This window comes from Methanimicrococcus hacksteinii (assembly GCF_032714515.1).
GTDB classification, from domain to species: domain Archaea; phylum Halobacteriota; class Methanosarcinia; order Methanosarcinales; family Methanosarcinaceae; genus Methanimicrococcus; species Methanimicrococcus hacksteinii.
On the sequence record NZ_JAWDKC010000022.1, the window covers coordinates 1 to 57,671 of the forward strand.

Annotated in this window: 48 protein-coding genes (1 of these 48 running past the window's edge); 34 read left to right on the top strand and 14 right to left on the bottom strand. The window is 42.3% G+C overall.

Going from position 1 to position 57,671, the window contains the following annotated elements; translation table 11 throughout:
• Nucleotides 1-612 (bottom strand): hypothetical protein (locus MmiAt1_RS06865; RefSeq protein WP_318786149.1); only part of this gene is annotated, 612 nt, incomplete at its 3' end.
• 994 nt (nucleotides 613-1,606) lie between these two features.
• On the opposite strand from MmiAt1_RS06865, the gene MmiAt1_RS06870 reads away from it, so the two are divergent.
• The 3 genes from MmiAt1_RS06870 (at nucleotide 1,607) to MmiAt1_RS06880 (ending at nucleotide 5,856) form a co-directional block, all read left to right on the top strand.
• Nucleotides 1,607-2,854: an ORC1-type DNA replication protein gene (locus tag MmiAt1_RS06870; RefSeq protein WP_318786150.1), complete on the top strand. Its 1,248-nt coding sequence runs from the start codon at nucleotides 1,607-1,609 to the stop codon at nucleotides 2,852-2,854.
• A gap of 351 nt (nucleotides 2,855-3,205) precedes the next feature.
• A complete protein-coding gene (locus tag MmiAt1_RS06875) occupies nucleotides 3,206-4,042 on the top strand; it encodes a DUF5803 family protein (RefSeq protein ID WP_318786151.1) in 837 nt (278 codons plus the stop codon).
• A 1,010-nt stretch (nucleotides 4,043-5,052) separates the two neighbouring features.
• On the top strand, nucleotides 5,053-5,856 hold the full coding sequence (locus tag MmiAt1_RS06880) for an ABC transporter ATP-binding protein (RefSeq protein ID WP_318786152.1): 804 nt from the start codon (nucleotides 5,053-5,055) through the stop codon (nucleotides 5,854-5,856).
• Nucleotides 5,857-6,764: 908 nt separating this feature from the next.
• On the opposite strand, the gene glyS is transcribed toward MmiAt1_RS06880, so the two are convergent.
• Nucleotides 6,765-8,558 (bottom strand): glycine--tRNA ligase, encoded by a 1,794-nt coding sequence (gene glyS / locus MmiAt1_RS06885; RefSeq protein ID WP_318786153.1) that lies wholly within the window; start codon nucleotides 8,556-8,558, stop codon nucleotides 6,765-6,767.
• 865 nt (nucleotides 8,559-9,423) lie between these two features.
• On the opposite strand from glyS, the gene MmiAt1_RS06890 reads away from it, so the two are divergent.
• Both MmiAt1_RS06890 and MmiAt1_RS06895 read left to right on the top strand, forming a co-directional pair.
• Nucleotides 9,424-11,481 carry an ABC transporter ATP-binding protein gene (locus MmiAt1_RS06890; RefSeq protein ID WP_318786154.1) on the top strand — a complete coding sequence of 686 codons (2,058 nt, stop codon included), beginning with the start codon at nucleotides 9,424-9,426 and terminating at the stop codon, nucleotides 11,479-11,481.
• On the top strand, nucleotides 11,482-13,299 hold the full coding sequence (locus MmiAt1_RS06895) for an ABC transporter ATP-binding protein (protein WP_318786155.1): 1,818 nt from the start codon (nucleotides 11,482-11,484) through the stop codon (nucleotides 13,297-13,299). It abuts the gene before it with no gap.
• 121 nt (nucleotides 13,300-13,420) lie between these two features.
• On the opposite strand, the gene MmiAt1_RS06900 is transcribed toward MmiAt1_RS06895, so the two are convergent.
• On the bottom strand, nucleotides 13,421-13,603 hold the full coding sequence (locus MmiAt1_RS06900) for a hypothetical protein (RefSeq protein WP_318786156.1): 183 nt from the start codon (nucleotides 13,601-13,603) through the stop codon (nucleotides 13,421-13,423).
• Between the two features lie 172 nt (nucleotides 13,604-13,775).
• On the opposite strand from MmiAt1_RS06900, the gene MmiAt1_RS06905 reads away from it, so the two are divergent.
• The 4 genes from MmiAt1_RS06905 (at nucleotide 13,776) to MmiAt1_RS06920 (ending at nucleotide 16,816) form a co-directional block, all read left to right on the top strand.
• Nucleotides 13,776-15,086 (top strand): PDDEXK family nuclease, encoded by a 1,311-nt coding sequence (locus MmiAt1_RS06905; RefSeq protein WP_318786157.1) that lies wholly within the window; start codon nucleotides 13,776-13,778, stop codon nucleotides 15,084-15,086.
• 231 nt (nucleotides 15,087-15,317) lie between these two features.
• Nucleotides 15,318-16,112 carry a 2-amino-3,7-dideoxy-D-threo-hept-6-ulosonate synthase gene (locus MmiAt1_RS06910; RefSeq protein WP_318786158.1) on the top strand — a complete coding sequence of 265 codons (795 nt, stop codon included), beginning with the start codon at nucleotides 15,318-15,320 and terminating at the stop codon, nucleotides 16,110-16,112.
• Between the two features lie 112 nt (nucleotides 16,113-16,224).
• Nucleotides 16,225-16,479 carry a hypothetical protein gene (locus MmiAt1_RS06915; protein ID WP_318786159.1) on the top strand — a complete coding sequence of 85 codons (255 nt, stop codon included), beginning with the start codon at nucleotides 16,225-16,227 and terminating at the stop codon, nucleotides 16,477-16,479.
• Complete coding sequence (locus MmiAt1_RS06920; RefSeq protein ID WP_318786160.1) at nucleotides 16,457-16,816, top strand: ASCH domain-containing protein; 360 nt, start codon at nucleotides 16,457-16,459, stop codon at nucleotides 16,814-16,816. Before MmiAt1_RS06915 ends, MmiAt1_RS06920 begins: the two co-directional genes overlap by 23 nt.
• Nucleotide 16,817: 1 nt before the next feature.
• Here MmiAt1_RS06920 and MmiAt1_RS06925 read toward each other — a convergent pair whose 3' ends face one another.
• Nucleotides 16,818-17,906: a radical SAM protein gene (locus MmiAt1_RS06925; protein WP_318786161.1), complete on the bottom strand. Its 1,089-nt coding sequence runs from the start codon at nucleotides 17,904-17,906 to the stop codon at nucleotides 16,818-16,820.
• Between the two features lie 213 nt (nucleotides 17,907-18,119).
• On the opposite strand from MmiAt1_RS06925, the gene MmiAt1_RS06930 reads away from it, so the two are divergent.
• Nucleotides 18,120-19,064, top strand: coding sequence for a hypothetical protein (locus MmiAt1_RS06930; protein WP_318786162.1), 945 nt, complete (start codon nucleotides 18,120-18,122; stop codon nucleotides 19,062-19,064).
• A gap of 811 nt (nucleotides 19,065-19,875) precedes the next feature.
• Here the strand turns inward: MmiAt1_RS06930 and MmiAt1_RS06935 are convergent.
• From MmiAt1_RS06935 to MmiAt1_RS06945, 3 genes are read right to left on the bottom strand one after another with little or no spacing between them, the layout of a single operon-like run.
• Nucleotides 19,876-20,628 (bottom strand): ABC transporter ATP-binding protein, encoded by a 753-nt coding sequence (locus tag MmiAt1_RS06935; RefSeq protein ID WP_318786163.1) that lies wholly within the window; start codon nucleotides 20,626-20,628, stop codon nucleotides 19,876-19,878.
• Nucleotide 20,629: 1 nt separating this feature from the next.
• On the bottom strand, nucleotides 20,630-21,697 hold the full coding sequence (locus MmiAt1_RS06940) for a FecCD family ABC transporter permease (RefSeq protein WP_318786164.1): 1,068 nt from the start codon (nucleotides 21,695-21,697) through the stop codon (nucleotides 20,630-20,632).
• A gap of 40 nt (nucleotides 21,698-21,737) precedes the next feature.
• Nucleotides 21,738-22,910: an iron ABC transporter substrate-binding protein gene (locus MmiAt1_RS06945; protein WP_318786165.1), complete on the bottom strand. Its 1,173-nt coding sequence runs from the start codon at nucleotides 22,908-22,910 to the stop codon at nucleotides 21,738-21,740.
• A gap of 250 nt (nucleotides 22,911-23,160) precedes the next feature.
• On the opposite strand from MmiAt1_RS06945, the gene MmiAt1_RS06950 reads away from it, so the two are divergent.
• The gene (locus MmiAt1_RS06950; protein ID WP_318786166.1) at nucleotides 23,161-23,781 is read left to right on the top strand and encodes an FmdE family protein; all 621 of its coding nucleotides are present in this window, start codon (nucleotides 23,161-23,163) and stop codon (nucleotides 23,779-23,781) included.
• 314 nt (nucleotides 23,782-24,095) lie between these two features.
• Here the strand turns inward: MmiAt1_RS06950 and MmiAt1_RS06955 are convergent, their stop codons facing one another.
• Nucleotides 24,096-25,694: a citrate/2-methylcitrate synthase gene (locus MmiAt1_RS06955; RefSeq protein ID WP_318786167.1), complete on the bottom strand. Its 1,599-nt coding sequence runs from the start codon at nucleotides 25,692-25,694 to the stop codon at nucleotides 24,096-24,098.
• Nucleotides 25,695-26,366: 672 nt separating this feature from the next.
• Here MmiAt1_RS06955 and thsA point away from each other — a divergent pair.
• Both thsA and MmiAt1_RS06965 read left to right on the top strand, forming a co-directional pair.
• Complete coding sequence (gene thsA, locus MmiAt1_RS06960) at nucleotides 26,367-28,004, top strand: thermosome subunit alpha (protein WP_318786168.1); 1,638 nt, start codon at nucleotides 26,367-26,369, stop codon at nucleotides 28,002-28,004.
• 432 nt (nucleotides 28,005-28,436) lie between these two features.
• Nucleotides 28,437-28,940 carry an HPP family protein gene (locus MmiAt1_RS06965; RefSeq protein ID WP_318786169.1) on the top strand — a complete coding sequence of 168 codons (504 nt, stop codon included), beginning with the start codon at nucleotides 28,437-28,439 and terminating at the stop codon, nucleotides 28,938-28,940.
• Between the two features lie 240 nt (nucleotides 28,941-29,180).
• On the opposite strand, the gene MmiAt1_RS06970 is transcribed toward MmiAt1_RS06965, so the two are convergent.
• Together MmiAt1_RS06970 and MmiAt1_RS06975 are read right to left on the bottom strand one after the other, a co-directional pair.
• Entirely contained in the window at nucleotides 29,181-30,548 is a 1,368-nt protein-coding gene (locus MmiAt1_RS06970; RefSeq protein ID WP_318786170.1) for a signal recognition particle protein Srp54, read from the bottom strand.
• A 296-nt stretch (nucleotides 30,549-30,844) separates the two neighbouring features.
• On the bottom strand, nucleotides 30,845-31,096 hold the full coding sequence (locus tag MmiAt1_RS06975; RefSeq protein WP_318786171.1) for a hypothetical protein: 252 nt from the start codon (nucleotides 31,094-31,096) through the stop codon (nucleotides 30,845-30,847).
• A gap of 694 nt (nucleotides 31,097-31,790) precedes the next feature.
• On the opposite strand from MmiAt1_RS06975, the gene MmiAt1_RS06980 reads away from it, so the two are divergent.
• From MmiAt1_RS06980 to MmiAt1_RS07010, 7 genes are all read left to right on the top strand, one after another.
• Nucleotides 31,791-32,345: a pyruvate ferredoxin oxidoreductase subunit gamma gene (locus MmiAt1_RS06980; protein ID WP_318786172.1), complete on the top strand. Its 555-nt coding sequence runs from the start codon at nucleotides 31,791-31,793 to the stop codon at nucleotides 32,343-32,345.
• The gene (locus MmiAt1_RS06985) at nucleotides 32,342-32,623 is read left to right on the top strand and encodes a 4Fe-4S binding protein (protein WP_316559286.1); all 282 of its coding nucleotides are present in this window, start codon (nucleotides 32,342-32,344) and stop codon (nucleotides 32,621-32,623) included. The genes MmiAt1_RS06980 and MmiAt1_RS06985 overlap by 4 nt, the downstream gene beginning before the upstream one ends.
• Nucleotides 32,623-33,837: a pyruvate synthase subunit PorA gene (porA, locus tag MmiAt1_RS06990; RefSeq protein WP_318786173.1), complete on the top strand. Its 1,215-nt coding sequence runs from the start codon at nucleotides 32,623-32,625 to the stop codon at nucleotides 33,835-33,837. The genes MmiAt1_RS06985 and porA overlap by 1 nt, the downstream gene beginning before the upstream one ends.
• Complete coding sequence (locus tag MmiAt1_RS06995; protein WP_318786174.1) at nucleotides 33,834-34,727, top strand: thiamine pyrophosphate-dependent enzyme; 894 nt, start codon at nucleotides 33,834-33,836, stop codon at nucleotides 34,725-34,727. The genes porA and MmiAt1_RS06995 overlap by 4 nt, the downstream gene beginning before the upstream one ends.
• Before the next feature lie 233 nt (nucleotides 34,728-34,960).
• Nucleotides 34,961-35,803 carry a Panacea domain-containing protein gene (locus tag MmiAt1_RS07000; RefSeq protein WP_318786175.1) on the top strand — a complete coding sequence of 281 codons (843 nt, stop codon included), beginning with the start codon at nucleotides 34,961-34,963 and terminating at the stop codon, nucleotides 35,801-35,803.
• A complete protein-coding gene (locus tag MmiAt1_RS07005) occupies nucleotides 35,793-36,101 on the top strand; it encodes a hypothetical protein (protein ID WP_318786176.1) in 309 nt (102 codons plus the stop codon). The genes MmiAt1_RS07000 and MmiAt1_RS07005 overlap by 11 nt, the downstream gene beginning before the upstream one ends.
• Nucleotides 36,102-36,461: 360 nt before the next feature.
• Nucleotides 36,462-37,166 carry a hypothetical protein gene (locus MmiAt1_RS07010; RefSeq protein ID WP_318786177.1) on the top strand — a complete coding sequence of 235 codons (705 nt, stop codon included), beginning with the start codon at nucleotides 36,462-36,464 and terminating at the stop codon, nucleotides 37,164-37,166.
• 8 nt (nucleotides 37,167-37,174) lie between these two features.
• Here the strand turns inward: MmiAt1_RS07010 and MmiAt1_RS07015 are convergent, their stop codons facing one another.
• Nucleotides 37,175-37,732 carry a hypothetical protein gene (locus MmiAt1_RS07015; RefSeq protein WP_318786178.1) on the bottom strand — a complete coding sequence of 186 codons (558 nt, stop codon included), beginning with the start codon at nucleotides 37,730-37,732 and terminating at the stop codon, nucleotides 37,175-37,177.
• 224 nt (nucleotides 37,733-37,956) lie between these two features.
• Between MmiAt1_RS07015 and MmiAt1_RS07020 the strand changes: the two genes are divergently transcribed.
• Nucleotides 37,957-38,544 carry a hypothetical protein gene (locus MmiAt1_RS07020; protein WP_318786179.1) on the top strand — a complete coding sequence of 196 codons (588 nt, stop codon included), beginning with the start codon at nucleotides 37,957-37,959 and terminating at the stop codon, nucleotides 38,542-38,544.
• Between the two features lie 60 nt (nucleotides 38,545-38,604).
• Here MmiAt1_RS07020 and rimI read toward each other — a convergent pair whose 3' ends face one another.
• Nucleotides 38,605-39,129, bottom strand: coding sequence for a ribosomal protein S18-alanine N-acetyltransferase (rimI, locus tag MmiAt1_RS07025; RefSeq protein WP_318786180.1), 525 nt, complete (start codon nucleotides 39,127-39,129; stop codon nucleotides 38,605-38,607).
• Between the two features lie 94 nt (nucleotides 39,130-39,223).
• Here rimI and MmiAt1_RS07030 point away from each other — a divergent pair, with 94 nt between their 5' ends.
• Together MmiAt1_RS07030 and MmiAt1_RS07035 are read left to right on the top strand one after the other, a co-directional pair.
• Nucleotides 39,224-40,753, top strand: coding sequence for a DUF262 domain-containing protein (locus MmiAt1_RS07030; RefSeq protein WP_318786181.1), 1,530 nt, complete (start codon nucleotides 39,224-39,226; stop codon nucleotides 40,751-40,753).
• On the top strand, nucleotides 40,750-42,813 hold the full coding sequence (locus MmiAt1_RS07035; RefSeq protein WP_318786182.1) for a DUF262 domain-containing protein: 2,064 nt from the start codon (nucleotides 40,750-40,752) through the stop codon (nucleotides 42,811-42,813). The genes MmiAt1_RS07030 and MmiAt1_RS07035 overlap by 4 nt, the downstream gene beginning before the upstream one ends.
• 25 nt (nucleotides 42,814-42,838) lie before the next feature.
• On the opposite strand, the gene MmiAt1_RS07040 is transcribed toward MmiAt1_RS07035, so the two are convergent.
• Nucleotides 42,839-43,891: a tRNA dihydrouridine synthase gene (locus MmiAt1_RS07040; protein ID WP_318786183.1), complete on the bottom strand. Its 1,053-nt coding sequence runs from the start codon at nucleotides 43,889-43,891 to the stop codon at nucleotides 42,839-42,841.
• Nucleotides 43,892-44,060: 169 nt separating this feature from the next.
• Here MmiAt1_RS07040 and MmiAt1_RS07045 point away from each other — a divergent pair, with 169 nt between their 5' ends.
• The gene (locus tag MmiAt1_RS07045; protein WP_318786184.1) at nucleotides 44,061-44,633 is read left to right on the top strand and encodes a nucleoside monophosphate kinase; all 573 of its coding nucleotides are present in this window, start codon (nucleotides 44,061-44,063) and stop codon (nucleotides 44,631-44,633) included.
• Nucleotides 44,634-44,725: 92 nt separating this feature from the next.
• A complete protein-coding gene (locus tag MmiAt1_RS07050; RefSeq protein ID WP_318786185.1) occupies nucleotides 44,726-45,262 on the top strand; it encodes an RNA-binding domain-containing protein in 537 nt (178 codons plus the stop codon).
• 135 nt (nucleotides 45,263-45,397) lie between these two features.
• Here the strand turns inward: MmiAt1_RS07050 and MmiAt1_RS07055 are convergent, their stop codons facing one another.
• Nucleotides 45,398-45,688: a signal recognition particle protein Srp19 gene (locus MmiAt1_RS07055; RefSeq protein WP_318786186.1), complete on the bottom strand. Its 291-nt coding sequence runs from the start codon at nucleotides 45,686-45,688 to the stop codon at nucleotides 45,398-45,400.
• 340 nt (nucleotides 45,689-46,028) lie between these two features.
• Between MmiAt1_RS07055 and MmiAt1_RS07060 the strand changes: the two genes are divergently transcribed.
• The 9 genes from MmiAt1_RS07060 to MmiAt1_RS07100 all read left to right on the top strand — a co-directional run.
• A complete protein-coding gene (locus tag MmiAt1_RS07060; protein ID WP_318786187.1) occupies nucleotides 46,029-48,521 on the top strand; it encodes a CDC48 family AAA ATPase in 2,493 nt (830 codons plus the stop codon).
• Between the two features lie 325 nt (nucleotides 48,522-48,846).
• Nucleotides 48,847-49,590: a protease inhibitor I42 family protein gene (locus tag MmiAt1_RS07065; RefSeq protein WP_318786188.1), complete on the top strand. Its 744-nt coding sequence runs from the start codon at nucleotides 48,847-48,849 to the stop codon at nucleotides 49,588-49,590.
• Between the two features lie 219 nt (nucleotides 49,591-49,809).
• Nucleotides 49,810-50,538, top strand: a complete 729-nt coding sequence (locus MmiAt1_RS07070) for a protease inhibitor I42 family protein (RefSeq protein ID WP_318786189.1) — start codon at nucleotides 49,810-49,812, stop codon at nucleotides 50,536-50,538.
• A gap of 295 nt (nucleotides 50,539-50,833) precedes the next feature.
• Nucleotides 50,834-51,601, top strand: a complete 768-nt coding sequence (locus MmiAt1_RS07075; protein WP_318786190.1) for a protease inhibitor I42 family protein — start codon at nucleotides 50,834-50,836, stop codon at nucleotides 51,599-51,601.
• A 482-nt stretch (nucleotides 51,602-52,083) separates the two neighbouring features.
• Nucleotides 52,084-54,690 carry a hydrogen gas-evolving membrane-bound hydrogenase subunit E gene (mbhE, locus tag MmiAt1_RS07080; RefSeq protein ID WP_318786191.1) on the top strand — a complete coding sequence of 869 codons (2,607 nt, stop codon included), beginning with the start codon at nucleotides 52,084-52,086 and terminating at the stop codon, nucleotides 54,688-54,690.
• Nucleotides 54,687-55,241, top strand: coding sequence for an MnhB domain-containing protein (locus tag MmiAt1_RS07085; protein WP_318786192.1), 555 nt, complete (start codon nucleotides 54,687-54,689; stop codon nucleotides 55,239-55,241). Before mbhE ends, MmiAt1_RS07085 begins: the two co-directional genes overlap by 4 nt.
• Nucleotides 55,238-55,657: an NADH-quinone oxidoreductase subunit K gene (locus MmiAt1_RS07090; RefSeq protein ID WP_318786193.1), complete on the top strand. Its 420-nt coding sequence runs from the start codon at nucleotides 55,238-55,240 to the stop codon at nucleotides 55,655-55,657. Before MmiAt1_RS07085 ends, MmiAt1_RS07090 begins: the two co-directional genes overlap by 4 nt.
• A complete protein-coding gene (locus MmiAt1_RS07095; protein ID WP_318786194.1) occupies nucleotides 55,654-57,252 on the top strand; it encodes a proton-conducting transporter transmembrane domain-containing protein in 1,599 nt (532 codons plus the stop codon). Before MmiAt1_RS07090 ends, MmiAt1_RS07095 begins: the two co-directional genes overlap by 4 nt.
• Nucleotides 57,249-57,671, top strand: partial view of a Na+/H+ antiporter subunit E gene (locus MmiAt1_RS07100; RefSeq protein ID WP_318786195.1) — the 5' portion only. It continues 90 nt past the right edge of the window; only the first 423 of its 513 coding nucleotides appear in the window; its start codon is at nucleotides 57,249-57,251; its stop codon lies off the right edge, out of view. Before MmiAt1_RS07095 ends, MmiAt1_RS07100 begins: the two co-directional genes overlap by 4 nt.

A 57,671-nucleotide genomic window follows, 5' to 3' on the forward strand; every position in this document is an offset into this window, starting at 1 on the left:
TCTTTGACTTGTTCTTTGACTTGTTCTTTGACTTGTTCTTTGACTTGTTCTTTGACTTGTTCTTTGACTTGTTCTTTGACTTGTTCTTTGACTTGTTCTTTGACTTGTTCTTTGACTTGTTCTTTGACTTGTTCTTTGACTTGTTCTTTGACTTGTTCTTTGAACTGTTCTTTGAACTGTTCTTTGAACTGTTCTTTGACTTGTTCTTTGAACTGTTCTTTGACTTGTTCTTTGACTTGTTCTTTGAACTGTTCTTTGACTTGTTCTTTGAACTGTTCTTTGACTTGTTCTTTGAACTGTTCTTTGACTTGTTCTTTGAACTGTTCTTTGAACTGTTCTTTGAACTGTTCTTTGACTTGTTCTTTGAACTGTTCTTTGACTTGTTCTTTGAACTGTTCTTTGACTTGTTCTTTGAACTGTTCTTTGACTTGTTCTTTGAACTGTTCTTTGACTTGTTCTTTGACTTGTTCTTTGAACTGTTCTTTGACTTGTTCTTTGAACTGTTCTTTGAACTGTTCTTTGACTTGTTCTTTGAACTGTTCTTTGACTTGTTCTTTGAACTGTTCTTTGAACTGTTCTTTGAACTGTTCTTTGAACTGTTCTTTGAATCATTCTTGAATTATTTTTAACAAATCTGTTTCAAAAATCAAAAACCGGTCAAAATTGAATCTTTTTGCAAACGGAATTTAGAAAGTATAATCAAAAAACGTAACATTTCTACATATAAAAATTTATTCGTTATACTGAAAATATTGTGTTTTAATGAACTTATTTAGTTATTTAAAAAATTATTAGCTATATAAAACACTAATTGCTCATTGGTATTTTCAATTGAAATTGTATTCTTTTTTACAGAAAATTATTTTTTGAAAAATTATTTTTTCCAAAGGAAATCTTATTTTCAAGATCCTTTGTTTCCGATGAACCTTAAAACTGTTTAAAAAGAATCTTTTGAATGTGTTTTTCATTCGAAACATCCGTCTCTTTTTTCAGTATTTGTAAACCATGCTCAAAACAAAAATATATATTCGATTCATCTCTTGATGTTGTTTTTCCATAGGAAATAAAGGGGTGTTAATCCCATAAGTTTTAATACCTTTACTTCTCTTGGATATCTTACACAAAATTTCGGATTGGGTCTCAAATGAACCCGCCCGAAAAAGCATTTAAAATTCATTTAACTTCATAACTTTCAATGTGCCACGAGCCGAAAATAAATCAAATTAAAGTTTAAGAATCTGCGCCTTTTGCATCCGTGTGATTGAAATCAAAATCTTGATTTTAAAAATTTCAAAATATTGACCTGCATCGGAAAAGCACCTTCAAAAACGTTTTTGCAGATTCTTTTAATGTCTTTAATCATGGTTTATTCGTATTTCATCGGAATCTGTCGGAAATAACCGTTTTTTCGATGTTTTTCGGCTGCCAATAACGGAAAATAAGTCAGTCCGCTTTTTCACACATCAGCGGCTCATCGATTTTTCAAAACAGGCCGCGGTTTTTCGCGGAAAATTTTGATCCGTTTGCGGTCAAAAAGAAAAACGGCTAACAATACAGCTGAATTTTTCGGTTGGTGTTGATCGGTTTCACAGGAGAATTAAACGATATGACAAGCTCCCTCAACAAATTATTTGAACGCTTGCTTGAAAATGAATCCATTTTCAAGGACAAGGAAGTTCTGAGACATTCATACACGCCTGATGTTTTGGTTCACCGCGACGAGCAAACGGAAGAATTGGCGACAATTCTTGTGTCTGCGCTGCGCGGCGAAACGCCGTCAAACATTCTCATTTACGGCAAAACGGGTACCGGAAAAACAGCGGTGACGCGGTACGTCGGCAAAGAACTTGAAAATATGAGTGAAAAAATGGGCGTGAAATGTTCCGTCATTTATGTCAATTGCGAAGTGATTGACACGCAATACAGACTTCTGGCAAATCTGGCCCGTCATTTCGGCGAAGACATCCCGATGACCGGCTGGCCGACTGACCAGGTTTTTCAGAAATTTAAAGAAGCACTTGACACTAAAGAGCAGGTTCTCATCGTGATTTTAGATGAAATCGACAAGCTTGTCAAGAAAGGCGATGACGTTCTTTACAATTTATCCCGTATCAATTCCAGTTTGAAACAGGCGCGTGTCAGCATTATCGGCGTTTCAAACGACTTGAAATTTACGGATTTCTTAGACCCGCGTGTGAAAAGCTCGCTCGGCGAAGAAGAAATCATTTACCCGCCGTACGATGCCGACCAAATCAGAGACATTCTTTACCAGCGCGCAGAAATGGCGTACACTGAAAATGCTCTGGACGGCTCCGTGATTCCGCTTTGCGCCGCATTGGCCGCTCAGGAACACGGCGATGCCCGGCGCGCGCTTGACCTGCTGCGCGTCTCAGGCGAAATTGCCGAGCGCCGCGAAGAAAAAATCGTTACGGAAATTCATGTCCGCGTCGCGCAGGACAAGATTGAGGTGGACCGCGTTGTCGAAGTTGTCCGAACACTGCCGACACAGTCAAAACTGGTTTTGTTCAGCATTGTCACGCTCAACATCAGCGCCCAAAATCAGAATCTGTCGCCGCAAAGCATTACGACGGGCGAAGTGTACAACATTTACAGAAAACTCTGCAAAGCGATTGACATGGACGTTTTAACACAGCGCCGCGTCACCGACTTGATGTCCGAGCTGGATATGCTCGGTATTATCAATGCCGTTGTCGTCAGCAAAGGCCGCTACGGCCGAACAAAAGAAATTTCTCTTTCCGTTCCGGTCAAAAACACATACGAAGTCCTTTTGGAAGATTACAAATTAACGCCGCTTCAAAACTATACGCAAAATGTTAAAATCGGATATTTCTGATTTTGACGCCGTATTTTTTGCGTCATTGCCTTGCATAATTGTATTGCATAATTGCATTGCATTGTGTAATTGCATTGCATTGTGTAATTGCATTGTATTGTGTAATTGCATTGTATTGTGTATTGCATTGCGCAAATTTAATCAAATTCCAATCTGATTTCAATCAATTTTAATCAAATTCCAATTTGATTTCAATCCAATTTAAAACGGCTTTGTCGTCTTAATCGATGAAAGCGTGCAATTTTTTTGCACCTTCATCTCACCTTTTTTAAAAAAATTAAAAAAACAAACATTTTTATGAATCGAGTCCTATTCTCACATATGAAAAAAGGTTATTTTCCGTTTCTTCTTATGTTTTTAATTCTCATCGCCGTTTCTTTGAGCGGATGCTTAACGGCGCTGACGGGAGAACAAAACAGCGCGGCAGAAGCGGAAGATATTGCCGGTGTTTTGGAAATTTATGAATTGAATGTTTTTATTCCGACGGTCAAAGGCGCGGAAAAAGTCGTTGATTCGGGAACTTATTTTGTTTCAAACACGCCGGCGACAAAGGTCGTTCTTTTTGTGAACAATCAAAATGAAATTTCTCTTCTCCGCGACTCGGGATTGCTGTCTTTTGACGCGCCCGTATTTGAACACATTTATTTCATAACGGCAGAAAACACGGAAAATACGGAAAATACGGAAGATTTTTCCGCAACGCCTGAAGGAATCAAAGCACTTATTGAAAATCCTGTTTTGACGGATGTTTCTTATACGCTGAAAGATGCAAAAAATTCACCGACTTTAAAACTTGAAGAAAACTTTACCGGCGTTTTGGTTTACACTTTTATTCCCCAGTCGGGCGGAACTTCAGTTTTGATCAATGACAAAGCTGACGCCGTTCAAGTTATTCTGCCGGAAGGAATGACAACCGGAAACAGAATCATCGGAAAAGCGTCGCCGAATCCGGACTCGGCTGAAACAGACGGCGAAGGCCGGAATGTTTTAAAATGGAACAATCCGATCGGAAACATCAGCGTCAAATATTACAGCGAAAAAGCGCCGTTATATCTGATTATTGCATTTTCCGCATTGATTGCGGCAATCGCTCTGGTTTATCTTTGGTACAGATATCAGATTAAAAAGCTGCATAAAATCACGGAATTAATCGACGACGAAACATCGGGCTTTCGAAAGCAGAATTAAACGGTGAATTTTAATTTCTATTTTTGGCATTGCTATTCAAATATAGATAATTCTCCATTTCGTTTCAAATTCTGATTTTGTCCGTCGCTTCGCGCCGCCCGAAATTCGTCATTTGGAGCGGGGTTTGCTGTATTTGTTTCAAATCCAAACATCGGTTTTTCGAATTTCCGGCAAACCCGAACTCCCGATAAACCCCGAAAAACAAAAAAACATTCTGAAAGCAGTTCAAGCAAAAAACGGAGTTCGTATTTTGAAAATTGAAAAAAACGATGTTTATTTTGTGTTGAAATGAATTGAAAAACCGGAACAACCACCTCCAACGACGAGTTTCGCGAGCGAAGCGAGTGAAAGGAGGCGTTGGAGATTCATCCCGTGAATTCAACGAAAAATGCAAAACGTGGGAATAAACTGGAAAAAACGGATTGCTTTTTCTTTAAATTTTTCTTTTTTTTTGAAAACCTCTCCAAATTCCGATTTCGTTCGCCGCTTCGCGCCGCCCGAAATTCGTCATTTGGAGTGGGGTTTGCTGTATTTGTTTCAAATCCAAACATCGGTTTTTCGAATTTTCGGCAAACCCGAACTCCCGATAAACCCCGAAAAACAAATCCAAAAAATAAAATCAAAAAAGTCAAGAAAAAAACGGCGTTCGGTTTTTCGTGAACTTTTAAAAAACGATGTTTGAAGATTATAATGAAATTTATAGAAAAGGATAAACGATTTTCAAAATAAAGCAGAACGAGTAAAAAAAACAAATAAAAAAGACATCGCTACCCAATGTAACAATGCTCTATTTTTCGTTTTGTTTTTCTTTCCATTTTTCTTTCCGTTTTTACTCCTGTTCTTGTTTTTATTCTTTTTAAAAAAGGCGAATCCGATTTTTCAATCTTTTCCGGAATTTGTGCGGCTCGCGCGCGGACATCGGCAAAATTCGGCAGCATGAGTCTCAAAAATGAAAGATGACATCATTTTTTGGAAAACTTAATAACCGTTCAACTCTACATGCATTTATCATGACAGAAAAACAGGAGAATGTTCCGCTTCTTGATTTTGCCGATATTACGGTGGTTAAAGACGGCCGTTTGATTTTGGATCATATTTCAATTCGCGTCGAGGCCGAGGAGAGCATCGCCATTATCGGTCCGAATGGTTCGGGCAAATCTTCTTTGATTAAAGTCATGACGCGCGAATATTATCCGGTTGCCGGCGTTCCCGATCTTCGTATGAACATCATGGGCGAAGAGATGTGGAATATCTTTGATCTGCGCAAACGATTGGGCATTATTACAACCGACCTTCAGTACGCCTGCATTCGGGACAACACGGTCCTTGAGACGGTCATTTCGGGCTATTTTTCAAGCATCGGCATTTACGATGATTTCTTCGATGTCACGATTGAAATGAAAGCGATGGCGCATGAAGTTTTGAAATTTTTGGGCATTCATCATCTGGCGAATCAGAAAATGACAAAAATTTCCTCCGGCGAAGCCCGGAAAACACTGATTGCCCGCGCGCTCGTTCACGATCCGAAAGCGCTTGTCCTGGACGAGCCGACCAACAGCCTGGACATGAAATCAATCGACCAGTTCCGAAAAACAGTCAGCGCCGTTGCCGCTGCCGGCAAAAATATTGTTCTTGTCACCCACGATTTATCGGATATTATTCCCGAAATCAAACGCGTGGTTCTCATCAAAGACGGCAAAATATTTGCCGACGGCAAAAAAGAAGACATCCTCACCGATGAAAACCTCACCGCGCTCTTTGATATTCCCGTTAAAGTTCAAAAACACGGCGAATATTACGCCGCATTCTGCTGAATTTTGACGGCAAACGGCATTATTTTACTTTTATTTTTATTTTTTTAAATTTAAGAATTTCAAACCTTAAATGTTTCAATTTTAAAAATCTAAATTGCAGATTTTCAATTTTGCAGATTTTCAATTTTGCGAATTTCGAATTAACAATTTTTAATTTCTGCCATGAATTTTTTGAATTTGAAGGTTTGACTTCCGGCCGGATTTTTAATTTTTGCCGAAAAAAGCATGTTTGCTTCAAAAGTGAAAAGAATGAAAAAAAGAAAGGAGAAAGAAGCCCGTTTATTTCAACGGGCTGCTGTCAGACTTTGACGGGGATATTTCTTTTGAACAAATTGGTTTGTTTTTGAACGGAGGTTTCGTTTTTCAATTCTGTTGCTTTTTTCAATATATGGCGTATCGAAATTTTAGAAAATATATACAGAGGGCTCAAAAGTAAATCAAATTAATTTGAGTTATTTCATATGTACGTTTGAATCCTATATATACTTTTTTATTTTAATAATCGACATCAATAAGCGTGTTATTCATTGAAGCATCATGTTTTTAAAAGTTCGATAAAATCAAAAAATCAATCAAATTTGTATAAACCTAAAATTAATTTAAAATAAATTTATTTTCAGAATTTTTACCGGGTTAAACAATATTATTTGAATCAATGCCAAAAGACTTCATGATTTCAATTCAAAAATCAAAAGTATTAAAAATCGAAATATAAGAAATTAAATAAGACAAAGAAGAACGAAGCCGAAAATAAAAAACGAAACAGAAAATAAAAAGAGCAAAATAGAAAATAAAAAGAGTGAAACAGAAAATAAAAAGAACGCAGCAGGAAATAAAAAAGAATCATGAAACGAAAAAAACGAGAACAAAATCAAAAAGAAAAATAAAACAAAAGACAAAAAAAATAATCAGCGGGAAACAATTTCCCCGCTTTCTTCAAATGTTTTTTCGCCTGCAAGCAATCCTTTTAAAGTTGAAACCAACGCGGCGGCAGGCACAAGAATCTGCTTCATCGTGTCTCTGTCGCGAATCGTCACAGGCATTGTTTCTTTTTCAATCGTATCAAAGTCAATTGTCACCGAAAACGGAATACCGATTTCATCGTTTCTTCTGTAACGCTTGCCGATTGTTCCCGATTCGTCGTAGTCCGACAAAATGCCGGCGGCAATGATTTCATTGAATAATTTTTTGGCGGCGGCGGATAATTCCGGCTTTCCCATCAAAGGATGAACGGCCGCCTGATACGGCGCAATCGCGTTTTTAAATCTCATGACAACGCGGCCTTCTTCTTTTTCATCGCCCTCGTCATCAGAAACGACTGCATCCGCAGTGATTTCTTCTTCATCATAGGCGTGTTCCATCACGCAATAAGTGATTCTGTCAATGCCGTAAGACGGTTCAATGACGTGCGGAACAATGGTTTTGCCTGAAATCTTAACGCTTTCTTCACCGAACGCGATCAAATTTTTCGGCACGGTAAAGTTTTCGCCGTCAACCGTTACGGTAATTTCATCGCCGGCGTTTTGAATCGCTTCGGCGCTGAGCTCTTTAAGCGCGTCGCCGACAGCTTTTGCTTTCCCCTTGAACAACGGCCCCAGCTTTCCCATGTCAGGTTTGACAACGAATTTCGTTTCAATCACGGGTTCGGGATATTCAATGTAAACGGAAAGCTCAACCTTGCTCTGTTTCGCGTGCGCGGACAAGTCATAATCCGTGCGGTCGGCAATACCGACAACTTCCACCCAGCCGAAGCGGTCCGTTTTCACTTCCGCATCCCAGCAGTCGACAGCGTAGTGCGCCATCTCATCGCTCAAATGCTGGCGGAAACGCAAGTCCTCGGGCGCGATGCCGACACTGATCAAGAAATCATTGGTCAGCGCCACATAATAAGCCAAAAATTCGTGTGCGACAGTGCCGTCGGCAACCGCTTCGCCGACCGTTTTCTGAATCGTCTTTCCGGCTTCATCGGCCTGCTGCGCCTGCGGATAAAGCGTGAGCGTCATGTCTTTGTATTTGTCAAAATTCGGATGCGTTTTAATATCCGGATCCACAAAAATTTCACATTCGGCCTGCGTGAATTCACGAAGTCTTAAAACGCCCTGGCGCGGCGAAATTTCATTCCTGTAAGATTTGCCGATCTGAACAGCGCCGAACGGCAGCTTTTCACGGTAAAAGCGTGACAAGCGCTGGAAATCAACAAACATGCCCTGCGCGGTTTCCGGCCTCAAATAACCCGGGCGGCCCGTTCCCGGACCGATTTTGGTTTGAAACATCAGATTGAATTCAAAAGATTTGCCGAGCTTGCAGCCGCATTCCGGACAGACAATGTTGTGCGCGACAATCATTTCGTCCAATTGGTCCGTGCTGAGCGCGCCGACGCCTTCGATTCCGAGCGCTTCAATCAAATGATCGGCACGGAAAGACTGGCCGCAGTCGGCACATTCCGTCAGCGGATCGGAAAAGCCGCCGACGTGACCCGACGCCACAAAAATATCTTCAATACCGATGGTCGGCGCTTCGATTTCCATATACCCTTCGTTCAAAACATAAAAATCGCGCCAAAGGTTTTCGACTTTTCTTTTGACCGTACAGCCGAGCGGCCCGTAATCAAAAAAGCCGGCAGCGCCGCCGTAAAGTTCGAAAGAGTTCCATAAAAAGCCGCGGCGTTTGGCAAGATCCATTACTTTGTCATATTTATCCATTCAGTTGCCTCTGATAATGATCATAAAATAATTTGAAATTAAATTTTCAATCAAGATTGTATTGAAAAGAATTGATACGATTTAAATTTTACAATAAGATTTGACAAAAGTCCGCCGAATTTTATTTTTTCCAAACGGTGACGTTTGTTTCGAATGCTTCGCCTGTCTCAAATGATTCGCCCGCCCCGCGCGAGCCGCACAAACTTCAAAAATGAATTCAAATCCGACCTCATACGACTGAAAATTAACAAACGCGTATGCTTATTTATTTATTCATTCACTGTTCATTCACTTATTCATTCATTTATTCATTCACTTATTCATTCATTTATTCATTCACTTATTCATTCATTTATTCATTCACTTATTCATTCGCTTATTCATTATCCGTTTATTTCAAATCCGGAGAATCAAAAAGGCATTTAATTTCGTTTAACCGAAATATATTTATCTCATCAAACTTATTTCCAACTGACGAAAACAGAAGATTTGAATTGCTGATTCAATTTAAATTTTTAATCAGGCAAATTTTCAATCACATTGCAGCCCGTTTATCTTTTTAAACGGGCTGTCCTTATTTTTCAAGTTTTTCAAAAACGATCTTTGGTTAATTGTTATTTCCGCATGATTGCGGCATTGTCATTGCAATATTGCTGTTGCAATATTGTTACTGCCGTATTGTCATTGCGGGTTGTCACTGCCGTTTGGTTACTGCCGCAGTATTGTTGTCTTCATTTTGTGCCGGCGCATTTGAAAATGTTTTCTGCGCGGCAAATGACGGGAAATATTCACGGCCGGCTGTTTTAAACAGCCGTTTCGTACAGATTTGCAAATTCCTAAACAATTCAAATACAGGAGATGTTTCATGTCTCAAACCGATGAAAATTATTATGAAAACAGAAATTCACTTTTCCAAAAAAATGAAAGTGAAAAATTCAAACAGGACGCGAATGCCGTTAAACGCGGCCGGTCAAGGCTGTTTGAAATCACCTTTTACAAAAAAGGATACATGTTCGCATCCGCAATACTTTCAATTATCAGCGTCGCCGCTTCTTTCATTCCTTATATTCTTCTTTATTTAATTCTCAAAGAAATTCTGCCGCATCTTTCCGATCCCGGCAGCATTGACGCGTCGCTGCTGATGATGTACATCGTATACATCATCGCAGCCGTCATAATCACATTGGTGACAATGTTCGGCGCTTTAATGTGTTCGCACTTAGCCGCTTTTCAAACGCTTTACCATCTTAAAATCGAATTCGCGTCAAAACTCGCCTCGCTTCCGCTCGGTTACTTCAATCAAAACGCCACCGGAAAACTCAGAAAAGTCATGGATGACAACATCGAAAGCATCGAACTTTTTATCGCGCACCATTTTCCGGATCTTGTGGGGTCGTTTGCCGCGCCCGTTATTTTAGTCCTTCTGCTTTTGTATTTCGACTGGCGCGTCGGCTTTGTTTGTTTAATTCCGATTGCTCTTGCCTACGTTATCCAAGCCGTTTCATTCGGCGGCAAAAACAAAGTCATGTTTTTAAAAACATATCAGGACGCGCTGGAAGACATGAATTCATCCGCCGTTGAATATGTCCGCGGCATTTCCGTGATTAAAATTTTCAACCAAACGGTCTACTCATTCAAAAAATTCCACACGTCCATCATGAATTACACCGAATTCTGCATCAAATACACATACATGTGCCGCGCTCCGATGACCGCGTTTGTCACCATTTTAAACAACATTTCATTTTTCATCATTCCCATCGGCATCTGGTGGGTCACGCGGACAACGGATTACACCGCATTCGCTTTGACATTTATTTTCTATCTCATCTTCTCGGCATCCGTTGTTTCCCCGTTTATGAAATTGATGTATGTCAGCAACAAAGGAGACGTTATTCTTGACGGCATCGGCCGCATGGACGAAACATTCAATACGCCTTCCGTCCGGGAGCCCGTTTCCCCCGCCGATCCGAAAGCCGTTGCCGGCAGAAGCATTCGTTTCGCAAATGTTTCTTTTTCCTACACGGAAGACAACGAACACAAAGCCCTTTCCGATGTCAGCTTCAAAGCCGAGGAAGGACAAATTACCGCGCTTGTCGGCCGTTCGGGCAGCGGTAAAAGCACGATTGCTCATCTGATTCCGCGCTTTTGGGATGTCGACAGCGGTGCCGTTTACGTCGGCGACACGGACATCCGCGATTTGAAAACGGATGACCTGATGGATATGGTCAGTTTCGTGTTCCAGGATGTTTTTCTCTTCAAGCAAAGCGTTAAAGACAATATTTTGGTCGGAAAACAGAATGCTGCAGATGAGGAAGTTTACGCGGCGGCCCGCGCGGCGCAGTGCGACGATTTTATTCGGAAGCTGCCGAACGGTTACGATACAATTGTTGATTCCAAAGGCATTCACCTCTCCGGCGGCGAGCGCCAAAGGATTGCGATTGCGCGCGCGATTTTAAAAGATTCGCCAGTCATCGTTTTAGATGAGGCGACCGCTTTTGCCGACCCCGAAAACGAATACAAGATTCAGGAAGCCTTTAAAGAATTGGTGAAAGAAAAAACCGTCATCATGATCGCGCACCGCCTGCCGACAATCCGGACCGCGCATCAAATCATCGTCATGGATGAAGGAAAAATCGCCGAAAGCGGCACCCACGATGCGCTGATTCAAAAGAACGGTGTTTACAAAAAAATGTGGGAAGCGTATGATTCGACACTCTCGTGGCGCATTTCTCAAAACAGCGATTTGAAAAGCGATTCAAGAAATTCAAATGATTCAAACGGTTCAGACGATTCAAATGGTTCAGACGATTCAAAAAATTCAAATGATTCAAACGGCTCAAAAAATTCAAACGATGTCCGGAAAAATATTCCAAAAAATGTTCAGAAAACGGATGTTTCCGCACAAGGAGGCGCGGTTTAAATGTCGCACAATAACAGCAGTAAAAATACGGCCGCAAATGACGAATTCGGAGATCTTTTCGGAAAGGATGATTCAAGCGGCTTGATGGTTTTTCGGATTAAAAATTATCTTTCGGAAAAAGGATACAGCGATTTGAAAAAAGCGATTCTTGCCGTCGTTATCACAAATCTCTGCCTTTTCATTCCTGCAATTTCGGTTTCTGTTTTTGTTTTCGAATTGCTTAAACCGTTTACGGGATCTGTTATTGATCCGGGAAGACTTTGGATTTCTTTCGGTATCGCGCTTGCCGGCATCATTTTAACGGCGGTGTCATACGCCAACGAATACAACAAATGCTATGTCAGCGCTTACACCGAAGTCGGCAACGTGCGGACAGAACTTGCCGAACGCCTTCGAAAATTGCCGCTGAGCTTCTTTAACCGCAAAGATCTCACGGATTTGACGACGACAATTATGGCCGACTGCACGCGCATGGAATCCGCGCTATCGCATCTTGTGCCCGAGCTTTTCGGCCAGATCATATCCATTACAATTGTTATGATTATGCTGATTGTTTACGACTGGCGGATGGGCATTGCAGCTTTCATTACGTTTCCGATTGCCTTGTTCCTGATTTATTTGTCCAAAAATCTGCAGACAAAATATGACAAACGGCTGCACAAAAGCAAATTGGACGCCGCCGATAAAACGCAGGAATATCTGGAAGGCATGAAAGTCATCAAGTCGTTCAAATTGGGCGGCGGCAAGTTCGAAGCGCTTGAAAAGTCTTTGAAAAACCTGATGAAGAATTCGTTTTCGCTGGAATTTATCGTCGGTGTTGTGACCGTCGGCATTTCTCTTTTCCTTCAGATGGGATTGCCGATTACCGTTGCGGTCGGCGTTTATTTGTTCCTCGGCGGAACACTTGAAATCTTCCCGCTTTTGCTTTTCTTAATCGTCGCGTCCCGGATTTACGGACCGCTGACAACTGTTTTGACATTGATCAGCGAATATTTCTTCCTGGAACCGTCGCTGAAAAGGCTGGCAGCGCTTCGGAATGAGCCGCTGATGGAAGGCAGCAAATCCGTTCCGATTCAAAATTACGGTATTGAATTCCAAAACGTCATGTTCAGCTACAACAAGGAAAACGCAATCAAAGGCATCACAATGCAGATTCCGGAAGGCAAAGTCACGGCGCTCGTCGGCCCGTCCGGCAGCGGAAAAAGCACGATTTCCAAACTGATCGCCCGCTTCTGGGACACGACCGCCGGAACAATTTCAATCGGCGGAACGGACATCAAAACCGTCGACCCCGAACATTTGATGGAATACATGTCTTTTGTTTTCCAGGATGTTGTTTTATTCGACGACACCGTTTTCAATAACATCAAACTCGGCCGCCATGACGCAGCGGATGAAGAAGTATATGCGGCCGCCAAAGCCGCGCGCTGCGATTCTTTCGTTAACAAAATGCCCGGCGGTTATCAAACGGTGATTGGCGAAAACGGCAGCCGCCTGTCGGGCGGTGAACGTCAGCGCATTTCAATTGCCAGAGCTTTGCTGAAAAACGCCCCGGTTGTTTTGCTGGATGAAGCAACAGCATCTTTAGATCCCGAAAACGAAGGCGAAGTTCAAAAAGCGCTTTCCGAATTGATTTCTTCCAAAACGGTCGTTGTCATCGCCCACAGATTGAGAACGGTCACAAACGCCGATAAAATCGTTGTTTTGGATGACGGAAGAATCGTTGAAGAAGGAACACACGACGAATTGATTCAAAAAGACGGGCTGTACAAAAAAATGTACGGCATTCAGCAAAAAAGCATGGACTGGAGTATTTAACTCCGTCCTTTTCTTTTTTTATTTTTTGTTTTCAAAAACGAGGGACATTTTTCATCAATTTTTTTAATTTTTCTTTTTCTTTTTTGTTTTCAAAAACGGCGGATCGGTTTTCATCATTTTTTTAAAAAAATTTGTGCGGCTCGCGCGGCGCAGCAGCAGGGGCGGCAGCAGCAGGGGCGGCAGCAGCAGGGGCGGCAGCAGCAGGGGCGGCAGCAGCAGGGGCGGCAGCAGCAGGGGCGGCAGCGCCTCCGTTCGCGAAGCGAACGGCTGCTTTAAAAATGAACAGAGGCAATCTGCAGCGCAAACAGAAATGCCGGCGCAACGCGGTCAAGCAGCAGTAATGACTTTGATGACATTGATAATTTTGCAAGTTTTGACATATGTTTTTTAAATATAGCCGATTTTATAGAATATCGGAATCAAGTTGAAAAATTGAAAACGAATTGAAAACGAATTGAAAAAAGGACCGCAGCTTCATGAAAAATATCGAACATCTTTACCTTCTCATCGGAACAAATCCGCTTTCCAATTATGTCGTCGCCGATTATTTTTTGAAAAACGCGGTCGGTTTAAAGACGATTCATTTGATTCATTCCGCGGACGATTCGGAAAACAATATCCAAGGGACAGGGCTTTTCGCTTCTCATTTGAAATCCGTTTTGAAAAAAAATGAAAACAAAAATGCAGAAGATATTCAAATTATTCAAATTTTCCTGCACGAAATCCGCATCAAAGACGCTTTTTCAATTCATGCGGATCTTAAAAATATGCTTCTGCAGTCGAAAAGCAACGATTTGAAGAATGTTCATTTGGATTATTCGGGCGGCACAAAGGAAATGTCGCTTCACGCGTATGAAACATTTAAAGAGATTTTCGGCGAAGCCGTGACCTTTTCTTATTTTGATTCTCGGAGAAACCGCCTCAAAGAAGACTCGGACGCGCATGAGCCGATTGCTTCGATTTTTCTCGGCAATCAGGTTGAAATCGGATTCGAAGACCTTTTCGAACTTCACGGATATCGGGCGATTCCCGAAGAAGAAGACAGCGGCGGCTTTTCCGCCGAGTTTTTCAAAGACTTTTTGGAAATCATTACAAATCCCGACAATTTCTGCAAATATCTGAAATGGCGCAAACATTTCTACGATGTTTATCCCGATCCCGGAAAAGTTATTCCTGTTCACGGTAAAAACAAACTGAGCGATTTGCTGCCCGAAGATCCCGAATTTTCGGCGCTTCTCAAAAAAACGCTTTTTTTGAAAATTCTTGAAGACAAACCCGAATATTCCCTGATCGAAAAAAGAAACGGCGATTATTATCTGAGAACGGAAGTCAGCAACAAACAAATGGACAAACTGATCGAAACACGAAAATACATCACCGGCAAATGGTTTGAACAGTACGTTTACAGCGTTTTAAAAGAAAATCTGTTTGACAAAGGCATTGTTTCAAGCATCGATCTCAACATTTTGGTTCAAACCGCATCCAAAAAATTTGAAATCGACGTCGCTTTGATTAAAGGATACGAATTGTGCGGCATTTCGTGTACGACCGACAAAACGCAGAGTTTGTGCAAATCCAAAGGCTTTGAAATCCTTCATCGGACAAAACAAATTGCGGGAGACAGTTCAAAAGCCGTTTTGGTGACATTTATGAACGAAACGCACACCGCCGAAACGGATGCCGACCTCAGCGAAATTTTAGAAGACAGAATCCTTGTTTTCGGAATGAACGATTTATTCCCTCAGGAAGAATTCTGCCGCAAAGTCGCGGATTTCCTGTCTTTCTGAAAAATCGGTTTGTTTTTTGTTTTCCTTTCTTTTCATTTTCTTTTTTGTTTTTCCTTTCTTTTCATTTTCTTTTTTGTTTTTTCTTTCTTTTCGTTTTCTTTTTTGTTTTTTCTTTCTTTTCGTTTTCTTTTTTCTGTTTTTTGCTTTCTCTTAGAAGCTTTAAATATAAACAGAAATATCTAAAAATTGTTACAATTATTAAAAAACATTAACAGAAAAGGAAATTTAATCATGAGCATGATCGGAAAATCTATTCGTATGGAGCGTTTTATCAAAAGAGATACGGGACGAACGATTATTGCGCCGATGGATCACGGTGTCGGTGTCGGCCCGATCCAAGGCCTGACAAATCTGCCGGACGCGGTCGATAAAGTTGCCCGCGGCGGCGCAAATGCCGTGCTCGGTCACATGGGTCTTGCCAAACACGGCCACCGAAAATACGGCAATGATGTCGGTTTGATCATTCATCTGTCCGCTTCAACATCAATCGGCCCGAATTCCAATCACAAAGTGCTGGTGACAACCGTTGAAGAAGCCATTAAAGTCGGCGCCGACGCGGTTTCCATTCACGTCAACATCGGCGCGGAAGACGAACCGGAAATGCTGGCAGGTTTCGGCTACGTCGCACAAAAATGCGACGAATGGGGCATGCCGCTCTTGGCGATGGTTTACCCGCGCGGCCCGAAAATTACATCCGAATTCGGAAAAGACGTGGTGGCACACGCAGCGCGCCTGGCGGCCGAACTCGGCGCGGACATTGTCAAAACAAATTATACCGGCGACATTGATTCTTTCCGCGAAGTTGTTAAAGGAACACCGATTCCGGTCATCATCGCAGGCGGCCCGCACATGGAGTCCGAATTGGATCTTTTGCAGATGATTGCAGATTCGCTTGAAGCCGGCGGCAAAGGCGTTGCAATCGGCAGAAACGTTTTCCAGTCCGAAGATCCGACAAGAACGACCAAAAGAATCAGCGCGGTTGTTCACGGCGGCTTTTCGGCAGAAGAAGCTTTTAAAATTGAGTAAATGAAGAATTTCTTCTTTATTTAATTTTTTCGTTTTTGAAAAAAACGCAAGGTTTATACTTCGGCCGCCCCAATTCGTTTTAACTCATTAAATAATTAATTGAGGTGTTAAAATGTGGCCGGCAACAAAACAATACACGCCAATGGATTTATTGAAGATTTTTGAACAAAATAAAACGGTTATTATGCTGGAAATGGTGTACAACGGCTATTTCGGGCAAGGCCACAATATTATTTATAAAGATTTGAAGGATAACGGTTTGTTTTCTGATTATCCTTACAGTATTGTTTACACAAAAGAGGATTTTATTAAAATTTTAGAAATGGGCGATGTCGATGTGCAAAATGTTATTATCAATCAATCCTGAACATGTTGATAAAATTATGACCGGAGAAAAAAAATTTGAATTCCGGAAAGTCCGTTGTCGTTCAGATGTTGATAAAATTGTAATTTATGCGACATCGCCAATTATGCAGGTTGTTGGCGAAGTCGATATATTAGACATCATTGAAGACAGACCGGATGAGGTTTGGAATCAAACTTCTGCTTACGCAGGAATCAGCCGAAAATTCTATGATGATTATTATAAAGGAAAAGAAAAAGCGGTTGCTTATAAGCTGGGTAACGTGAATAAATATGAAAAATCCGCAAATTTGGCGGATTTCGGAATTCATTCGGCTCCCCAATCTTTTATTTATTTATGATTTAATCGTCTCTTCCCGGAACCATATCGCATCCCGAACAAAGCGAACACATCGTTTCGGACTTTTCCGGATGCAAATCGTATTTTTCAGAAATTCTTTTTTGCATTTCAAACAGTTTCAGCAGACGTTCTTTGGAAGGACGCTTCATGAAACATTCTCCTTTTCGAAGCGCGTTTTCATAAATCGGACGAATGCAGGCAATGACGCCGATTTCGGCGAGTTTTTCAACCGTTTGTTCAGCACTTTCATCAGTTTCGCCGAGGCCGACGATTAAATTGCTGTAAACATTCCCGCGGCCGAAAAGGGAAACGGCTTCTTCGAGTTCCGCAAAAACATCGGTTTTGGAAAGGCCGGGACAGACATCCTTGAAAATTTCAGGGTCGGCCACTTCAATATTGTATTTGACTTCCGAAACGCCGGCATCTTTCAGTTTTTTAGAACCGCCGGACACCGCGTAAATGGAAATGCCGATCGGAACATTGTATTTTTTCAGCTCGGGCATGAGTTCCAAAACGCGTTCCAGTTCGCCTTCTGGTGTTTTTTCAACGCCGGACGTGATTGAAATCGCCTTCATCGGTCCTTTTTCAAAAGCGTTCCGGACAATTTTCAAGCTTTCTTCTTTTGTTTTTGTGTGCCCCTGAAGAATCGGAACGGAACAGAATTTGCAGTCGTAAATACATTTTTCGGACAGATTGATGTAAGCCTGATCGGGACAATGCGCCAACACGGGCTCGATTTTTCCGGTTGCAATGAGTTTCTCGAATGATTTTTCCGATGAATCCGGCGAGCTTTCCGTTGAACCCGACGCGTTTTCAGATGATTCCGATGAATTTTCTGCCAAATAAATGCCGATTTCATCCGATTCCGGTAATTTCCGAATTTTCAGCGGCGCATTTTGATCGATGTTTAACCGAACACGCCGGCCGCCGGAATTGATAAAAACAGAGCCTGAGCTTCCGGCACTCGGTCCGGCCGTTGATTTTAATGTCGGTAATATCAGTTTATGATCTTCGACATCCGCAGATCCGACGGAAAGCAGCAGCGCTTTAATTTCGGCTGTCATCGGAATTTGGTTTTCTTTTTGTGACATAAGTCTTTTCCGTTTTTCGTTTGAATCCGTTTGCAGACAATCTAAAATTTTTTTCTGCAAATGCCATAAAATTTATATAAAATATCACTTTAGTGGTTTATTGTAAACCGATTTACTAAAATGGGTTTACATTCGGCTGTAAATCCGGATCGGCGGGCGAACGCCAATCCGGTATTTGCTTTAAATAAACAAACATTAAAGGATAGATGAATAATGAATATAAAATATTTGCTCGGGTCGTTTTTGATCCTGCTTGTTGCCGCATCGGCGATAACTCCGGCACTCGGCGCAGGCAACGTTCAAAACCATTCGAATGCTAAATTTATGACTCTCAGCATTTCAGACGACGAACAATCGAAAGGAATGTTCGGCGTCGGGAATGTACACTTTGAACATTTTGAACTTTCCGACGAAGAAGGCAGAACCATCACAATCGGCGCACACTTCGACGGTTTGGAAGATGTCAAATTTGTGAAAGTTTCACTCAGCGAATATGATCCTGATGAAATGAAACTTTTAGACGAAATGAATGCGGAAGAAAGAGAAGCTTACTTCCTTGCCCGATACAAAGAACATTTGGACATTGAAGTCGAAGCCGGCAATTTAACGCAGGAAGAAGCCGATCAGATGTATGCCGAACGCGAAACCGGCGAAAACGTCCATGTCAGCCTCTTTGCAAGCAGTTCAAATCTGACAGTTTTGACAGAAGAAGAGCTTGAAGCTTTGAAGAACATGACTGAAGATGAAAAGGAAGCTTTCTTTTTGGAACAGTTCAAGCAGAGCCTTTCTGAAGCCGTCGCATCCGGCAGTTTAACACAGGAAGATGCCGATCAAATGCTGGAAGCCCGTGAAAGCGGCACGTTCAGCGGATTTGTTGCCTGCAGTGACGGCGGTGCAATTTCCGTTAAGATGAGAGCCCCGCTTTCCGAAGAAGAACTTTCAGCCCTTCAGGATATGACGGCGGATGACAAGAAGGATTTTTTCCTGTCTCAAATCAAAGCCAATTTAGACGCTGACGTTGCAGCCGGCCGCCTGACTCAGGAAGAAGCCGACGAAATTTACGCTCACCATCAGTCAGGGTCTGAAGGTTACACGAAAAGCCGCATGTTTCATACGACAGCTTCTTTCAGAACAAATGAGGCGGTAATTGCTGAATAATTTTTTAAAAATTCACATAAAATCCCGCACAACTCTATGAAAGAAAAATATCATCCCATATGAAACGAAACATATAAATACAATAAAATACTTGAGTTCATTGTAAACCAAATTGCAAAAAAAGGTTTACAATGAACGGACGAAGATAACGTTTTTTCGAAAAATACGAAAGGCGATCGTCTGCAAAACGAAACCACCTGTAAAAGCAAACCATTTGAAAAACGACCAAACAAAAAAAGTGAAACAGATAAAAACGTGCAAGCAAATCGATTGTTGTGTGAAATCGATCGATCTTGTTTGATCCCGGTTTCGGCAGTTTCCAAAATTTCGGAAGTCTGCCGGAGACCGGAATCAAGCCCCGCTTGATTTCGTGTAAAAAGCATACATTTCAGTTTATCACCACCAAAATAAACTGATAAAATAGTAAACCCCACCCCTGTAACCAATCAAAAACAAATCAAAACCAATCAAAAACAAAGAACGAAATAAACCAAAACCCTAATAAACCAACCCCGTAAGAAAGGCGGCATGTGAAAATTGATTCACATGTCGCCTTTTTTCTTATACCGTTTATGTTTTTTCCATGCGGTTCGATGTTTTTGATTTTGTAATTCTCATTTCTCTTATTATTGAATTTTTAATGATTGGTTTTTTAATGATTGATTTTTTTTAAAAATTAATTTTTCACAAAGTACAGACTTTTTTGTAAACATTTTAAAATCGTTTCGGTTTACGGTTTTGAAGCAAAAAACGATTGGCAAAAGCTCTTTGTAAACATTTTGAAACGAATCGAATTGACGATTCAAAAAAATTATTCCGGAATGACATACGGTATGTCTTTGAAATATTCGATGTGAACTTTGACGCCGTAGATGTTTTCAATAATTTCGGGCGTCACGCCGCGCGCGCCGCAGGCGTCGTGAATGATTCCGTCTTTCATAAAAACGAATTTGTCGGCGAAGCGAAGCGCCAAATTCAAGTCGTGCATCGTCAGAACAGTCGCTGTTTGATGCCCTTCTGTCACGTTTCGGATGATTTTTAAAATTTCAAGCTGGTTGTGCAGATCCAGACTGCTGGTCGGCTCGTCCAATAAAAGAACGCTCGGCTCCTGCGCAATCGCCCGACAGATGCAAACTTTTTGAAGTTCCCCGCCGCTCATTTCATCAATCCGCCGAAGCTGCATGTCTTCCAGTTCAAAACGTTTGAGTGCGGCATCCACGATTTTGTAATCTTTTTCGCTGACCGTCAGGCCGATATGCGGCTTTCTGCCGAGCAGGACGGCGTCAAAAACCGTTGTTCTTGAAACTTCGTTGCGCTGAGAAACGTAGCCGATGTTCTGCGCGACTTCCTGTTTGGAAAGCTTTGACAAATCACTGCCGTCTACCATTACGGCGCCGGCCGTCGGCTTTAAAATCAAGTCCATGCATTTCAAAAGCGTGCTTTTGCCGACACCGTTGGGGCCCATGATTGCTAAAATTTCGCCCCGGCTCACGCCGAGTTCAATTCCGTTTAAAACTTTCCGGCTCCGGTAATCGAAATGAACGTCATTGACATTGAGAATCATTTTATTTTCCCCTCACAATCAAGTATAAGAAAATCGGCGCGCCCAAAAAGGACGTAATAATCGCAACCGGCAACACGTGCGGTGAAATCATTGTCCGCGCGATTGTATCGGAGACAAGAAGCAAAAGCGCGCCGCAAACGGCGGTTCCGATGATTAAAAAACGCTGATCGTCTCCGATGAGGCGGCGCATAATATGCGGGCAGACCAGACCGACAAAGCCGATGACGCCTAAAAACGAGACGATAACGGCGCTGATGAGAGAGGCAGCCGTCATGCCGACCAAACGGAGGCGGAAAACATTCACGCCCAAACTTTTTGCCGTTTCATCGCCCGCATCCATCGCATTGAAGTCCCAGCGTTTCCAAACGAAATAAAAGAAGCAAATCAAAACAACAAGGCCGATGATGATAATTTCAGGCATTCCCGCGCGGGCAACATCGCCGAATTGCCAGAAAACGATTGCCGCAACTTTTGTTTCGTCCACAAAATACTGAATCGCGGCAAGTCCGGCAACGGCAAGTGAATTCAGCGCAACGCCGGCAAGCACCATGACTTCGGGCGTTGCCGAACGAATTTTAGCAATAATTAAAATAATTCCAGATGCCAGCATGCTGAACAGGAATGCGCAGGCGGTGACAAGATACGGGTTGTTGACGGTAATGGCGTCGGCCATATTGTTTCCGGTCGTTCCGAGTCCGAAAAGGAGAATGCCGACAGCCGCGCCGAACGCCGCCGCATTGGAGAGGCCGAGCGTGTAAGGCGATGCCAGCGGATTTTTCAAAACAGACTGCATGGCAGCGCCGGCAACGGCCAGGCCTGCGCCCGCAATAATTGCCGTTACAATCTGCGGAATGCGGATGTTCCAAATAACGCGGTCAAACAGTCCCGAACCGCCGGGGCCTGACAGAAGCGTTAAAATCACATCCGGAATCGGAATACTGACTGAGCCGACAGAGACGGCAAAGAGCGCGAAAAGAACTAAAAAAAGAAACATGCCGGCAATGGCGCCGATTTTTTTGGCGACATATTTTTTGTAGCCGGCGGGTTTTGTTCCGTCTTCCAAATGCATTTTACTCCCTCATTTTCAAAATTGCCGTTTTAAGAGCGTTTCAGATTTGCGTTAAATCCACTTTCGCATAAGACAAGCCGTCGGCATTTTTCTGAATCTGATCAAAAACCGGCGCGCCGACAATAAATATGTAAATCTCGTCGGCTTTTTCGGCCGGATCCACATCGGCGAATTGTTCGGGGTAAAGGATTTTGCCGACATAATAACAGTTGGCAAGCGCTGTTTCGTGGTTGACGCCCATGGATGTGTGCGGGTTGACGGCGTAAATCTCGCCGGTTTTCGCGGCGGTCAGGCTTTTGTAAGACGGATCATTTTTCAATTCAAAAAATGCGCCGCCGCCGGCAGCGGTTGCCGTTTCAACATCGACAAAAATGATGTCGGGATCCCATTCCAAAATGATTTCTTTTGAAACAAGCGCGTATCCCGTGCTCGGACCGCTGAGCGGAACGCCGGCGGCAACATTGTCGGCCTTCAAAATTTCAAAGGGCATGTAAATCGGGTTCGTGCCGTTTAAACCGTGCGGACCGTTGTAAGCAACGCCGCCGACAAAAACGGTTTTATCGGATGCGGGAATATTTTTGATTCTGTTTTCCAAGTCGGCCGTTGTATTTTCAAAAAAGCCGATGATTTCTTTGGCGCGCTGTTCTTTGTGAAGAATTTTGCCGAGCATGAGAAGCGTTTCATCGATCTCTTCTTTTTCCGTGATGTAGTTGCCGCTGAAGAATAAGACCACGGGAACGCCGGTTTTAGCCTGAATTTGATCGGCTGCGGCGATATCGTTTGAAGAAGTTGCGGAATAGAATAAAACATCCGGATTTGCGGCCAGCAATTTTTCGGCGTCAACAATGCCTTTGCTTGTGCCGAGCAGCGGCTTTTCTTTAATTTCGGGATGTGCCAATGCGTACGGCCGTTTGTCTTTGGGCATTAAATTGGAACTGTTATCCTGATAATCTACGGCGGTGACACGGTCAACAACGTTCAGATAAACAAAATATCTCATGGAACCCGAGCCGCTGACGGCAATCTTTTCGGGATTGTCCGGGACTTCAACGGTTCGGCCGAACGCATCCGTAATGGTTATCGTTTCCTTATCGGATGAATTGTCCGAATTTCCGAGACATCCGGAAAACGGAAGACAGATCATCATTAAAATTAAAAACAAAGCCAAAATACCGGTTGTTTTGAAAGCACAATTTCGCTTGGAATTTTTCATTTTTTCCCCTCTCTGTTCTGCAGTCTTTTTTGTTTTACAGTTTTATAAATATTTTATAAAAATTTTATAAAATTTGTTTATAATTTCTTACATAATTTTAAAATTTTAACACACTCGTCAAATTATTTTACTATATTTAATACTTATTCTGATGAAATTTTATATTTAAAAATTCGATTCAAACAAGTGAAACGGCTTCAGATTCTTTTTTTCAATATGTTTAAATAGGTGAGCGTATTATTTTTTTGTTATGTCAGCAGATCCGATTTTAAAAGAGATTTCCGAACGTTCTTATGATGATGCCGTTGCTTTTCACGGTCATTCCTGCGGCGGGCTTGCGCTCGGCTACGTTGCCGCGCTTTACGCGCGTGAACTGCTGGATTTGAATTATTCGGAAGACGAAGAAGCCGTTGTCATCACCGAAACCGATTCCTGTACCGTGGACTCGATTCAAACGATTCTCGGAACAACGGCCGGAAAAGGCAATCTGATTGTCAACAATTGGGGCAAAACCGCTTTTACTTTTTACAACCGGAACAGCGGCAAAGCTGTTCGATTAATCATGCGTCCCGATTTCTTCAAACCGAATCCGGAAATGGACGAACTGCGCAAAAAAGTCATGTCCGATACGGCAACCGAAGAAGAATCGGCCCGCTATCACGAACTTTCCGACCAACGCGTCAATGATATTTTATCAACAGCCGGAAATCAGATTTACGACGTGAAAGAACCGCAGCAGCCGGCTCCCGAAAAAGCGAAAATTTTTGACAATATCATCTGCCCGATTTGCGGGGAATCTGTCGGTGTCGCGCGCTGTGTCGAAGCCGGCGGACAGAAAATCTGTCAATTCTGCGCCCGAAATCAAAAATAATTTTTCCGGCGTTTTCAAATTTTTCAAAAACAATCTTTGCGTTTGTTCAAATTCTTCAAAAATATTTTTTCGTATTTGTTCAAATTCTTCAAAAATATTTTTTTGTGTTTGTTCAAATTCTTCAAAAATAATTTTTCGTATTTGTTCAAACTCTTCAAAAACAAAATTTCTTTTTTTCAATTTTTTTAAATTTTGCCCGTCCGTGCGCAGGCAGAAGCACGGGATTTTCAATCCGAACACAGCTGCCGCTGTTCAAATAATAATGTTTGAATAAGAAAATAAAAAGCAAAATAAAAAAGAATCAAACAGGAAAATTATTCCTGTTTTTCAATTTCCGTTTCAGCGCAGAATTCTTCAAAAATAATTTCCGTTCCGGCCGTTGCCCGGTCTTTGAGCGGAATGTATGCCTGACGCTCGCCCACGGCGTTGTAGGCGGGGCGAATGATTTTGCCGGAGTTGATGAGCTCTTCTAAGCGGTGCGCGCTCCAGCCGGTGATTCTGCTCATTGCAAAAATCGGCGTGTAAAGCTGCATCGGAAGATCCAGCATGCTGTAAACAAAACCGCTGTAAAAGTCGATGTTTGCGGAAACGCCTTTGTAAATGCGTTTTTCCTGGCCGATAATTTCGGGCGCTAAACGCTCGACCATTGCGTAAAGTTTGAATTCTTCTTCGCGGCCTTTTTCAATCGACAAGTTTTCAACGAATTTCTTGAAAATGTCGGCGCGCGGGTCGTTTAATGAATAAACGGCGTGCCCGATTCCGTAAATCAAACCGGCGTTGTCGAAAGCTTCTTTGTTCAGGAGTTTTCTGAGATAGCCGCCGACTTCTTCTTCGTTGGTCCAGTCGCTGATATTGGCTTTCATATCCTCGAACATTTTGACGACTTTGATGTTTGCGCCGCCGTGTTTGGGGCCTTTCAGACTGCCGAGGGCGGCAGCGATTGCCGAATAAGTGTCTGTTCCAGAGGAGCTGACGACGCGGCAGGTAAATGTCGAGTTGTTGCCGCCGCCGTGTTCGGCATGGAGAACCAATGTCAAATCCAAAAGGCGGGCTTCGAGCTCAGTGTATTTGGTGTCCGGGCGAAGCATATAAAGAATGTTTTCGGCAGCCGAGAGTTCGAGCTGCGGACTGTGGATAACTAAGCTGTTGCCGTCGTACTTGTGTCCGTATGCCTGGTAACCGTAAACGGCCAGCATCGGGAACAAAGCAATCAACTGTAAAGACTGGCGAAGAACGTTTTCAACGGATGTGTCATCCGGATTTTCGTCATAAGAGTAAAGTGTTAAAACGCCGCGCGCAAGCGTGTTCATCATTTCGTTGCTCGGGGCTTTTAAAATGACGTCCCGGACAAAGTTTTCCGGCAGCGTGCGGTAGCAGCCGAGAAGTGTTTTGAACTCTTCTAATTGAGATTCGGTCGGCAGCGTTCCGAATAATAATAAATATGTGACCTCTTCAAAACCGAAACGTTTTTCGGAAACAAATCCGCCGACAAGTTCATTGATGTCGATGCCGCGGTAGAACAGGCGGCCTTTTTTGTGTTCGGTTTCGCCCTTTGCGGGACGGCCGGATTGGACGTCGCTGATTTCTGTCAGGCCGGTGAGAACACCGTTGCCGTCGGCATCGCGAAGTCCGCGGTTAACATTATATTTGTTGAAAAGCTCGGGATCAATCGGACCGTTTTCTTCGCAGCGTTTCGCCAGTTTTTCAACAACGGCTTTCTGTTCGGCTGCGAGTTCATCTTTCGTTTTTTCAATAATTTCTTCTTCAATTTCAATTTCGACAGATTCTTCTGCAGTATCCGCACTCCCCTCGGCGGAAGCACCGCTGTCTGCCGTGTCGGCATCCATTGTTTTTGCCATGCCCAAATCTTCGAGACTGAGCGTCATTTCGGTGCTTTTAATTACATCTTCCATATTGTGCCCTCCTGCTTTTTTAGTTTTGATAAGTGCCTCAGATATTAAGTTATGGTTTGAATTTGAAAAAATGAAAAATTTGAGTTAAATTTTACATCAGAATTTCAATCTGAAACATCAAAAATGAGCTGAATCATTTTACGCAATAAAAGGTCGGATTTCAAACTTAATAGGTTCTCATCAGATAAAACTCTTTTTCGTCAACCATTTATATACTTATCTGAAATTGTCGAACATTGTCGAACCGTTCATCTTATATAGAAGTTCTATCAATTTTAAGCTGTAATTTTTCCGTGAATTGTCCGAAAACCGTGTTTCTGCATATCGTTTTCGGCAAAGGATGGACAGATGTCGGGAGCGGCTTTAAGCCCGAGAAGCACATCTGTTCGGGAATGTCAAAGCAATTTCGGGAAAGTCCTTTCAGCTGTATTTTCAGTTCATTTGAATTTGGAATTTGAATAGTTCATTTGGATTTTGAATCTGAATATTGTATTAAATATTGTATTCCGGTTCATTCGGAGAATGACAGCTGCGAATCGTCATTTCATGTTATCTTTGGAAAAGCAGGATTGAAGCTTCCTTTCAAATGATTTTCATGCTTGAGGGTTCTATCGATGAAAAATCGATCATATTATAATCAAACATTATTATCAAAATTTAAGGAGACGTAATATGTCAGGACAACCCATTTTCATTTTAAAAGACGGCAGCAAGCGCACTCGCGGAAGAGACGCGCAGGGCAACAACATTATGGCTGCAAAAGCAGTCGCCGAAGCCGTCAGAACAACACTCGGCCCCAAAGGTATGGACAAAATGCTTGTCGATTCCATGGGCGATGTCACAATTACAAACGACGGTGCAACCATTTTGAAAGAAATGGACATTGAACACCCCGCCGCAAAAATGATCGTCGAAGTTTCCAAAACACAGGACGAAGAAGTCGGCGACGGTACAACCAGCGCGGCAGTCGTTGCAGGCGAACTTCTGAAGAAAGCAGAAGACCTCATTGACATGGACATTCACCCGACTGTCATCGCATCCGGCTACAGACTCGCAGCCTCAAAAGCTGTCGAGCTCGTTCAGGGACTTGCAAAAGACGTCGATGAAACCAATGTCGACCTTTTAACAAGCATCGCGTCCACCGCCATCACCGGCAAAGGCGCAGAATCCGCAAAGCCGCTTTTGGCCAAGATTTCCGTTGAAGCTGTCACCAGCGTTGTCGACGATGTCAACGGCAAGAAGCAGGTCGACAGAGAACAGATCAACGTGGTCAAAAAAGTCGGCGGCCGCATTGAAGATTCTGAATTGATTAAAGGCATGATTATTGACAAAGAGCGTGTTCACAGCAACATGCCTGAGTTAGTCGAAAACGCCAAGATTCTTTTGCTCAACGAAGCCATTGAACTCAAAGACACTGAAATCGACGCTGAAATCTCCATCACCTCACCGGACCAGCTCCAGCTTTTCCTCGACCAGGAAGAAGCCATGATTAAAGCAACCGTTGACAAAGTCATCAACAGCGGCGCAACAGTCGTTTTCGTTCAGAAAGGCGTTGACGACATGGCACAGCACTTCCTTGCAAAGGCAGGCATTTTCGTTGTCCGCCGTGTCAAGAAGAGCGACATGGAAAAACTCGCCCGCGCAACCGGCGCTGCTTTGATTTCCAACTTTGATGAAATCAGCGCAGACGACCTCGGCTACGCAGCACTCGTTGAAGAAAAGAAAGTTTCCGGCGATGCCATGATTTTCGTTACCGGCTGTGAGAACCCGAAATCCGTTTCCGTTCTTCTCCGCGGCGGTACCGACCATGTCATTGACAGTATCGAAACAGCACTCGAAGACTCTCTCCGCGTTGTCGGCGTCGTCATCGAAGACAAGAAACTTGTTGCAGGCGGCGGCTCACCTGAAGTCGAACTTTCACTCAGACTCAACGAATACGCGGCAACACTCGAAGGCAGAGAACAGCTCGCTGTCCGCGCCTACGCAGAAGCACTCGAAATCATCCCCAAGACATTGGCAGAAAACGCCGGTCTTGACCCGATTGACATGCTCATGGACCTTCGCTCCAGCCACGAGAAAGGCTTAAAAACCGCCGGTCTCGATGTTTTCAAAGGCGAAGTCGTTGACATGTGGAAAGAATTCGTTGTCGAACCCCTCCGCGTGAAGACTCAGGTCATCAACGCAGCCACCGAATCCGCCGTCATGATTCTCAGAATCGACGATGTGATCGCAACAACCAAATCCCAGGGCGGCGCTCCGGGAATGGACATGAGCGGCATGGATCCGGGTATGGGCATGGATATGCCTTAATTTGAAAATTAAAATATTAAAACAAATGAACAGAGATTTTTCTCTGTTTACCTTTTCTTTTTTTCGTTATTGTTTCATTCCCGTTGTTTTTATTCTTACGAGTTTCAATCATCTTGTTTTCATTCTTATAGCTGTTCTTCTTATTGTTTTATAATTGAATCATTTTTGAAGCTTCGCCCGCGTGCGAATCGCATGAATTTTTAAAATCATTCAAACCTGAATCCGTTTTTACAGATAATTTGCAAATAATTTACAGATAATTTACAGATAATTTACAGATAATTTACAGATAATTTACAGATAATTTACAGATAATTTGCAGAATATCTGATGTGATACCGACTATCCGATCGGAAACTTTTTTCTTTTATAGTATGAATCGCGTTTTATTAATGAGTATCAAAATGAAACTATACTGCAGATGTGATTTGTATGCAATTGTTGGAAAAATTCGGTGTTCAGGGGAATAAAAAAATTCGCCTTTGTTTAATTCAAAGCACACTTGCCGCCGGATTTGTTTCTGTTTTCTTTTTAATGATGGGACTTTTTGAATACGGGCTTGTCGTCACTTCTTTGATTGCCAGCATTTTCATTGTTTTTATTTTTCCCGAATCGCCGGCAGCGCAATCCCGAAATTTAATCGGCGGGCATTTAATTGCCGCAGCTGTCGGGTTTTTGTGTTTTTATGCCAATATTTTGTTCCAAGGAGCGGAACCGACATTCGCTTATACGGTTTTGTTCTGCGGTTTGGCGGTTTTTGCATCCACATTGCTGATGGCATTGTTCGGTTTTGAACACCCGCCGGCAGCAGCTTTTGCGGCAGGGCTTGTCCTTGCGCCTTCAGTTCCGATTTTAATGTGTGCTTTGGGATTGGTTTGCGTTTTTGTTTTGGCATTCTCTAAAAATGTGCTGTCTCCGCTGTATTGTTCGGGCTGAATCAAAATAAAACCATGAATCAAAAAACAGGAAATAAAGAACAAAACAAAAACAAATAAAAAATAAAAACTAAAACAAGTAAAAAGCAAAAACCAAAACGATTCAGAATCAAAAAACAACCAAAAAACCCAAAAAAACACCAAAAAAAACACCAAAAAACAACACAAAAAACAGCTAAAAACAACACAAAAAACAGCTAAAAATAAAATTAAAAAAGATATTGGGTGAAATAAGTGAAAATCAGAACGGGAAGTTCCCGCCCGGATTTCCGCCGCCCATGCCGCCTTTTTTCATCATTTTCTGCATGTTGCGTCCGCCGCCTTTGCCGGCGAAATTCTTAAAGGCGTTTTGCATGGTTTTGTGATATTTCAAAAGTTCGCGGATTTCTTCGGGGCTGCGTCCCGAGCCCATGGAAATTCTGGTAATTCTGCCGGCGCTGATCACTTTCGGATCGTCGCGTTCGGCAGCGGTCATGGAATCCATAATCACTTTGTAATACTTCATTTTCTCGCTTGTCGCATCCAAATCTTTGTCGGAAAGCTTGGCGCCGCCGAGGCCCATGGAACCGAGCGGAAGCATGCTCATCACCTGTTTGAGCGGTCCCATTTTGTTCATGGCTTCGAGCTGAGCGTACATGTCGTTGAGGGTAAATTTACCCTTCATAATATTGTCAACGTCGAGTTCGGTTTCTTTCATGGATTCCTGCACTTTCTCAAGCAAAGACTGCAAGTCGCCCATGCCGAGAAGGCGGGAAATGAAACGGTCGGTGTCGAATTTCTCAAACGCGTCGGGTGTTTCGCCCGTTCCGATGAAAGCAATCGGCGCTCCTGTTTCGGCAACGGCTGAAAGTGCACCGCCGCCTTTTGCGGTACCGTCGAGTTTTGTGATGATGATTCCGGTCACGCCGACGGCATCGTTGAATGCTTTGGCTTGCTGTCCGGCCAGCTGACCGATGGCCGCGTCAAGCACCAAAAATTTCTGATCGGGTTTGGCTGCCTCATTGATGGCTTCCATTTCAGCGATCAGATCGGCTTCCAAAGCGTGGCGGCCGGCCGTGTCAATAATTTTGACTTCGTACTTTTCAATTTCCTTCATGCCGCGGTTGACAATTCCGACAGCATCCTTTTCGTTTTCTTCGCCGTAGAAGTAAATGTTCAGCTTTTCAGAGAGTGTTTTTAATTGCTGATAAGCGCCCGGGCGGAAATTGTCGGCGCCGATGACGGCAACTCTTAAGCCTTTCTTTTGGAAAAAGCGCGCCAGTTTGGCGACAGATGTGGTTTTACCGCTGCCCTGAAGACCGACCATCATAATGGTCTGGGGCTTGAGTTCAATGTTTGCGCCCTGTCCCATGATGGCAACCATTTCTTCATACACGATTTTGACAACGTGTTCGCGCGGATCGGAGCCTTTGGCCGGCGCTTCTTTTAAGGATCTTTCCTTAATGCGCTTTGACATTTCCATGACCATTTTGACATTGACGTCGGATGTCAGAAGAGCGCGCTGAATGTCTTTCACAACCTCATTGACAATATTTTCGTCAATGCGGCCGGCACCGATCAATTTTTTGAGAGCGCCCTGAAGAGAATCGCCGAGTTTGTCCATAACCATAATAAGTAGTCCTTTGCTGTTTTTGAAAAATTTATAAAGTTTTGAATTTTGTTATTTTATTTTACGGGATATGGTTTGAAGATTATAAAGAGTTTTGGAATCGGGTTTTGATTTTTGAATCTGATTTCCCCGCGATTCGTTTCCCATTATTTTATAATCCGGATTTGATAAACGAATTTAATAAACGAATTTAATAAACAAATTTAAATTCTGAATTGTAAACGATTCAAAATTTAAAAAATGGAAAACCAATTCAAAAACCAATTCAAATATTTTGAAATATCAATTTTAAAATATCAATATTTCAAAAGCATGAAATAAGCAATAATTGCCACGGCCAATCCCGCAAGAACTAAGAACAAAACGGTCGGCGGCGATTTAATGATTTCAGCAGGATCAAAAATGCTGCCGTTTATCGGTCCTGAAACAGAAGTGCTGTCATCGGCTGACAGCCGGCCGAAATCGGCCGATAAAGCCGCCGCGCTGCCGGCAAATGAAAGAAAAATGAACAAGATTGCAAGAAATACCGTGATTTGTTTAAAAGACATAATATCAGTCCTCATTTTTATTTTGAAAGGCTTGTATTTTTAATTAATTTTACATTTTTAATTTTACATTTTTAATTTTACATTTTTAATTTTACATTTTTAGTTTTTGCATTTTTAATTTTTGCATAGACAAAAATTCGATATAAAATATGTCATTGAATATTCTGAAAATTTTTAATTTTGATGTTTGAAAATTAAAATGTTTGAAAATCAATTTAAAACAGATTCAAAATTTATCTGAAGCTTATTTGAAGTTTATCTGAAGCCTCTTTGAAGTTTATTTGAAGCTTATTTGAAATTTATAAAATTTAATGGAAATGATTGTAAACCTTCAATTTGTAATTGAAATGTTAACTTTACCAAAAGCTTAATAAGAAAAGCACAGAATTAGGGATTTGTCATTATTATTAGATACGATAAATCGATATGCGTATCTGAAAATAATTGCAGAATATGCGAAACAAGAGAGGGAAAAACGGAAAAGTTATGTTAAGGATTTCTAGTCAAGTTTGACCGAAAAATTTCTCGGCTGATTCTTGAATTTTTGTTTTCCTGCTTTGGGCGTTAACCAAACCCTGTCATTCACATTTTTTGCATCTCATATTATATCTGCGGGGGTTGCACAGGCCATAGGCCGTCGATTTTTCCGCATTAAACCAATCTGCCTGATTAATCACTTTAGAGGTTACTTATAATGAAAGAAATCAGAATTCACGGACGCGGCGGACAGGGTTCCGTCACAGCCGCAGAACTTCTTTCCATTGCCGCATTTGCCGACGGCAAATTCAGCCAGGCTTTCCCGGCTTTCGGTGTGGAAAGACGCGGCGCACCCGTTCAGGCTTTTATGCGCCTTGACGATGTGCCGATTCGTATCAGAAGTCAAATTTATGAACCGGACTACGTTATTGTTCAAGATCCGACACTCCTTGACGTCGTCAATGTGACGGGCGGTCTGAAAGAAACCGGCGCTTTAATCATCAACACGAAAGAATCCGCCGACGCTTTCAAAAATTTGAACACGAAAGCTAAAATCATGACCGTCGACGCGACCAAAATCGCAATGGATGTCATCGGCGTTCCGATCGTGAACACGATTCTGCTCGGCGCGTTCGCAGCCGCCACAGGTGAAGTGGCTGTCGAATCCATTCAGGAAGCCGTGAAAGAAAGATTTGCCGGAAAAGTCGGCGAAAAGAACGCGGAAGCCATCCGCATTGCATACGACTTTGTCAAAGGGGAGATGAACGCATGAAAATTACAATCGGCGCCGTCTGCGAACCCGGAACGGCAATGGAAAACAAAACCGGCGGCTGGCGAACATTCATGCCGGTCTTTGATTACGAAAAATGCATCCGCTGCGCCATCTGCGAAGTCGCATGTCCCGACATGTGCATTTACGCCGACCAAACGACAGCGAATGACAAAGGAAAATGCTTGTACAAAGCAGATTACGATTATTGCAAAGGATGCGGCATTTGCGCAAACGAATGCCCGAAAGATGTGATCACAATGACTTTGGAGGAAAAATAATGGCAGTCAATCCGAACGACAAATCCAAGATGACGGTCGTTGAAGGCTCATACGCCGTTGCCCACGCCGCAAAAGTTGCGCGCCCGCAAGTCATATCGGCATATCCGATCACACCGCAGACCCACATCGTGGAAGACTTATCCCAATTTATGGCAGACGGCGACATTCCCGGCTGCGAATACATTAACGTGGAATCCGAATTTTCGGCAATTTCCGCCTTAATCGGCGCATCCGCTGCCGGCGCCAGAACTTATTCCGCAACAACATCCCAAGGTCTCTTTTTGATGCACGAAGCGTTGTTCAACGCATCCGGCATGAGACTCCCGATCGTGATGACGGTTGTCAACCGTGCCGTCGGCGCTCCGATTAACATTTGGAACGACCAGCAGGACTCCATCGCGCAGAGAGATTCCGGCTGGATTCAGCTTTACGCCGAAGACACGCAGGAAGCGGCCGACATGGTGCTTCAGGCATTCAAGATTTGCGAAGACAAAAATGTCCTTTTGCCGATTATGGTTTGTATGGACGGGTTCGTTTTGTCTCACGTTTATGAACCGGTCGTTTTGATGGACCAGAAAGAAGCGGACGAATATTTGCCACCGTTTAAACCGGACCACTATTTGGACCCGAAGAATCCGATGTCTTTCGGAACGCTCGGCGACCCGTCCGTTTACACGGAATTCAGATACTTGCAGGAACAGGCAATGATGAACGCGCTTCCGATCATTGAAAAAGCGGCTGACGACTTCAAGAACGTGACCGGCAGATACTATGGCGGTTTGATTGAAGGCTACGAATTGGACGACGCGGAAGTTGTCATCGTTTCATTCGGCTCGCTCCTCGGAACGATTAAAGATGTCGTTGACGAATACCGCGCAAACGGCGAGAAGATCGGCGTTTTGAAAATCCGTTCATTCAGACCGTTCCCGACAGAAGCTGTCAACAATGCTTTAAAGAACGCCAAAGCGGTTGTCGTCGTTGAAAAAGACATTTCAATCGGCAGAAACGAAGGCGCTCTGTTTACGGAAATCAAAGCCGGCCTTTACAACACGCCGACAAGAATTCCGATGACCAGCTACATGGTCGGACACGGCGGCCGTGACATCCGTCCGATGCACATCAGAGAAATTATCGAAGCAACGAAGAAAGTTGCGGAAACAGGAAAGATTGACGTTGAATCTCAGTTCAACGAAGTGAAGGAGGAATTGCTGTGAGCGACAATCAGCCTTTCAATTTGTTAACCGCCGGCCACAACGGCTGTGCCGGTTGCTGTGACGCGTTGGCTGCCAAATATGTTTTGATGGCAGTCGGCTCCGACTGTATCGTTGTCAATCCGACCGGATGTTTGGAAGTTATGACAACCCCGTTCCCGAGATCCGCCTGGAATGTGTCGTGGATTCACTCTTTGTTTGAAAACGGCGGCGCTGTCGCGTCCGGCGTTGAAGCGGCGCTTATTGCACAGGGACGCAAAGGCAACACCAAGATCATCGGCATGGGCGGCGACGGTTCAACCATGGACATCGGCATCGGTGCCTTGTCCGGCGCGTTTGAACGCAATCATGACATCATGTACGTTTGTATCGACAACGAAGCTTACATGAACACGGGCGTTCAGCGCAGCAGCGGAACGCCGTTCGGTGCTTCAACCACCACCAGTCCTGCCGGCAGCAAATCTTACGGCAACAACACCAACAAGAAAGATATGCCGGCCATCATGGTCGCCCACGGCTCTCCGTATGTGGCAACCACGTCCATCGGTTATGCAAACGACATGATGAAGAAGGTCAAAAAAGCGGCTGACACTGTCGGCTCAACCTACATCCACGCGCATGCGCCCTGCCCGACCGGCTGGGGTTTCGATTCGTCCAAGACGATTGAAATGGCAAAGCTGGCTGTCGACTGCTGCCTCTGGCCGCTCTACGAAATTGAAAACGGAGAAATCACCGCCGTTAAGAAAGTCAAAGACCCGAAACCGGTCGAAGAATACTTAAAAGCACAATCCCGTTTCAAACACCTTTTCAAGATGGAAGGCGGCGACAAAGAAATCGAAAAGATTCAGCAGTTGGCCGATAAAAACATCGCGAAATACGGACTTGACAAGTAATTTTACTTGTCATTTTCTTTTCTTTTTTCATTTCTTTTTTGATATTTGTTGTTCGCGCGTGAGCGGATGCTTTTTTAAAAATTTGTTTTATTCAAACCGGATTTTAATTTTATTTTCGATTTATTTTTGTAATGATTTTAATAAAAACATAATCTATCGACTTTTTTTAATTTAATTAGATATAAATAGTCGTCAAGCTGTTAGAAAATTGGGCCAATTTAAAAGGAGAAAAAATGATGAAATCTGCATTAGAAATCGGACAATATTTCATAGAAAAATCAGATTTATCGAATTCATGGGAAGGGAATACAAAACTTCAAAAACTGTTGTTTTTTGCTTGGCTTATTCATTATTACAAATTCCAAAAATCATTATTTGATGATGATTTTTTTGCATTTGAAAACGGTCCGGTTGTTGAAAATGTCAGAAAAATGTATAAAATTAATTACTTTGATCTGAAAAACAAACCGCTTCCTGAATATTCGATAGAAGAAGAGGAGACATTAATCTTAGCAATTGAAATCTTCGGAGATTCTGATTGTGACGAACTGATTGAACTTAGTCACAAATCTCCGATCTGGGAAAAATATTTCAAAAATTCAATAAAGACGGATTCAACAGAAAATACGATATATTACTGTACAGGGATTTCAAAAATTCCGAGAGAAGAACTTCGGGAGGAGCTTCGAATGATTGAAAATATTCTTTATACATATGAATATCAAAAAACAGCGGAATTAAATATCAAAGAAGAGAAATTAAAAAATACGAGAATGGACAGCAATAATTTCCCTGATTTTTTAGATAAATTTACAATCGAAAACTGCAATTTAGAAATTGTAAAACCGATTCCGATTTCAGTTACAAACGAGGACGGAACATATGTTATAGATGTCGATGTTTTTGATTTATTTTCATATGATGAAGATTTTGCAAAAGCAAGACAAGACATGGAAGAAAAAATCTGTATATTGTGGAAAAACTTTGTCGAGTATGATGAAAAACAATTAGATGTCGGCGGTGTTTTCATGAAAAAACTTCTTTTGAATTATGTGGGGAAAAAGCATGGTTTATAAAAAAGAGGACGTTGAAAACTCTTTAAAAAAGAAAGGATTTATAGAAAATGCTGACGGCAAACATAAAACATTTTTTTACCATACAGCAGAAGGAAGATCACTTTTTATTACTCATACAAGCCACGGTTCAAAAAACATCGGAAATTTTTTGGTTTCAAAGATGAGCAAACAGCTTCATTTGGAAAAATCTCAATTTGAAAAACTTGTTGAATGCCCTTTGAAAAAAGAAGAACTGAGCGAGATATATAAACTAAAAACAGAAGAAATAATGAGAGAAAAGGAAGTCAAATATTTGTGATTTTTAATTTTTTGTTGTTGCTTTCAGTATTGTTATTCATATCGTTTTAAATATTAGGAATTCGAAAAGAAAGTTATTGATTTTTAAAAAAATGAGGAAAAAATGAAAATGGAAGATAAATCAATTGGAATTAACCATCTAATTTGTTATTTGGCTATTTTTTTGATTATCATTTTTATATTTTGTCAATTAGAAAAAACAATTCTACAATTAACTTTTGGATTTTAGATTGGGTTTACTCTCTTAATTATTGGAAGTATTTTGTTGTACTTCAATCCATTTAGTTTAAAAGACTTTTATAATAATGATTTGAAAATGTCCTCTTGGTTTGGGACCATCATTTATTTTATAGGATTGTGGATGTTAACAAGTGAAATTATTTTGTTATTTTCATCGCTTTATTATCCATTTGAATTAACCTTAAAAATTTACATCAAATCATTGAGTCTTTCAATCACAGGATTAACTGGCGGGGTAGCAATTTTATTGAATAAATCGGGAATACCAAATCCATTTAGTAAGGACAAAAATAACAAAATAAAACAACAAGAAATAATTAAACAATCAATTCCATTATTTGCAATGTGTACAATAGTGGCTTTTATAAATTATTACGTGTTTAACTGGGATTTTCTGAGAATAACCATTAGTATGCTTGTTCTGTTAATTGGATACCTATTAATTAATTTAAGCAACAAAAAAAGTAATTTGAAAAACATATTAGATCTTACAGGAAATATGTTTTTTGTTGTTGGCGGCATTTTACTTTTGAATGAGATTATTATAATCCTTGTGAGGTGTTCACTTGGAATGAATAATATGACATTTTTAGAAATGTTTTCTTGGACTAATATGTTTATCAATATAAATTCCGAAATTGATACATATTTAGATATTTTTTCGATATCTGTTATAATTGCCATCAGTATGGCCACTGTCATTATAGCTAAAAGGATGATAAAAAATAACAAAATTAATGATAGAAAGATGAAGAAAATTGAAAAAAAGCTTAAAAAAATGAAAAAGATTGAAAAGGAATTTAAAAAAATGGAAGGAAACAATTGAAAATCATTTCATTCTTTTTTCATAAACATCTCTTCATACAACTCAATCTTCCTTTTCAACCGCCCGGAAACATACTCAGACCTGCCCCCACAAATTTCCAAAATCTTCAAAGACTCTTCATAATACTCCGCAATCTTTTCAACACCCCAATGCGCCGGCGGCTTTTGTAAATTAATAATCCTGTCGCACATTTTGATCGTTGCAATATCGGAACCGCCGGCGTGAATTCCGTTCAAATATTCAAGAAGCGGTTGCCCGTCTTTTTTTGTAAGCAAATCAACGCCGGAAACAACACTTGAATCAAAATGTTCAAGCATTTCTTCTTTTGTCACCGGGGTATCTTCTAAAACATCGTGAAGAAGTGCGATTTGAACAGCATCTTTGATATTTTTCAGCGGTTCGATTCTGTCGGCGGCGAGCACTTCGGCGGCAACCATACAAACGTGTGTGATGTAGGGCAGATTGCCGGCGTAAAACTGGCCGTTATGAGCGGCAGCGGCATAAAAAAGCGCTTTGTTGTAAAAATCCTGCAATTCTTCCGGCGGCACAGTTTTGTGGTTTCCCATTTTATCAATCCTTTTCTTCTGTTTTGTTTCTGTTTTGTTTCTGTTCTGTTTTTGGTTTCTTGTTGTTTTTTGTTTCTTGTTGTTTTTTGTTTCTTGTTGTTTTTTGTTTCTTGTTGTTTTTTGTTTAAAACACTTTAAACTTCATAATTTTAATCCGGATAATTTAATTAGACAATTTTAATTTTAGCAAATACTTATATAATAAAAAATACTACTAATTAATAATGACTATTAAAAACATCACAATGGTTCTGTTTGCTTTCATTATTTTGGGGGCAACAGTTATTCCTGCTTACGCAGACGCAGAGACTGAGAAACAAATCGGCCCCGGTGAATGGAGAATCGGCTTTGATATGATTGATTCGACACCTCTGATGAACCCGTCTTTGATGGATGAATTCAGAAACCATGAAAACACATTGGCCGTTTACGGTGAAATTCCCGAAATCAGCGGAAAAGCCGCACATGAACACTGGACGGCTGTCAGCCAAGTGGCAAAAGCCATTTCAAAGGACAGTATAATGCAAGAGTATGAAAATCGGGATTTTGCAATCGGTATCGGTGCTTATATTGACGGATATGTTATGATTGAAATTTCGGAAGGAAAAGAAGGCGAATTCACTTCCGAAGATATCGCATCCTTTAAGGAAACTGCCGACAAGCACGCTGAAACCTTCGGCATCCAAAACCTGCCTTTGATCTTCCAGACCAAGGAAACACCCTACGGCTTTGAAAAATCCGAAAATGAAATCAGCAAAAAAACAATTTCCGATTATTTTCCGAAAATCACCAGATTGTTTAAAATAATCTAAAAAACAAATAAAGTTTCAAGCGGTTGAATTAAATTGTTTGAAATATCAAAATCAACAAAGTCAATTTACGCCTTTTTCGTTTTCTTTTAATTTTCCGAAAACTTTGCTTTCCTCTTTTTTGATGAAATACGAATTTAAATTGACCATCATCACGTAACCGTCTTCTCCGTCGGAATAATATTGTGATTCGACCCACGCTGCCGAAAAACCGAGTTTATTGTATAAATTAATCGCCGGCTTGTTGCTCACGCGAACCTCAAGAGATGCTTTTTGAAGGCCTTTGAGCAGGAAATAAGTACAGATGTGATCAATCAAACGTTCGGCAATGCCTTGGTTTCTGTGATATTTGCTGACGGCAAGCGAAAAAATATGTCCTTCCGATTCTGAAAGCGCGTAGCCGACAATAAAACCGACAATATCTTCTCCGATTGCGCAGACAAAAAATCCGTCGCGGAAGACTTCATAAAAATTAATGTATTCGTAAGGATTGTGTTCGTTAAAAGCTTCCGCTTCAAGCATGAGAATACTGTATTTGTCCTCGGGAACATACCGGCGGATGAACGGATGCGGAAGCGGAACAGTCATTATTACGAGTATGGAAAACTTTGCATTTTAATGTTTGTTAAGATAACTCGCTAGAAAAGGTATAAAATGAATGGTTTGTTAAAAAGATGAAAACATGACAATTCAAACGAAAACTGTAAGTGAGTTTAAAGGATGTCGATTTTTAGTTCCTGCATACCAACGCGGATACCGATGGACAAAACATGAAGTTACGGCTTTGTTAAATGATGTTTGGGAATTTTCAACAGAAGGAGACAAAAAATACTGTCTGCAACCTCTGATCGTAAAAAAAAGAGATGATGACATGTTTGAAGTCGTTGACGGGCAACAGCGACTTACGACAATATATATTTTTATGAAGATAGCTGCTCAAAAAATTCAATCTGTTACACTGCCATTTGAAATTGAATATAAAACTCGAGAAAATAGTGCAACTTTTTTAAAATCCTTATCAAATAATATGGATTTAAAATCTGAAAAAAAGAAAAATGTTGATTATTTTCACATTGTTTCGGCATATGAAGCTATTAATGAATGGTTTGAACGACAAGAGAATAAATCTGTTGAAATAAGAGAATTAAACAAAAAAATGTATGAAAATGTTTCTTTTATTTGGCATGAACTTCCCGAAGATGAAGATCCGATTGCCATGTTTAGAAAAGTGAATTTAGGTAAAATACCACTTACAAATGCCGAACTTATAAAAGCCTTATTATTAAATAGAGACAATTTTACAGAGAAAAATGTTAATACGCAAATTGAGATTTCGCGTTCATGGGATAGAATTGAGCAAGGACTGTATAATGATTCATTTTGGTATTTTCTCAATGAAAATGACCCAAATGGAACTAGAATTGATATGTTATTTGAAGTGTTGGCCGAAAGACAAAATGATAAATCAAACAATCCAATACTTAAACAAAATTATTTTGCTTTTTTGGTATTTTCATCAATACTTAATGAAACAAATGATAAAGCACAATTTGTGGAGAAATTGTGGGAAGAGGTAGAGAAATTATATTTTGAATTTCAAGATTGGTATGACGATTTGGATAAATATCATATAATCGGATACCTTGTTGCTTCCGGTATAAGAGTTTCGGAAATTCTCAATCTTACAAAAGGCAAAAGAAAAAGTGATGGGAAAAAAGAATTACTTAATAAAACAAAACACACTCTCGAAAAGTATGAGCCTCTTTCAGAAATTTCATATGAGGATAAAAATGTTGTTAAAAAAATACTGTTGTTGTTTAACATTGCAACTTTGGTTAATAAAAGTGAAAAACAAAATCGTTTTCCTTTTGAGGTTTATAAAAAACGGTTTTGGGATATTGAACATATCCATGCAATCGCCGATAAAAGCGGCGATGCTGACGATGCATTATGGAATTTAACGTTACTTGACAGCAAAACCAATCGAGAACCTGAATATGCCGCCGAGTCATTTGATGTAAAACGAAGAATTATACTAGAACGTGAATCTGAAGGATTGTTTGTACCAACTTGTACCAAAAATGTATTCCTCAAAGCATATTCTTCAAAACCAGAAAATATGGATATTTGGAAAGATGAAGATAAACAAAACTATATTGAAGAAATAGAAAAAACGTTGGATATTTTTTTCCGAGGGGATGATTTTGAATGAATGAACAAGGCATTGAAACTCTTCTTAGCTTATTGGAAAAATATGATATTGTCATACCGATTATACAAAGAGATTATGTACAGGGACGAGAAGATGAACATGCTAAAATCGTTCGCCAAAATTTACTTTCAGATATGAAAGCGGCTATATTGCAAAAAACTCCCCCGTTAGATTTGAATTTTGTTTACGGAAAAGTGGAAGGTAACGATTTTATTCCGATTGATGGACAACAACGGCTAACAACACTTTTTTTATTGCACCTTTATGCATTCCGCAATGATGAATCAAAAACAGAACTTTTTCACCGTTTTACATATAAAACGCGAATAAGCTCTCACGCTTTTTTTGAAAAATTAACCACAAACCGCAAAGAGATTTTTGCATCATTATTGCCCCCTTCCGAAGAAATCAAAGACTCTGAGTGGTTTGCGCCAAATTGGAAATTTGACCCGACAATAGAATCTGTGCTTATAGTCTTAGACGATATAAAGAAAGAATTTTCATCTATTGAAGATCTTGACATGAAATTGTCAAATAAAGAATATAACCCCATTGTGTTTAAGTTTCTTGATATGGATGACCTCGGCATGGAAGATACACTATACATTAAACTGAATGCCCGGGGAAAGCCTTTAACCCAATTTGAAAACTTCAAAGCAAGTTTAAATGCTCAAATGAGAGAACTTAACATTCCATTCACAAACGAATTTGAAAATTCTTTTGATAACGAATGGACTGATTTGTTTTGGGAACATTCGGGACAAAATTTGCAAGATTTTGACCAAACATTTTTAGCGTTTTTTGAAACTTTGTTTAGGAATCATGAAATAATTGATTTTCATGAAAAAGATGATTGGGAACTAACTTTGGATTTTTCAAGGATAGATGAACAAATATTCGAAACCATTTATTATACCCTAAATTTTCTTTCAAACCATTCAAATAAGCATTCAGAAAAATATTCACCGGCATATAAATTCATTTTCGATGCATTAGATGAAAACAATAACCACAAAAATCAGGTTTTGTTTCACGCCGTTTCTAAATATTTATGCTTATCAAAAGGAACTGATAATGGCTCATTTAAACAATGGCTTAGAATTATACGAAATATTATCTTAAATTCGGAGAATCATACATCCTATAATTATAAAAACGGGTTAATAGATGAAATAGACAAATTGGCAGAACAAAAAGACAAATTGTTAGAATATTTTTCCAATGAAAATGTGCTGGGATTTGATGATCAAATTCGCGAAGAACACATAAAATCTAAAATAATTTTACAAGATGAAGATTTTGCGAAAACCATCTATGAAGCAGAAAATCACCCATACTTTAATGGACAAATTCGATCAGCGCTTTATCTTGCAGGCAATGAAGAAGAACAGTATGATAAAGAAATTTTTCAACATTATTGGATGAAAATTTCTGAACTTTTTGATGCGGCAGGACCAAAACACGACAATCATCTTCTTCGGAGAGCATTACTCACTTTTGGGGATTATTCCACAACAATCACTGGGCCTGATAGAGTATTAGCACCCGATAAATCTAATGAATATTTTTCCAGTATAAAAGATCTGTTTTCAAATTGTAATATTTTTGTAAAAGAATTATTAGACAATCTAACTTCAAATAATTCAATAGAAACACAATTAAACACTATTGTAAAAAAATCAGCGATACCCGAAACGGACTGGAGACATTGTTTTATAGATTATCCAGAAATATTTTCTTATATGAATCAATCATATCTGTTATTACGCATAGTAAATGATACGGTGATTATGAGTCCGAATAAAGTCTTCAATGGTCTTAATCGGGATGTTTTCCTTTCCGCACTGGAACAATCCTTAAAACGAATTGGGATTATTTCTTTACCTTGTAGTGGATTGGGTATCAAATGTGATTGGTACCTTGCAGCCAGATCTTTTAAAATACGGTTCAAAAATAAACAATTTCAAATATTTAATGAAAAAGATGAAATCATTTTTGAAACAAGTTCAAATACACCCATTACCGAAGCAACTAATAATTTGAAATTTATATTAATATGAACAAAATGTTACCGCATTTTAATGTTTAGAAAACAAATTCCCGCCTGCATTTTTCAGCGTATTCATCAAAAACATTCAATATTTCAACTGTCAGCGATTCTCTCTCCGCCGACAATTCGTCATCCGATAAATGCCTGATTTTAATTTCTTTATGAAAATCATTGATTTTTAAGCGCATTTCCCGCGAATACGGCAAACCTTTGGTAAACCATTGCGCATGCGCCCGAACATTGACATGCGGAAGCAAATTGTATCGCTTCAAATTTTCAAAATACTGATTTAAATCCGCGCCGCGAATCTCAAATTCGTCGGGTACCGAAACAATTTCCGGCTCGCCTGTTTCCAAATAAAATTTTAATTCTCGAAAAAGATTCGGATTTCCGATAGCTGCACGGCCGATCATATAACCGTCGCAGTTTGTCAGATCCATTGCCGTTTGAAGCGATTTTTCATCAACGATATCCCCGTTTAAAATGACGGGAACAGAAAGTTCTTTTTTAATTTCGGCAATGATTTTCCAATCCGCATTTCCGGAATACATCTGACCCCGCGTTCGTCCGTGAACGGTGACTGCGGCAGCGCCGGCATCTTCCAAAGATTTTGCCAGCCGAAGTGTTTTTTCATGGTCTTTGTAAATTCGGATTTTGGCGGTGACGGGCAATTCGGCGGTTTCGCAAACGCGGCGGACGATGTTTGCCGGATGATTGGCCGTTCCGAAATCCTGCGCCATCAAAGCCGCGCCGCAGCCGGTTTTGGTAATCGGCGGAGACGGGCAGCCCATATTAATATCAATCACTTTGGCTGCCGGGCTAAACAATCCTTCCAAACCTGCGGCGGTTTTTGCAATGGATTCGGCATCGTTTCCGACAATTTGAATCCCGTAAGGAACACCGCCGATTGAAAAACCACGGTTTTTCGCATACGGGTCGTCGTGATTAAAGCCGTCGGAGTGAATCATCTCCGTGTACGTGAAATCAGCGCCGCAAATATGGGCAACGTGCCGGAAAGCCGGGTTTGTGACATCCGCCATCGGCGCCAAAAATAAAGCCGGCTTCTTGGAGTTGAAATCAAAAAACATAAAACAGCCTCAGAGACTATTCAAAAGATGTTCTGATATTTAGTTTTGCTTTTGCGGGGGATATTTTAAAACGAATGAAATCATTTTCCAAAAACACTAAAATTTTAAAAATCAAAAATAAAATTAAAAGTAAAAATAAAGAATTAAACTAATTGTCGGAGAAATCAAATTGAGAATTATCGCTTTTGTCGGCATGCCTGCCTCCGGAAAATCTGAAGCGTCCAATGTTGCAAGAGAAATGGGAATTCCCGTCGTGACGATGGGTGATGTCATTCGAAAAGAAGTCGAATTGCGCGGGGCCGACCCTGCCGACGGCGGCAAAATCGCAAACGAGCTGCGTGAAAAAGAAGGGATGGACGCCATTGCCAAACGCTGTATGGCAATGATTGAAGAAAAAATGAACGAAAATCCGTCCAAAGTTTTCGTCATCGACGGCGTTCGCGGAATTGCCGAAGTCGATTATTTCAAAGAACATCTCGGCGACGGATTCATGCTCGTTTCCATTGCCATTGATTCCCCGATTGAAGAGCGTTTTGACAGAATCGTCGCCCGCAAAAGAGAAGACGATATGGACAACATCGAACAGCTCAAAGAGCGCGACACGCGCGAAATCGGATGGGGCATGGGTGAAGCAATTGCAGCGTCTGACAGAATCATTGAAAACACATCGACATTGGAAGAATACCGGGCAAAAATCCGCCAATTGTTTGAAGAAATGATTGCCGAAGAAGAAAGCAAATAAAAGAAAAACAAAGCAAAAAGCAAGCAAAAAACAAAGAAAAAAACAAAGCAAAATGCAAAAAACAAAAGAAATCAAAATAATTTGGGATAACTATGATTAATGCAGACGTCACATTTTCCGCGCCCGTTTACATGACGGAAGATCTGGAAAAGGTTAAAGCCGCCGTTTCCAATATGGTCAATCACGGCCGCCCGAAAACAGAAGAAATTCTCCCCGAGACGATTTCCGGTGCAAATACGAAACATGAAAAAAATCAAACGGAATGTGACAATATAAACCCCTTCATTTCCGATGCAGAAAATATTAAACAAACTGTCGTCGCCGCCGGAAATTTGGATCTTTTATCCGGCATTCATTATTTGATTCGAAAAGAAGAAATCATTGATACCGCAAATACCGCTTTAATGCAGGGAATTGATGAAACCGGCTGCCGGACTTTTGTTTCACTCAATAAACAGGCGGCGTTGATGAAACACCTGAGTTTTCCGGCAGATATTGAACCGCTCGGATCAGTTTATCTGGAAATTGAGGCGGAAACTCCGGACGACCTTTTGAGAATTATTGACTGGCTGACGCCGCCGACAAAAGAAGGCATACCGATTTACGAGCTAAAAATGAATGAATTGTAATCACAATTTTTATTTTTGAAAAACAGGACTCTTTTCATATTCAACTATTTATAAAACAACGATTTATAAAACAATACTGTTTGCAGGTGCGGCGGCTGCAAATAATAAAATAAAACAAAAAAGAAATAAAAAGGCTTAATTGCCTCTGATTTTTTTAATTTCGGCCGCGATTTTGCGGACGGAATCGTTTTTGGCCTCGATATTGTCAATCATAATACGGCCGCTTTTTTCCCACCAGGCGCGGGGATAAGATTTGTCGGTTTCGGGAACCGGAGAAAAGCCCAAATTGGCAGCCGCTTTGAGAATTTCATCAAATTCCGGCTTGGAGACGGCGCTTTTTTTCGAAATGATGCGCCCTTCCGCACGCGTTCTGTCCTTATCCAAATAAGCCGGCCAAATCACAAGCCTGCCTTCATCTTTCATCATGTTTTTTCAAATCCTTTTAATGATATAAACGATAATCATAAAATTGCGTTTTCATATTAAGACTTTATTTATTTTTGGTTTTTAAACCTTTTATTTCCTTTTCGATGATTTCAATCGGCGGCAAATCTAAATTATTTTTGAACAATTCCGTTCCGGCCTTAAAATGAAATAAAAAATCATCCCGATTTAATTATAAATTTAGCCTCAATCTAAAATGATTCTTAATTTCATTTTTGATTTATCCGAAGATTTATATATTCTCTCTGATAATATTTATTGTATTTCTTTATTTTAATAAAAATAAATACGTAAAAACAAAACAAAAACGAGGTATGATAAAATGGTCCAATCAATCCAACTTATTGTCCAGGAAGCCGACCGCACGGATGCCGGAAAAGGCATTGCCCGCATCAGTTCTGAAGCAATGACCCGCCTTTCCGTTGAACCGGGAGACATTGTCAAAATTACCGGCAAAAAAGCATCTGCAGCCGTTGTCGCGCTTTCAAATCAAGGTTCGAACAACATCAGCATCGACGGTTACATCCGAAGAGATGCCGGCGTCGGTATCGGCGATACGGTCTCGGTTGAAAAAGCGGCGCCGACCACGGCAAACCGCCTGACGATTCAGCCCGTCGGTGAATCCATCAAATTAGACGGCAAACAAGTCAGCGACTTCATTCATCAAAGATACGCCGGAGCGCCGCTTTACAACGGCAAGACAATTGCGCTTCCCGTTCAGGTTCAGCAGCAGCAGAAGCAGGATCCGTTTGAAAGCTTTTTCGGCAATTCGTGGGCCGGCAGCTTTTCAAGCAGCTTCAGCACGCAATATTATGAATTCATTGTCACCGACATCGCGCCCGATGACATTGCCGTCGTCGGCTCGGACACGAAAGTCAATTACAAAGATTCCGCTTACAAAGGCGAAGACGGTCCGAAAGGCAAGTCGGCCGGCAACATTCACTACGAGGACATCGGCGGCCTCGGACGCGAACTCAATCAGGTCCGCGAAATGATCGAATATCCGCTCCGCCATCCCGAAGTTTTCGAAAAACTCGGCATTGAACCCCCGAAAGGTGTTTTGCTTTACGGCCCCCCGGGAACCGGCAAAACATTGATTGCAAGAGCCGTTGCCAACGAAGTTAATGCTTACTTTGATACCATTTCCGGTCCCGAAATCATTTCCAAATATTACGGCGACAGCGAAGAAAAACTGCGCGAAATTTTTGAAAAAGCCGAAGAAAACGCGCCGGCCATCATCTTTATTGACGAAATCGATTCCATCGCCCCCAAACGCGAAGAATCCAAAGGCGAAGTCGAGCGCCGCGTTGTCGCGCAGCTTTTGGCTTTGATGGACGGCCTCAAAAGCCGCGGCGGCGTCATTGTGATTGCCGCGACAAACCTGCCCGACTCCATTGATCCGGCACTGCGCCGCGGCGGCCGGTTTGACCGCGAAATTGAAATCGGCGTTCCCGACAAAGAAGGCCGTATGGAAATCCTTCAGATTCACACCAGAAACGTTCCGCTTGCAAGCGATGTTGATATCGGCAAATACGCGAACATGACAAACGGTTTTGTCGGCGCGGATTTAGCACTCGTCGTCAAAGAAGCAGCTATGCACGCGCTTCGCCGCGAATTCCCGGGCATGAATCCCGATGATGAAATTTCCAAAGAAAAATTGGAAAGCTTAACCGTCAACGTCGAAGACTTTGACGCGGCGCTTAAAGTGGTTCAGCCGAGTGCGATGCGTGAAGTTCTGGTCGAAGTGCCCGACATCGGCTGGGAAGATGTCGGCGGCTTGGATTCCGTCAAAGAAGAGCTTCGGCAGGGTGTCGAATGGCCGCTCAAATACGCTTCCGTTTATCAGAAATTTGATACCAAATCGCCGAAAGGTTTCCTGATGTTCGGCCCGCCCGGCACGGGAAAAACGCTTCTTGCAAAAGCGGTGGCCAACGAGTCGGAAAGCAATTTCATTTCCGTCAAAGGCCCGGAATTGATGTCCAAATGGGTCGGCGAATCCGAAAAAGGTGTCCGCGAAATTTTCAGAAAAGCAAGATTGGCTTCCCCGTCAATCATTTTCTTTGATGAAATCGATTCCGTCGTTCCGAAACGCGGCAGCTATGAAGGCTCTTCCCACGTCACGGAAAGTGTTGTCAGTCAATTCTTAACCGAACTTGACGGCTTGGAAGAACTCAAAAACGTCGTTGTCATCGGCGCCACCAACCGGCCGGACATGATTGACCCCGCGCTGCTTCGTCCCGGACGCTTGGAAAAACACATTTATGTGCCGCCGCCGGATGCCGCCGGCAGAAAGCAGATTCTGGACGTTTACTTAAACGGCGTCAAAGATTTGCTGGCCGGCGATTTGGATGTTGACGATTTGGTTTCAAAAACGGCCGGATTTGTCGGCGCCGACCTCGAAGCTTTGGTCCGCGAAGCAAAAATGGTTGCGATTCGCGAATTCGTTCAGAAAATGGCCGGCCAAAGCGAAGAAGACATCGAACTGGCTGTCGGCAACGTCAGAATTAACCGCAAGCACTTTGACGAAGCGCTCAAACGCGTCAGACCTTCAATGGATACGGAAAGTTTGCTGAGATCCGAACGCGATTCCTGGCCGTTCAGATTCAACGAAGAAGAACGGACAGCGCTCGAAAAAGCTTATGAAGCGCTTCTTTCATTGAAATACGGTCCGGAAAGCGACGACGCCAAAAACAAAATCAAAACGCTTGAGAATTTGATTCTGGCGCCGCGTAAAGATTTCAGCGCATTGAGAGACACCGTCAAAGATCATCACGACAAAAAAGCGGCGGATGATTTTGATTACAATGTCGCTTGATTAAGCATCCGAATTCAAAAAAGATTTCATTTGCCAAAACAAAGGCAAATGATTTCATTTTTTTTGTTTTTCATTTTTTTATTTTTCATTTTCATTATTTTCATAATTTTGTTTTCAAAAAGCGGATGATTTTTCAATTTGATTTATGAAAATCGTGTCCCCCGTTTGTGATAAACATGAGTTGAACCTGCGCGGCTCGCGCGCGGCGGCATCACACGCTGTAATTTATTCTCAATTATTATTCAATTATTATTTCAATTTATGAAAACAAAAATATAGTTTGGTTTCGTCATTACAGTGTATGAAAACTTCAGGTTTTTTTTTGGTGACAGTGTGTGTTCTGCTTTTGGCATGCGCTTTTTCAGGATGTATCGGATCGGATGATCCCGCAAATGATGAAAATAATACAAATAACACAAATAATACAACTTATAATGCTTCAACAACCGTGACCGTTTCAAAAAACGGCCTTGGAATCGGTGCCGATGAAATTATTCAAATCGTTCTTCCCGAAAATAGGGCCAAGAATTATCGTTGGGAAGTTGTTCCCGAAGATGGTTTGAATATTGCCGAATCCGAATCCGGCAACCTCAGAGAGGATGAAAACGCAAATCCTGTCAAAATTTTTAACATCACGGCAGATGAAGAAGGCTCTTACGTATTTACTGCTCTTTACAAACACGCCAGCAGAGAAGTGTTGACTTATACATTCACTCAAAGATTAGATTATACAGTTCCGACAGGAAATACCTCGGCAGACCCGAATCTTGTTTTGACGATCGAAGGAATTCCGACCCCGAAAGCCGGCGGCATTGTTGAAATTAAAACACGCGGAAATCCGACAACCGGCTACACTTGGGCTGCCCAAATGTCCGAAAACGGGATGCTTCGGCTTCTTGATTCAAAATACGTTGAAGACGAACATGAAGAAGGCATGACCGGCGTCGGCGGCACATATGTTTGGTATGTGACTTCGGATGTTGCAGGTACCTATCTGTTTGACGCTGCCGAATTCAGTCCTTCGGGCAACATGACCGGCAAATTTTATTTTGACATCACATTCATTTGAATGAAATATCATTTAAAAAGTCAACAAATCTTAAAATCATTAATAACAGATTGCTAAAACAATCATTAAAACAGATCATGGTTTAAAACTAAATAAAAAGTCTTCCGGCCATGATCTTCTTATTTTATTGCCCATTTTTATTGCTGTTTCTATTGTCGTTTTTATTTATCCTTCTGATTATCTTAAATACTTTTATAGGATGTCGCCGTTTTTCTTTGTATGAAATCGATACATTTGTTTTTGGTGATGGTGTGTGTTTTACTCTTAGCATGCGCTTTTTCGGGATGTCTCGGGTCGAATGACTCCGATGAGACGAAATATGATTCAGTGACGACTGTCAATGTTCAAAAAAGAGGAATTGTTCTTGCGGCAAATGAAATTATTCAAGTCATTCTTCCGGAAAACACATCCGGCGGCTACCTTTGGGAAGTATCGGATGTTGACGGATTAATTGTCGAAGAATCTGTTTCAACATCGGCAAACGGCTCTCGCGTGAAAGTTTTCGACATTACGGCGGAAAGAGCCGGTTACTTCATTTTCGAAGCGCTGTATGTACACAACAGCAAAGACACGCCGCTGTATACGTTTACGCAAGGTCTGGACTATGCGTCTCCGATTGCAAACCCGCCGGAAGAGCCCGGTTTGATTATGGATTTTGCAGGAATTCCGACACCGCCGGTCGGCAGCATCATTGAAGTGAGATCGCGCGGAAATCCGTCAACAGGCTACACTTTAGACGTCCAGATGACGCATAAAAGTCATCTTCAGCTTCTTGATGTTCTGTTCGTAAAAGATGCGGACGGCACCAATGCGGCAGACGGCGCGGACGGGACATACGTTTGGTATCTCACGTCAGATGTTCCCGGAACTTACATGTTTGACGTGTTCATGTCAAAAGGTGCGGACGATCCTGTCGCTTTATTCTACATTGATTTGACATTTACGTAAATGAAAATTTAATTTTTAAAAATCAATTTTTTAAAAAAAGAAAAAGCCGCTGCTCATTAAAACAGCGGCATTTTCATATTTATTTTCGGCCCGTATTTTTTCAATTATTTCATATTTTCATTTTTTCAATTGCAGATCTTTAGATTGAAGAAGTGAACTGAAATTTAAGAAGAATTTTTGGATAAGTCTTCAAAAACATAGATTTTGGATAAGTTTTCAAAAACCTGTGTTTTGGAATTATTGTTTTAATTATTATCTTAAATACTTTTATAGAATGCCGCCGTTTTTACTTTGTATGAAATCGATACATTTGATTTTGGTGACAGTGTGTGTTTTACTCTTAGCATGCGCTTTTTCAGGATGTCTCGGGTCGGATGACTCTGCAAATAATACGACGAACAACACGACGAACAACACAACAGATTCCGCAACAATCGTTAAGGTTTCAAAAGAAGGTCTTTACATCGGTTCAAATGAAGTGATTCAAATTATCCTTCCCGAAAACCCGACAACAGGCTACGCCTGGGAAGTCACTCAAACGGTCGGCTTAAACGTTGACGAAGAGTATCTTTCCGATGCGGACGGTACGAAGGTCGGCGTCGGCGGCAGCAAAGTTTTCAACATCACTGCCGATTCCGAAGGCTCTTACACATTCAAAGCGCTTTACAAGCGCGCAAATGAAAACACGGCTCTTTACACGTTTACACAGAAATTGGATTACATGCCTCCCGCCAACAAACTCAGCGACAACCCGAATTTAATTTTGAAATTTGAGGGTGAGCCGACCCCCAAAGTCGGCGAAACTGTTGAAATCAGAGTTGCCGGAAACCCGACAACCGGTTATGAATGGAAGGCGGCAGCCCCCTCCGGTTCACTTAAGATCGTCAAATCCGATTACATTGAAGATGCTCACGAAGAAGGCATGACCGGCGTCGGCGGCACATACGTTTGGTATGTCACCTCAGATGCGGCAGGCACATTCACATTCGGCGCTTCATATGCCCGATCCTGGGAAGATTCGAAAGAAGCCGAATTCTACTTTGACTTGACATTTGTTGAGTAAAATCTGAAATAATCAGAATTTAACGGACTGTTATTGAAAAGATAACAATCCGTTTCTCATTTTTATTTACTTTTCCCAAAAGCGGAGCGGCTCGCGCGCGGCGGAGCGGCGGCTGCGGCACGGCTCATACGGGGCTGCGGCGCGGCAAGCAAAATTCATTCTTGAATTCATTTCATTTGAATTCATTTCATTTGACTGCGATCTGTTTTTGAGACATTTGCAGTACTCGGTTTTTGCGGCATCGGTTTTTACGACATCAGTTTTTACGGTATCGGTTTTTGAGGCATTTGCCGTATTTTGTTTTTTGCGTTTCCGAACCGATTGTGATATTTTCCAATCCCGTATCCGATTGTTAAAAACCAAAATTTATATATTGTGAATTCATGAGATACAATAGGTTTTTTAGAATTCGAGTTTTTTTGGTTTTTCATTTAGCTTGTCTGATATTTATTTCAATTATGAAAAACACGGTGTGATTACAATTGGATCCGTTTTATTTTATTGCCCTTATCGTTTTATTGCCCTTTGTCATGACACTCGCCGTGCCGCTTGCTTATAAAATAATGAAAGAAAAAGTCGGCTGGTTCGCCGCTGCGATTGCCGCCGTCTGCTTTCTTCTCATCGCCTCAATGATTCCTTCAATTGTTGACGGCCATAATCTTGCGGGGGCAGTGTCGTGGATTCCCGGTCTTTCCGTCAATCTGGCGTTTTACGCCGACGGCCTGGCTGTTCTGCTCGGGCTCATCGTCTCATTTATCGGTATTTTGATCCTTTCTTATTCCAACAAATACCTCTCCAAAGATGAAGACCTGGTTCGCTATTATCAATATCTTCTCGTTTTCATGGGCTCCATGTTCGGTGTCGCCTTTTCCGACAACCTGATTCAGCTCTTTATCTTCTGGGAACTGACAAGCATCAGCTCCTTTATGCTCATCGGCTATTACAGAAAAACCAAAGAATCCATTTACGGGGCGACAAAAGCGCTTCTTATTACAGGCGGCGCCGGTCTTTTCATGTTTATCGGCTTCATGTGCCTTTTTGCAATCACGGGAACATACGGCATTTCTGAAATGCTGACCAATCCCGAAATGCTTTCAGCCGTCAAAGACAGCCCGCTCTTTACCGTGACACTGATATTGATTCTCATCGGCGCGTTTGCCAAATCCGCTCAAGGCCCGTTCTTTATTTGGCTGCCCAACGCGATGGAAGCCCCGACGCCTGTCAGCGCTTTCCTGCACTCGGCAACGATGGTGAAGGCCGGCGTCTTTTTAGTCGCCCGTCTGCATCCGATGTTTTCCGGAACAATGGACTGGTTTGTATTGGTCGCCGGAATCGGACTCATCACAATGGTCGGCGCCGGCTTTTTGGCGCTCAAACAAACCGATCTCAAAGCGATTCTTGCCTTTTCAACCATCAGTCAATTGGCTTATCTCATGACGATGTTCGGCTTCACCACGTACGCCGAGCCCGGCATCGGTGTTCCCGCGGCAGTTTTCCACCTGCTCAACCACGCCACATTTAAAGCCTGCCTGTTCCTGCTCGTCGGCATTATCGCACACGAGCTGCACACGCGCGACATCCGCAAAATGGGCGGACTCCGCAAAGAAATGCCGATCACATTCATTCTCATGGTGATTGCGGCCGCGTCCATGGCCGGCATTCCCCCGCTGAACGGTTATTTGAGCAAAGAATTGTTCTACGAATCCTCCGTTCACATGGCAGAAGCCCTCGGCGGCGGCATCGCTTATCTGATTCCCGTCTTAGCGGTTCTCGGCGGCGTTTTGACTTTCGCTTACTCTTTCCGCCTGATCATCAAAATTTTCCTCGGCAAGAGAACGGAAGACCCCGACGTTCCCAAACACGTTCATGATCCGTCCTGGGTCATGCTTGCGCCGCCCGCAATTCTGGCAGTCCTGATTGTTGCAATCGGCCTGGTTCCGACGCCGTTTATCGACGCGCTGGTTCAGCCGGCAATTAACGCGATTCTGCCCGGCGCAGAGCATCTTCACGTCGCTTTGTGGCACGGCTTCACGCCCGCATTTATCATGACATTGATTACATTCGCGCTCGGCGCTCTGCTTTACATGCAGTACGACAGAATTGCCGGATGGGAAAACAGATTCAGCGAAAAGCATCCGAAAATCAGCCTGAACTATATTTACAATACAATGGTGGACAATGCCTACAAATTCGGAGCAACCTTCGGAAAAATGCTTCAGAAAGGTTCCCCGCGCCGGTATGTCGGAATCATGCTGGCCTTCATCATTTTCATGGTTGCCATTCCGCTCGGATTCGCGCTTTTAACGGGACAGCCGATCTTTTCAAAAGAATTGATTTTCAAAATCGCGGCATCAGAAATGATTCTCTTCGTTCTGATTGTTTTGGCCGCGTGGGGCGCGTCCGTTCTGCCGAGATATGTTCCGATGATTTTGGCATCGTCCGCGCTCGGTTTCTTTGTTGCTTTGCTTTACGCTTATCTCAAAGCGCCCGACTTGGCCATGACGCAGCTTTGCGTTGAAACGCTTTCAACAATCATGTTCCTGCTTGTCATCATGAAACTCCGCACCAAAGAAGCCGTTCGCCCCGAAACCGGAAAAGTTCGGATTCGAAACGCATTCATCGCGCTTTGCTGCGCGGCAGCGCTTTTCATGCTTCTGATGGGCGCGGATTTGTTCCCCGCGTTTGAATCCTTCTCCCATTATTTCATGGACAAAGGCATCGAACTCACAGGTGGCAGAAACATTGTCAACGTGATCGTGGTCGATTTCAGAGGCTATGATACAATCGGCGAAATTTCCGTTCTGACGATTGCCGCGCTGACCATTTACAACTTAATCAGCAGCCGCAAAAAGAAAGGAAAAGCGGCGGCGGCCGAAACCGGAACGGCTCGGGGCAATTTCGTTCCGAGCTGTCCGATACCGGGAGCGCCCGTCGGCGGCAACCAAGTGCTGGGCCATGTTTCGTGCGAAGAAGTCACCGTTGAAACAGGTGATGACGGACACAAAATCGTCGTGGATGAAAAATCCGTCAACAGACATCTGAAAGATGAAGGTGCGGATCTTTCAAACGGCCCGGAGGCGAAAAAATGAGTACGATTATTGCAAAAACAGTCGCAAGAGCAGTTCTTTTAATTGCGATGCTCTTCTCGATTTATCTGCTCTTAAACGGCGGAAATTTCCCGGGCGGCGGGTTTGTCGGAGGTGTTTTGTTCGTCTGCGCGATTGCGCTGATTTATGTCACCTACGGCATGAAATATATTAACAGCCGACTGAAGCCGAATTGGCTGGCATGGGCCGCTTACGGACTGCTGTTTGCCTCTATTACGGCAATTGCCCCAATGCTTGTCGGCCACAATTATTTCAGAAGTGCCTTTGACCACTACCACATTGAACTCTTCGGCATTCACATCGGAAACATTGAGCTTCTCTCATCCATGTTCTTTGACATCGGCGTGTACTTTACGGTCATCGGCACTTTGCTTTTCATTCTGACGCTGATCGCTTCCGATAAAACGGCAGACCCCGACGATGACGACGATGACAATTCCGTCCTTCACGGACTCTCGGGAGAAGCCGAAGCGTACAGTTTAAAACCTCAAAATCCGGTTCAAACGGAAAATAACGCGGAGGAATCCAAATGACTGAAGTCTTTACAGCGCTTACGATTTCATTGCTTTTCGGCATCGGCATTTACATGATTCTTCGCCGCGACATTATGAAAATCGCCGTCGGATTCAGCTTGATCAGCCATTCGATTAATCTGACCATCGTGACATCCGGCATTTTTACGGGAACCTTGGTTCCGATTTTAACGGAAACGATTAACGAACACGCAAGCTTCATCTTTACCGATGACTTTTCAAACGGCATTCTCGCACCGATTGTGTCGGGATTTACGGAAAACACATCGTTTGTTGACCCGCTGACGCAGGCGCTTGTTTTGACGGCAATCGTTATCAGTTTCGCGACGACCGCGATTCTGCTCACTCTTGCTTACCGCATCAGCGAGGAGTACGGGACAACCGATGTCGATGAACTCAGGAGGCTTCACGGATGATTTCTATACTTTCTTGGATGGAGGCGTTTGTTCTCAATAATATCGCCATGCTGCCGATTGCAATCGGCCTTTTGATGGCGCCCGTGATGCTGTTCCTCAAGAGCCGCCCGAAACTTCAAAAGTTTACGGCGATTGCGGTTTCCGCGCTTCTGCTGATCTTGTCTGCCGTCCTGTTTTGGACCGTTTACAAAAACGGCATACAGGTTTATGACATCGGCGAATTCGGCAAATACGGCATTGTCTTAGTCGGCGACATGCTTTCGGCATCGCTGGTCTTACTGACATCGTTCATCGGATTCTTCGTTTTGATTTATTCCTTTGATTACATCGAAAAGAAATCGCTTTCCGAAAGCTATTTCCCGCTTTATTTCCTGATGCTGACCGGCATTTACGGCATTTTCTTAACAGGCGATTTGTTCAATCTGTTCGTCTTCTTTGAAATTATGTTCCTGTCATCGACCGGCCTGATTATGGCGAACGAATCGCTCAGCGTAACGGATACGGCGCACAAGCTGGAAGCGACATACAAGTATATGGCGCTCGGCATGATCGGATCGTTTATGCTTTTGGTTGCAATCGTCACGATTTACGCATCTGTCGGTTCTTTGAACATGGCGGACATTGCGGCAAAAGTCCAAATCATCGCCGAAACCGGAACGATTCCGTGGGTCATCATCGCCGCAGCCCTTCTCTTCATTGTCGTTTTCGGCAACAAAGCGGCGCTTGTTCCGCTGCACTTCTGGCTCCCGGATGTCCACCCGACAGCGCCCACCCCGATTTCTGCGATGCTCAGCGGCATCTTAATCAAAGTCGGCGCTTACGGCATTCTGCGTGTTCTGTTCCTGATCCTGTACCCGACGAAGGAATTTTTCCTGCCGATTCTCATGTTCTTTGCGCTGCTGACGATTGCGGTCGGCGCGATCTCGGCAATGGGACAGACGGATTTGAAACGCGTTTTGGCTTACTCCAGCGTTTCGCAGATCGGCTACGTTCTGCTCGGCCTGTCTTTCGGAACAGTCGGGGCGATTACCGCGGCTTTCATGTATCTGGTCAACCACGCGCTGGCCAAGTCGATGCTTTTCCTGACGGCAGGCGGCATCATCCATGAAACGCATACCCGCGACCTGCGTAAAATGGGCGGATTGATTACGATTCTGCCGCTCTTCTCGGCTGCGTTTTTGATCGGCGCCATGTCGATTGCGGGATTCCCGCCGATGGGCGGTTTTGTTTCAAAGTTCGCTTTGTTCCAGTCCGCAGTCAGCGGTGAATTTTGGCTGCCGCTTTTAATCGCCGTTTTGATGGCTGTCATTACCATTTTCTACATGTTCAGAACGTGGATTGCCATTTTCTGGGGCGAAAACAAAGGCCGCTTAAAAGAGACCGACGCGCCCGACGTTCCGGTTCCGGACGGCGGACACGTGAAAAAGCACAAGATTTCTCTTGAAATCGCGCTGCCGATTATCGCCTTGTGCGCGGCTGTTGTTCTGCTCGGTATTTATCCCGAACCGCTTTATGAAATTTCAAATATGATTGCAACACAAATTCTTGACCCGACGGAATATATTACAACCGTTCTTGGAGGTGCTCCGAGATGATTCGAATAATGAAATACACGATTTACGTGATGCTCGGCTTTGTCTGGGTTCTTTTAAGCGGCACCCTTTCCATCGGCAATTACCTGCTCGGCGTTTTCTTTTCAATGCTGATTCTCTATCCGTTTCGGGACATGTTTACGTTTACGGATTCGGCCAAGGATGTCGTTCGAAAAATTCCGAAGAAAATCAAATATTTCGGCGTTTTGTTCTTTGAAATCGGAAAGGCGAATCTTTTCATGATGTATAAGATTCTTCAGCCGAAATTGGATATCCGTCCGGGAATCATCGCTTATCCGTTTACAACGACTCGCAGCGTTTCGACAACGATGCTGGCCAATACGATTTCGCTGACGCCGGGAACGCTGATTATGGACGTCCATGTCAAAAATAAGTCGCTGAAAGGACCGGGCATTTTCTAT

Bases quoted from the DNA above. Each gene is read 5' to 3' on its own strand.
- MmiAt1_RS06870 (WP_318786150.1), top strand. From the start codon at position 1,607: ATGACAAGCTCCCTCAACAAATTATTTGAACGCTTGCTTGAAAATGAA.
- MmiAt1_RS06875 (WP_318786151.1), top strand. From the start codon at position 3,206: ATGTTTTTAATTCTCATCGCCGTTTCTTTGAGCGGATGCTTAACGGCG.
- MmiAt1_RS06880 (WP_318786152.1), top strand. From the start codon at position 5,053: ATGACAGAAAAACAGGAGAATGTTCCGCTTCTTGATTTTGCCGATATT.
- glyS (WP_318786153.1), bottom strand. From the start codon at position 8,558: ATGGATAAATATGACAAAGTAATGGATCTTGCCAAACGCCGCGGCTTT.
- MmiAt1_RS06890 (WP_318786154.1), top strand. From the start codon at position 9,424: ATGTCTCAAACCGATGAAAATTATTATGAAAACAGAAATTCACTTTTC.
- MmiAt1_RS06895 (WP_318786155.1), top strand. From the start codon at position 11,482: ATGTCGCACAATAACAGCAGTAAAAATACGGCCGCAAATGACGAATTC.
- MmiAt1_RS06905 (WP_318786157.1), top strand. From the start codon at position 13,776: ATGAAAAATATCGAACATCTTTACCTTCTCATCGGAACAAATCCGCTT.
- MmiAt1_RS06910 (WP_318786158.1), top strand. From the start codon at position 15,318: ATGAGCATGATCGGAAAATCTATTCGTATGGAGCGTTTTATCAAAAGA.
- MmiAt1_RS06915 (WP_318786159.1), top strand. From the start codon at position 16,225: ATGTGGCCGGCAACAAAACAATACACGCCAATGGATTTATTGAAGATT.
- MmiAt1_RS06920 (WP_318786160.1), top strand. From the start codon at position 16,457: ATGTTATTATCAATCAATCCTGAACATGTTGATAAAATTATGACCGGA.
- MmiAt1_RS06925 (WP_318786161.1), bottom strand. From the start codon at position 17,906: ATGTCACAAAAAGAAAACCAAATTCCGATGACAGCCGAAATTAAAGCG.
- MmiAt1_RS06930 (WP_318786162.1), top strand. From the start codon at position 18,120: ATGAATATAAAATATTTGCTCGGGTCGTTTTTGATCCTGCTTGTTGCC.
- MmiAt1_RS06935 (WP_318786163.1), bottom strand. From the start codon at position 20,628: ATGATTCTCAATGTCAATGACGTTCATTTCGATTACCGGAGCCGGAAA.
- MmiAt1_RS06940 (WP_318786164.1), bottom strand. From the start codon at position 21,697: ATGCATTTGGAAGACGGAACAAAACCCGCCGGCTACAAAAAATATGTC.
- MmiAt1_RS06945 (WP_318786165.1), bottom strand. From the start codon at position 22,910: ATGAAAAATTCCAAGCGAAATTGTGCTTTCAAAACAACCGGTATTTTG.
- MmiAt1_RS06950 (WP_318786166.1), top strand. From the start codon at position 23,161: ATGTCAGCAGATCCGATTTTAAAAGAGATTTCCGAACGTTCTTATGAT.
- MmiAt1_RS06955 (WP_318786167.1), bottom strand. From the start codon at position 25,694: ATGGAAGATGTAATTAAAAGCACCGAAATGACGCTCAGTCTCGAAGAT.
- thsA (WP_318786168.1), top strand. From the start codon at position 26,367: ATGTCAGGACAACCCATTTTCATTTTAAAAGACGGCAGCAAGCGCACT.
- MmiAt1_RS06965 (WP_318786169.1), top strand. From the start codon at position 28,437: ATGCAATTGTTGGAAAAATTCGGTGTTCAGGGGAATAAAAAAATTCGC.
- MmiAt1_RS06970 (WP_318786170.1), bottom strand. From the start codon at position 30,548: ATGGTTATGGACAAACTCGGCGATTCTCTTCAGGGCGCTCTCAAAAAA.
- MmiAt1_RS06975 (WP_318786171.1), bottom strand. From the start codon at position 31,096: ATGTCTTTTAAACAAATCACGGTATTTCTTGCAATCTTGTTCATTTTT.
- MmiAt1_RS06980 (WP_318786172.1), top strand. From the start codon at position 31,791: ATGAAAGAAATCAGAATTCACGGACGCGGCGGACAGGGTTCCGTCACA.
- MmiAt1_RS06985 (WP_316559286.1), top strand. From the start codon at position 32,342: ATGAAAATTACAATCGGCGCCGTCTGCGAACCCGGAACGGCAATGGAA.
- porA (WP_318786173.1), top strand. From the start codon at position 32,623: ATGGCAGTCAATCCGAACGACAAATCCAAGATGACGGTCGTTGAAGGC.
- MmiAt1_RS07000 (WP_318786175.1), top strand. From the start codon at position 34,961: ATGATGAAATCTGCATTAGAAATCGGACAATATTTCATAGAAAAATCA.
- MmiAt1_RS07005 (WP_318786176.1), top strand. From the start codon at position 35,793: ATGGTTTATAAAAAAGAGGACGTTGAAAACTCTTTAAAAAAGAAAGGA.
- MmiAt1_RS07010 (WP_318786177.1), top strand. From the start codon at position 36,462: ATGTTAACAAGTGAAATTATTTTGTTATTTTCATCGCTTTATTATCCA.
- MmiAt1_RS07015 (WP_318786178.1), bottom strand. From the start codon at position 37,732: ATGGGAAACCACAAAACTGTGCCGCCGGAAGAATTGCAGGATTTTTAC.
- MmiAt1_RS07020 (WP_318786179.1), top strand. From the start codon at position 37,957: ATGACTATTAAAAACATCACAATGGTTCTGTTTGCTTTCATTATTTTG.
- rimI (WP_318786180.1), bottom strand. From the start codon at position 39,129: ATGACTGTTCCGCTTCCGCATCCGTTCATCCGCCGGTATGTTCCCGAG.
- MmiAt1_RS07030 (WP_318786181.1), top strand. From the start codon at position 39,224: ATGACAATTCAAACGAAAACTGTAAGTGAGTTTAAAGGATGTCGATTT.
- MmiAt1_RS07035 (WP_318786182.1), top strand. From the start codon at position 40,750: ATGAATGAACAAGGCATTGAAACTCTTCTTAGCTTATTGGAAAAATAT.
- MmiAt1_RS07040 (WP_318786183.1), bottom strand. From the start codon at position 43,891: ATGTTTTTTGATTTCAACTCCAAGAAGCCGGCTTTATTTTTGGCGCCG.
- MmiAt1_RS07050 (WP_318786185.1), top strand. From the start codon at position 44,726: ATGATTAATGCAGACGTCACATTTTCCGCGCCCGTTTACATGACGGAA.
- MmiAt1_RS07055 (WP_318786186.1), bottom strand. From the start codon at position 45,688: ATGATGAAAGATGAAGGCAGGCTTGTGATTTGGCCGGCTTATTTGGAT.
- MmiAt1_RS07060 (WP_318786187.1), top strand. From the start codon at position 46,029: ATGGTCCAATCAATCCAACTTATTGTCCAGGAAGCCGACCGCACGGAT.
- MmiAt1_RS07070 (WP_318786189.1), top strand. From the start codon at position 49,810: ATGAAATCGATACATTTGTTTTTGGTGATGGTGTGTGTTTTACTCTTA.
- MmiAt1_RS07075 (WP_318786190.1), top strand. From the start codon at position 50,834: ATGAAATCGATACATTTGATTTTGGTGACAGTGTGTGTTTTACTCTTA.
- MmiAt1_RS07085 (WP_318786192.1), top strand. From the start codon at position 54,687: ATGAGTACGATTATTGCAAAAACAGTCGCAAGAGCAGTTCTTTTAATT.
- MmiAt1_RS07090 (WP_318786193.1), top strand. From the start codon at position 55,238: ATGACTGAAGTCTTTACAGCGCTTACGATTTCATTGCTTTTCGGCATC.
- MmiAt1_RS07095 (WP_318786194.1), top strand. From the start codon at position 55,654: ATGATTTCTATACTTTCTTGGATGGAGGCGTTTGTTCTCAATAATATC.